General features: G+C 30.2%; 40 protein-coding genes, 2 rRNA genes and 2 pseudogenes (1 of these 44 only partly in view). 32 read left to right on the top strand and 12 right to left on the bottom strand.

All coding sequences use genetic code 11. From position 1 onward, the window contains the following. Positions 1–129: ribosomal RNA gene (locus tag C661_RS0115600) — 23S ribosomal RNA — on the top strand; the annotation flags it as partial. Between the two features lie 301 nt (positions 130–430). Further along, positions 431–548, top strand: a 5S ribosomal RNA gene (rrf, locus tag C661_RS0115595). A 298-nt stretch (positions 549–846) separates the two neighbouring features. Here the strand turns inward: rrf and C661_RS0115585 are convergent. After that, a complete protein-coding gene (locus C661_RS0115585; protein ID WP_017416280.1) occupies positions 847–2,235 on the bottom strand; it encodes a PLP-dependent cysteine synthase family protein in 1,389 nt (462 codons plus the stop codon). 281 nt (positions 2,236–2,516) lie between these two features. Between C661_RS0115585 and dpaL the strand changes: the two genes are divergently transcribed. The 10 genes from dpaL to C661_RS0115535 all read left to right on the top strand — a co-directional run bounded on the left by dpaL (position 2,517) and on the right by C661_RS0115535 (position 14,775). Beyond that, positions 2,517–3,746 (top strand): diaminopropionate ammonia-lyase, encoded by a 1,230-nt coding sequence (dpaL, locus tag C661_RS0115580; RefSeq protein WP_017416279.1) that lies wholly within the window; start codon positions 2,517–2,519, stop codon positions 3,744–3,746. Between the two features lie 240 nt (positions 3,747–3,986). Next, the gene (locus C661_RS0115575; RefSeq protein ID WP_017416278.1) at positions 3,987–5,198 is read left to right on the top strand and encodes a YgeY family selenium metabolism-linked hydrolase; all 1,212 of its coding nucleotides are present in this window, start codon (positions 3,987–3,989) and stop codon (positions 5,196–5,198) included. Positions 5,199–5,361: 163 nt separating this feature from the next. Beyond that, the gene (locus tag C661_RS0115570) at positions 5,362–6,345 is read left to right on the top strand and encodes an ornithine carbamoyltransferase (RefSeq protein WP_017416277.1); all 984 of its coding nucleotides are present in this window, start codon (positions 5,362–5,364) and stop codon (positions 6,343–6,345) included. 288 nt (positions 6,346–6,633) lie between these two features. Further along, positions 6,634–8,184 carry a sigma 54-interacting transcriptional regulator gene (locus C661_RS0115565; protein WP_017416276.1) on the top strand — a complete coding sequence of 517 codons (1,551 nt, stop codon included), beginning with the start codon at positions 6,634–6,636 and terminating at the stop codon, positions 8,182–8,184. Between the two features lie 369 nt (positions 8,185–8,553). Further along, the gene (gene megL / locus C661_RS0115560) at positions 8,554–9,729 is read left to right on the top strand and encodes a methionine gamma-lyase (protein WP_041877568.1); all 1,176 of its coding nucleotides are present in this window, start codon (positions 8,554–8,556) and stop codon (positions 9,727–9,729) included. A 203-nt stretch (positions 9,730–9,932) separates the two neighbouring features. Beyond that, positions 9,933–10,541 (top strand): DNA-3-methyladenine glycosylase, encoded by a 609-nt coding sequence (locus C661_RS0115555; protein WP_017416274.1) that lies wholly within the window; start codon positions 9,933–9,935, stop codon positions 10,539–10,541. A 142-nt stretch (positions 10,542–10,683) separates the two neighbouring features. Next, entirely contained in the window at positions 10,684–11,097 is a 414-nt protein-coding gene (locus tag C661_RS22135; protein WP_017416273.1) for a DUF805 domain-containing protein, read from the top strand. Between the two features lie 177 nt (positions 11,098–11,274). Continuing rightward, positions 11,275–12,006: an ABC transporter ATP-binding protein gene (locus C661_RS0115545; RefSeq protein ID WP_017416272.1), complete on the top strand. Its 732-nt coding sequence runs from the start codon at positions 11,275–11,277 to the stop codon at positions 12,004–12,006. Continuing rightward, on the top strand, positions 11,999–13,210 hold the full coding sequence (locus C661_RS0115540; RefSeq protein ID WP_017416271.1) for an ABC transporter permease: 1,212 nt from the start codon (positions 11,999–12,001) through the stop codon (positions 13,208–13,210). The genes C661_RS0115545 and C661_RS0115540 overlap by 8 nt, the downstream gene beginning before the upstream one ends. Positions 13,211–13,383: 173 nt before the next feature. After that, positions 13,384–14,775 carry an MATE family efflux transporter gene (locus tag C661_RS0115535; protein WP_017416270.1) on the top strand — a complete coding sequence of 464 codons (1,392 nt, stop codon included), beginning with the start codon at positions 13,384–13,386 and terminating at the stop codon, positions 14,773–14,775. A gap of 145 nt (positions 14,776–14,920) precedes the next feature. On the opposite strand, the gene C661_RS0115530 is transcribed toward C661_RS0115535, so the two are convergent. Beyond that, positions 14,921–15,454 (bottom strand): rubrerythrin family protein, encoded by a 534-nt coding sequence (locus tag C661_RS0115530; protein WP_017416269.1) that lies wholly within the window; start codon positions 15,452–15,454, stop codon positions 14,921–14,923. 172 nt (positions 15,455–15,626) lie between these two features. Between C661_RS0115530 and C661_RS0115525 the strand changes: the two genes are divergently transcribed. Next, positions 15,627–15,905, top strand: a complete 279-nt coding sequence (locus C661_RS0115525; protein WP_017416268.1) for an ArsR/SmtB family transcription factor — start codon at positions 15,627–15,629, stop codon at positions 15,903–15,905. A 97-nt stretch (positions 15,906–16,002) separates the two neighbouring features. On the opposite strand, the gene C661_RS0115520 is transcribed toward C661_RS0115525, so the two are convergent. After that, positions 16,003–16,374: a hypothetical protein gene (locus C661_RS0115520; RefSeq protein WP_017416267.1), complete on the bottom strand. Its 372-nt coding sequence runs from the start codon at positions 16,372–16,374 to the stop codon at positions 16,003–16,005. Positions 16,375–16,982: 608 nt separating this feature from the next. Here C661_RS0115520 and C661_RS0115515 point away from each other — a divergent pair. Together C661_RS0115515 and C661_RS24015 are read left to right on the top strand one after the other, a co-directional pair. Then, positions 16,983–18,356, top strand: coding sequence for an 8-oxoguanine deaminase (locus C661_RS0115515; protein ID WP_017416266.1), 1,374 nt, complete (start codon positions 16,983–16,985; stop codon positions 18,354–18,356). 79 nt (positions 18,357–18,435) lie between these two features. Beyond that, positions 18,436–18,588: a CPC_1213 family protein gene (locus C661_RS24015; RefSeq protein ID WP_017416265.1), complete on the top strand. Its 153-nt coding sequence runs from the start codon at positions 18,436–18,438 to the stop codon at positions 18,586–18,588. Between the two features lie 111 nt (positions 18,589–18,699). Here the strand turns inward: C661_RS24015 and C661_RS22130 are convergent, their stop codons facing one another. After that, positions 18,700–19,146, bottom strand: a complete 447-nt coding sequence (locus tag C661_RS22130) for an FUSC family protein (protein WP_017416264.1) — start codon at positions 19,144–19,146, stop codon at positions 18,700–18,702. A 292-nt stretch (positions 19,147–19,438) separates the two neighbouring features. On the opposite strand from C661_RS22130, the gene C661_RS22860 reads away from it, so the two are divergent. After that, complete coding sequence (locus tag C661_RS22860; protein WP_017416263.1) at positions 19,439–20,851, top strand: DUF3298 and DUF4163 domain-containing protein; 1,413 nt, start codon at positions 19,439–19,441, stop codon at positions 20,849–20,851. Between the two features lie 192 nt (positions 20,852–21,043). Beyond that, complete coding sequence (locus tag C661_RS0115495) at positions 21,044–21,493, top strand: SRPBCC family protein (RefSeq protein WP_017416262.1); 450 nt, start codon at positions 21,044–21,046, stop codon at positions 21,491–21,493. A 52-nt stretch (positions 21,494–21,545) separates the two neighbouring features. Here the strand turns inward: C661_RS0115495 and C661_RS0115490 are convergent, their stop codons facing one another. Next, a complete protein-coding gene (locus tag C661_RS0115490; RefSeq protein ID WP_017416261.1) occupies positions 21,546–22,103 on the bottom strand; it encodes a hypothetical protein in 558 nt (185 codons plus the stop codon). A gap of 421 nt (positions 22,104–22,524) precedes the next feature. On the opposite strand from C661_RS0115490, the gene C661_RS0115485 reads away from it, so the two are divergent. Both C661_RS0115485 and C661_RS24310 read left to right on the top strand, forming a co-directional pair. Next, a complete protein-coding gene (locus C661_RS0115485) occupies positions 22,525–23,874 on the top strand; it encodes a Na+/H+ antiporter NhaC family protein (protein WP_017416260.1) in 1,350 nt (449 codons plus the stop codon). 288 nt (positions 23,875–24,162) lie between these two features. Then, positions 24,163–25,098, top strand: a pseudogene (locus C661_RS24310) (glycoside hydrolase family 25 protein); the annotation flags it as partial. Between the two features lie 1,355 nt (positions 25,099–26,453). On the opposite strand, the gene C661_RS0115475 reads toward C661_RS24310, so the two are convergent. Beyond that, on the bottom strand, positions 26,454–27,593 hold the full coding sequence (locus C661_RS0115475; protein WP_017416258.1) for an aldo/keto reductase: 1,140 nt from the start codon (positions 27,591–27,593) through the stop codon (positions 26,454–26,456). A 214-nt stretch (positions 27,594–27,807) separates the two neighbouring features. Here C661_RS0115475 and pepF point away from each other — a divergent pair, with 214 nt between their 5' ends. Both pepF and C661_RS0115465 read left to right on the top strand, forming a co-directional pair. Then, positions 27,808–29,613, top strand: a complete 1,806-nt coding sequence (pepF, locus tag C661_RS0115470) for an oligoendopeptidase F (RefSeq protein WP_017416257.1) — start codon at positions 27,808–27,810, stop codon at positions 29,611–29,613. A gap of 254 nt (positions 29,614–29,867) precedes the next feature. Next, positions 29,868–31,175: a DUF4139 domain-containing protein gene (locus C661_RS0115465; RefSeq protein ID WP_017416256.1), complete on the top strand. Its 1,308-nt coding sequence runs from the start codon at positions 29,868–29,870 to the stop codon at positions 31,173–31,175. Positions 31,176–31,269: 94 nt separating this feature from the next. Here the strand turns inward: C661_RS0115465 and C661_RS0115460 are convergent, their stop codons facing one another. The 4 genes from C661_RS0115460 to C661_RS0115445 form a co-directional block, all read right to left on the bottom strand. Continuing rightward, positions 31,270–32,469 (bottom strand): MFS transporter, encoded by a 1,200-nt coding sequence (locus C661_RS0115460; protein WP_017416255.1) that lies wholly within the window; start codon positions 32,467–32,469, stop codon positions 31,270–31,272. After that, on the bottom strand, positions 32,456–33,193 hold the full coding sequence (locus tag C661_RS0115455) for a glycerophosphodiester phosphodiesterase (protein ID WP_017416254.1): 738 nt from the start codon (positions 33,191–33,193) through the stop codon (positions 32,456–32,458). Before C661_RS0115455 ends, C661_RS0115460 begins: the two co-directional genes overlap by 14 nt. A 344-nt stretch (positions 33,194–33,537) precedes the next feature. Beyond that, a complete protein-coding gene (locus C661_RS0115450) occupies positions 33,538–34,002 on the bottom strand; it encodes a hypothetical protein (protein WP_017416253.1) in 465 nt (154 codons plus the stop codon). Positions 34,003–34,246: 244 nt separating this feature from the next. Then, positions 34,247–35,113 (bottom strand): nitroreductase family protein, encoded by an 867-nt coding sequence (locus C661_RS0115445; protein ID WP_017416252.1) that lies wholly within the window; start codon positions 35,111–35,113, stop codon positions 34,247–34,249. Between the two features lie 133 nt (positions 35,114–35,246). Here C661_RS0115445 and C661_RS0115440 point away from each other — a divergent pair, with 133 nt between their 5' ends. After that, the gene (locus tag C661_RS0115440; RefSeq protein ID WP_017416251.1) at positions 35,247–35,714 is read left to right on the top strand and encodes a pyridoxamine 5'-phosphate oxidase family protein; all 468 of its coding nucleotides are present in this window, start codon (positions 35,247–35,249) and stop codon (positions 35,712–35,714) included. An 87-nt stretch (positions 35,715–35,801) separates the two neighbouring features. Here the strand turns inward: C661_RS0115440 and C661_RS0115435 are convergent, their stop codons facing one another. Further along, complete coding sequence (locus C661_RS0115435) at positions 35,802–36,113, bottom strand: hypothetical protein (protein ID WP_017416250.1); 312 nt, start codon at positions 36,111–36,113, stop codon at positions 35,802–35,804. A gap of 95 nt (positions 36,114–36,208) precedes the next feature. Between C661_RS0115435 and C661_RS0115430 the strand changes: the two genes are divergently transcribed. Together C661_RS0115430 and C661_RS0115425 are read left to right on the top strand one after the other, a co-directional pair. Further along, a complete protein-coding gene (locus C661_RS0115430; protein WP_017416249.1) occupies positions 36,209–37,165 on the top strand; it encodes a YbgA family protein in 957 nt (318 codons plus the stop codon). A gap of 142 nt (positions 37,166–37,307) precedes the next feature. Next, positions 37,308–37,553: a hypothetical protein gene (locus C661_RS0115425; protein ID WP_017416248.1), complete on the top strand. Its 246-nt coding sequence runs from the start codon at positions 37,308–37,310 to the stop codon at positions 37,551–37,553. 94 nt (positions 37,554–37,647) lie between these two features. Here the strand turns inward: C661_RS0115425 and C661_RS0115420 are convergent, their stop codons facing one another. Further along, complete coding sequence (locus C661_RS0115420) at positions 37,648–38,397, bottom strand: TSUP family transporter (RefSeq protein ID WP_017416247.1); 750 nt, start codon at positions 38,395–38,397, stop codon at positions 37,648–37,650. 555 nt (positions 38,398–38,952) lie between these two features. Here C661_RS0115420 and rlmD point away from each other — a divergent pair. From rlmD to C661_RS0115385, 8 genes and pseudogenes are all read left to right on the top strand, one after another. Further along, positions 38,953–40,314: a 23S rRNA (uracil(1939)-C(5))-methyltransferase RlmD gene (gene rlmD / locus C661_RS0115415; protein ID WP_017416246.1), complete on the top strand. Its 1,362-nt coding sequence runs from the start codon at positions 38,953–38,955 to the stop codon at positions 40,312–40,314. 203 nt (positions 40,315–40,517) lie between these two features. Further along, a complete protein-coding gene (locus tag C661_RS24305) occupies positions 40,518–41,093 on the top strand; it encodes a type I restriction-modification system subunit M N-terminal domain-containing protein (protein ID WP_017416245.1) in 576 nt (191 codons plus the stop codon). Positions 41,094–41,105: 12 nt separating this feature from the next. Further along, positions 41,106–42,749: pseudogene (locus tag C661_RS22115) on the top strand (HsdM family class I SAM-dependent methyltransferase); the annotation flags it as partial. Further along, the gene (locus tag C661_RS22110) at positions 42,742–44,013 is read left to right on the top strand and encodes a restriction endonuclease subunit S (protein WP_017416243.1); all 1,272 of its coding nucleotides are present in this window, start codon (positions 42,742–42,744) and stop codon (positions 44,011–44,013) included. The pseudogene C661_RS22115 and the gene C661_RS22110, both read left to right, overlap by 8 nt. A gap of 29 nt (positions 44,014–44,042) precedes the next feature. Further along, positions 44,043–47,111 (top strand): type I restriction endonuclease subunit R, encoded by a 3,069-nt coding sequence (locus C661_RS0115400; protein ID WP_017416242.1) that lies wholly within the window; start codon positions 44,043–44,045, stop codon positions 47,109–47,111. 18 nt (positions 47,112–47,129) lie between these two features. Next, positions 47,130–47,357 (top strand): YdbC family protein, encoded by a 228-nt coding sequence (locus C661_RS0115395; protein WP_017416241.1) that lies wholly within the window; start codon positions 47,130–47,132, stop codon positions 47,355–47,357. Next, positions 47,354–47,578, top strand: a complete 225-nt coding sequence (locus tag C661_RS0115390; protein WP_017416240.1) for an HTH-like domain-containing protein — start codon at positions 47,354–47,356, stop codon at positions 47,576–47,578. Before C661_RS0115395 ends, C661_RS0115390 begins: the two co-directional genes overlap by 4 nt. 55 nt (positions 47,579–47,633) lie before the next feature. Further along, a protein-coding gene (locus C661_RS0115385) for a PDDEXK family nuclease (RefSeq protein ID WP_017416239.1) crosses the window boundary here: on the top strand, positions 47,634–48,578 show its 5' portion. The gene runs 60 nt beyond the window's last position; 945 of the gene's 1,005 nt are visible here — the first part of the coding sequence; it begins with the start codon at positions 47,634–47,636; its stop codon lies off the right edge, out of view.

Here is a 48,578-nt window from a genome sequence, read left to right as displayed (position 1 = left end):
CCCTAAGATGAGATTTCCCATGGCGTAAGCCAGTAAGACTCCTGAAAGAACATCAGGTTGATAGGTTAGGGGTGTAAGCATGGTAACATGTTTAGCTGACTAATACTAATAAGTCGAGGGCTTGACCTAATTGATAAATTCTCAAATTTAATAGTAGCGAGCAGAACAAGGAAGTGAAGGAGTGAGGAGCAGAGTTTACATAGGCGTAAATGAGCACTGCAGTGACTGAAACTGACGTAGTAATGTGTAGTTAATATTAAATTTGAATCACTGTGCAATTTTGAAAGAACAATATAATTGTTCTTAAATTTTAATAGAATCAAGCAGAACAAGGAAGTGAAGGAATGAGGAGCAGAGTTTACATAGACGTAAATGAGCACCACAGTGACTGAAACTGACGATGTAATGCGAAGATTATATGAAAATTTAATCTGGTGATGATGCTTCTGTTGGGTACACCCGTTCCCATACCGAACACGAAGGTTAAGCAACAGGAGGCCGATAGTACTGCAAGGGAGACTTTGTGGGAGGGTAGGAGGTCGCCAGGTATTAATACAAAAGATGAAAAACATCGAGCTTTGCTTGGTGTTTTATTTTTTATTAACAAAAAAATAAGAACAAATAGTAACTAACTACTTTGTTCTTATTTTTTTATAATAAAGCAAATCTAAAATTAACTGTAGCTTAGGTAAGGCTTTATACTAGGAAGATTTCGCCCTAGATTTTATAATAATTGCTAAAGCTTAACTAGACATTCATATAAAGAGGCTTAAAATTGTTTTATATGAATATGTTAATTTACAAACTTATAGACTTAACATAATAAATTGCAAACAACAATTACCATTAAAATCCCCTTGCATCTTTTAAACTAGCATCAATTTTATTAATTTGTTGTTGTTTTTCAATCCAGTAGTCTTGACTTTTTTGAGCATTTAATTCTTCAACAGTTTTGCCTTGTTGTTCAACCCAAGTATAGTACTTCAAATTATGCCATCTCTTTTTATTTAACATAGTTCCTTCTTCTATATAATCTAGTTTAACTCCTTTTAAAATAGAATTAAATCTTACAGCAGCTTCTGTAGTTGTTAAAGGTCCAAAGGTTTCAGTGATTTGGTCCATAACAGAATAATATCTATCAAAGTTATCAGTAGCCATAGTAAAGATATTATCTTTTTCAGTTAACTCATAGTACTTAGCGGTTTTTATGGCACCTAATACATTGCAGATGCCTGATATGCCAAAAATCCTTGAAAGTTTTTCAACAACATCAGAACTTAGCCCAATTTCCTCTAGTAAGTAATCTTTACCTACCTTATCAGTGAATACTTGAAGAGCCTTTTTACAATCCATATCATCAATACACATCATAGCATCCATATTCATAACATTGTGAATCCAAGTTACATGTTTGTCACCTATACCTTGAATATCATGATCACCATAACCATTATTATATAAGGTTGGACATTGAATTGGTTCAAGGCCAACTATTTTTACCTCAGGAAATAGCTGCTTCACTCTATCACCAGATGCAATTGTTCCCGAAGAACCCATGGATGAGACTACGGCTGCTGCTCTTCCATTTCCAACACCTTTATTCTTTAGTTCTTCAGATATTTTACTAATAGTATTTCCAGTTACATAATAATGGAAGAGATAATTTCCAAAACTTTCAAATTGATTTAATATATAATTAGTTTTACTAGCTCTTTTTAGTTCCCAGCACTTGTCATATATTTCTTTAACAGAACTTTCACATCCAGGAGTTTTAATATAACTTGCACCATAGTATTCAATTTTATCAAATCTTTCTTGACTCATTAACTCTGGTAAAATAACTTTAGTATCATATCCCATACGAGGACCTGTCCATGAACCACCTATACCATAGTTACCAGTAGAAGGATATACAATTGTATGCTCACCAGGAACTATTTCACCGCTTAATTGTTTTTCCATGGTAACAGAATAAGTAGCACCAACCTTATGGCTTCCAGTAGGAAAATTCATACCTAATAAACAAATTATATTCGCTTTTACACCGGTAACTTCTTTTGGTACAAGAAAATAACTTAAATTTCCTTTATGGTCTGTAAAGTTAATATTAAATAAATTAATTGGATCCAAAGGATCCTCGTCTAGTGCCTTAAGGGCTTTTTCTCTGATATCAGGTTTTATTGTTTCAGGATTTAACATCTCATTAAAAGTTGGTCCCCATATTAATTTTTGCATTAAAGTTACCTCCATTTATATACATAAAATTGTTTTGTTACTGTAAATTAATATGATGAATTTCTTATATTATGACATTTCTCTTGAAGGTCAATGAAATAATATTGGAAGTTTAATTACTTAACATAAGTAGTAGCAAATATATATATGTTTTAACTATAAATATATTAGTTTGAGATTTAAATTTAATGTAAGAAAATATAAGCTTGTTTTATGAATAAATTATTAAAGTCTGCATATGTATTTACTAATAATTCCCATAAAAAGATGGAGATGAGCAAATGTCAGAAGTTATAAATATGGTTCAATTTATTCAAAACAAAAGATACAAACCTAGAATAGATAAATGTCCAAAGTTTTTATCAGGAGAAGAACTAAAAAAGGTAAGAAATATACATGATTCGATTCCACAATGTAAAGCTACTCCTCTAGTACATCTTACAAATTTATCTGAATACCTAGGAGTAAAATCAATATTTATTAAGAATGAATCAAAAAGAGGAAGTATAAACTCCTTTAAGATTTTAGGTGCCACCTATGCAATTTCCAAATTAATTTGTGACTTACTAGGAATTGAAGTGGACAAGATAAACTTTGACTTTTTAAAAACTGAAGAAATAAGAGAGAAAATACAAGAAATAACCGTAGCCACTTGTTCAGATGGAAATCATGGTAGGGGTGTAGCTTGGACAGCTAAACAGCTAGGATTGAAAGCTATTATATACATGCCTAAGGGAACTGCTGAAAGTAGAGTTAAAAGTATAGAAGCCTTGGGAGCTCAGGTAATAGTAACTGATTTAAATTATGATGAGACTGTAAGATATGTAAATAAAATAGCAAATAAAAACAGTTGGTATATTGTTCAAGATACCTCATGGGAAGGATATGAGGAAGTTCCAAAATCAATAATTCAAGGATATTCAACCATGGGAATAGAAGCAATAGAGCAACTTCAAGATTTAGGTGTTCAAATACCAACTCATATTTTTGTTCAAGCTGGGGTTGGAGCCATGGCTGGTGGGGTTATTGGTGCCATAGCAAATTATTATAATGGTAAAATGCCAATCACAATTATTATGGAGCCTACTAATGCAGCTTGTTATTTTAAATCTGCTGAGATAAATGATGAGATACCACATAACGTTTCCGGAAATTTAGAAAGTATTATGGCTGGACTTGCTTGCGGTGAGCCCGTAAAAGCAGGATGGGAAATAATAAGGGATTTTGCCTATGGTTTCTTTAAATGTCCTGATTATATTACTGCAAATGGAATGCGGATACTAGGCAATCCCTTAAGAGAGGATGAAAGAATAATAGCTGGTGAGTCAGCGGGCATAGGAATAGGTCTTCTTTCAATGATTATGACAAATACTGATTATGTACATTTGAAGCAATCCTTAAACTTAAATAATGAATCTGTGATACTAATATTTAGTACAGAGGGAGATACAGACCCTATAAATTATAGAAGAATAGTATGGGATGGGGCATTTTCTTTTATTGAGGGCTAATTAATGTACTAAAAATAGAAATTATATATTAAGGCATTAGTTATTATATCTAATAGAAATAATAATAAGGAAATTTTAACGAAGTTTTTGAAGGATAATTCTCCTATTCTCATCAGGTGGGAGTGAAATCTTCTTCCAAAGCCGCTCTACAAAATAAACTTGATCATTGCTTAATAAAAAAGTGTTAAATTAAATTTTATAAAACTACTTAAATATAAATGTTTGTAAGGAGAGGTAGAAATGAAAGTTGATTTTCAAAAAGTTTTGGAAAGGGCAAATAATTATAAGGAGGACATGTCTAAGTTTTTAAGGGATATGATTAGGATTCCAAGTGAAAGTTGTAATGAAAAAACAGTAGTTCTGCGAATAAAAGAAGAGATGGAAAAGGTAGGATTTGACAGAGTAGAGATTGATGCAATGGGTAATGTGCTTGGATTTATAGGGCATGGTAAACATGTTATTGCTATGGATGCCCACATAGACACCGTAGGAATAGGTGATATAAATTTATGGAAATACAATCCTTATGAGGGCTATGAGGATGAAAATATAATTTTAGGAAGAGGTGGAAGTGATCAAGAGGGTGGTATGGCTTCCATGGTATATGCAGGAAAAATAATTAAGGAATTAAATCTTGAGAATGATTACACTTTAATTGTTACAGGCACAGTGCAGGAAGAAGATTGTGATGGGCTTTGTTGGCAATATATAATTAATGAAGATAAAATCAAACCTGAATTTGTCGTAATCACTGAACCAACTTCCTGCAACATTTATAGGGGACATAGAGGAAGAATGGAGATTAAGGTAACAACTAATGGATTAAGTTGTCATGGTTCAGCACCTGAAAGAGGAGATAATGCTATATTTAAAATGGCGCCAATACTTAATGAATTAAAGGCACTTCATGAGAATCTAATGGACAATAAGTTCTTAGGGAAAGGTTCATTAACTGTTTCAGAAATATTTTTTACTTCTCCTTCTAGATGTGCAGTAGCTGATAGTTGTACCATTTCTATAGACAGAAGACTTACTGATGGGGAAACCTTTGACTATGCATTAGAGCAAATAAGAAGACTGCCTGCAGTGAAGGCAGCTAAAGCTAAAGTTGAGATGTATACTTATGAAAGACCAGCTTATACAGGATTAGTTTATCCAACTGAAAGTTATTTCCCTACTTGGGTAATTCCAGAGGACCATGAAATCTGTAAAAATGCAGTTCAGTGTTATGAAGAATTATTTGATAAGAAACCATTAGTAGATAAATGGACATTTTCCACAAATGGAGTTTCTATAATGGGGCGTTATGGAATACCATGTATAGGCTTTGGACCAGGTCATGAGGATGAAGCTCATGCACCAAATGAGAAGACCTTTAAAGGAGAATTAGTACAATGTGCTGCTATGTATGCAGTAATTCCATTTATGTATGTTGAAAACTATAAAAAGTAATTGAGAAAATATTGATTTTAAAGCCTTTGACTATAATGAGTTAGATTATTTAATAATAGTCTAGGTAAGGTTTTAAAGGCTGCCTTTTGGAATTAGATAACAATAAATATATATAGATATTCTAGGTAACTAAATTTTGAATAAGAAGTTGGGGGAGTTATTAATGCAAAGCGTATTCAGAGGTAAACATTTAATTACACTACAAGAATGGACTAAAGAAGAGATTGATACAATACTTGATGTATCATTTGATTTAAAGAGAAAATTTGCTACCGGGGAGCAAACAAATTATTTGCAAGGTCAGTCAATGTTTTTAATGTTCTTTGAACAATCAACAAGAACTAGAAATTCCATGGAAGCTGGTTTTTCGCAATTAGGAGGACATGCTAACTATTTAGATACTAGTACAATGCAAATATCTCATGGAGAAAGTGCAAAAGATACTGCAGTAATTTTATCAAGAATGGGCCATGCAATAGCTTGTAGAAACTGTTTTTGGGGCGTGGGAAATAAGTATTTAAGAGAAATGGCTGCCAATTCATCAGTGCCAATTATGAATCTTCAATGCGATTTATATCACCCTATGCAAGGTCTAGCAGATTTAATGACAATGAAAGAAAAGTTGGGAGATGTAAGACGTAAAAAAGTTTCTATAATATGGGCTTATGCTACTAGCCATAAAAAACCAATTTCTGTTCCCTTAACTCAAGTATTATTATTCCCAAGGTATGGAATGGATGTTTGGCTTGCTTACCCAGAGGGCTATGATTTACCAGAATGGGCAATTGAACAAGCAAGGGAAAATGCTGAAAAACATGGCGGAACATTAACAATAACTCATAATATGGAAGAAGCTTACAAAGATGCAGATGTAGTAATTCCTAAAAACTGGGGAAGTTGGGTTACTAATCAAAGTACTGCAGTAGTTGACGATTTGTTAGAATCTTATAGGAGCTGGAAATGCACAGAGGAAATCATGGCATTGACAAAAGGAAATTCAATCTATATGCATGCATTACCAGCAGATAGAGGAAACGAGGTAGAGGATTCCGTTATAGATGGATCTCACTCAGTTGTTTATGATGAGGCTGAAAATAGATTGCATACAGCAAAGGCAGTAATGCTACTAACTATGGGCGGAAAGTAATATTTATATAAAAGCAAAGGTACTTCATCTAATAGTGAAGTACCTTTATTTATAACTATAAGATAGTTTATTTAATTCTAAATTGAGCAGTTAATTTGATCTTAGGGTAAATTTGAGCGTAGTGACTAAAAATTAATATATAAAGAAAAGCTGAACTTAAAGAATAACACTATTTAAAATAGTTCAAATAATCTATAATTAAGGTGAGGGATTAAAACTTGTATAATTCTATAAAAGTACTATGTAATTTTTAAAAGAGGAAATTAACTATTGGAATATAGGTGAGATATGAAAAAGTACATTAGATTTGAAATAATAACTGAAGATAAGATTGGAGTTACTCTTAAAGTTTTAGAAAAGATATATAAAGCTAATATTAGCTTAACTTCTGTTGAAGTTTTTCCAACAAAGGTATGCGTAAAAATTGAAGATATTCATAAGTGCAAAAAAGAAGAATTAATTAATGAGTTCTATACAATAGAGGAAGTACTTAAGGTTGAAGAAATAGAGCTTTTATACTATGAGCAAAATGAAAGAAAGTTGTTAGCAGTATTGGATTCAGTTGATGATGGCATAATTGTGGCTAATAAAAATGGAAAAGTTGAGATTTTTAATCGATATTGTGAGGAAATCTTTAGTTGTAAAAGGGAAGATATTATAGGTAATGATATTAAATCAATATTAAAAGATGAGGATATAATAAAACTAATTATAAACGGAAAGAGTTATAAAAACATTGAAATAAAGGTTAGTAATGCTCAAAAGAAAAAACATTACATGATAAATGGAGCAGCTATAAAAGACGATGAGGATAATACTCTAGGAGGAGTATGTTCACTTAGAGACGTAAATAAAGCAATAGAGATGGTTAAGGTAATTTCTTCTACGGAGCAAGGCGCGTTTAAAGATGTTGTAGGTAATAGTAAAGCAATAAAGAAAGTGAAAAATCTAGCAACAACTGTAGCTAAGATAAATTCCACTGTGCTAATCAGAGGAGAAAGTGGTACGGGAAAGGAATTGTTTGCAAAAGCTATACATAACTTAAGTAGCAGAAGGGATAATCCTTTTGTGGCAATAAATTGTGCAGCTCTTCCAGAGAATCTAATTGAAAGCGAGCTTTTTGGATATGAGAAGGGAAGTTTTACAGGCGCTTTGAGTAATGGAAAAGAGGGGTTATTCAAGCAAGCTCATGAAGGAAGTATTTTTCTAGACGAAATTGGGGAGTTATCTTTACCGCTTCAAGCAAAGCTTTTAAGAGTACTACAAGAAGGTATAATAAGAAAAGTTGGGTCAAATAAAGAGGAGAAAATAAATATAAGAGTTATTGCGGCAACTAATAGAAATTTAGAAGAAATGATAAAAATCAAAAGTTTTAGGGAGGACTTATATTATAGATTAAATGTTATTCCTCTATATATTCCCCCTTTAAGAGATAGAGTAGAAGACATACCAATACTTGTTATGCATTTTATTGAGAAACTAAACTTTATGCTGAGTAAAGATATTAAAGGTGCAGAGATGGAATTTATTAATAAACTTTTAGAATATCCTTGGCAAGGGAATATCAGGGAATTACAAAATGTTATGGAAAGAGCCATGATACTTTGTGAAGGGGACAGCTTAACTATAGAAAACCTTATATTTGACCTGGGTAGCAGTACAAGTGAAGAAATACAGGAAGTACATAAAAATGAACCTTTAAAAGTTACCATGGAAAGGGTAGAAGCTATAGAAATTAAGAAAGTGCTAAATAGTCATAAAAGTATTAGATCAGCAGCTAAAGCTCTTGGGATTTCTCACACTGCTTTAATTAATAAAATAAACAAGTACAAGCTGTGATATAAAATGGAAAGTTTTAGAACCAAGTGGCAACATAAATTACCGGAAACTGAAACAATATGGTAACTTATATTGCCATTTTTTCAAACCTTAATATCCTCCTCCATTTTAAATATATAGGCATTAAAGCTCAAAATTTTATTCTCAAACCACAGACTAAGAAAATAACTATATATGAGTGGGAATTATGTAGTGTATCTATGCCTTTACTATACATAAGAAAAGGTGAAATGATTTAAAAGGTGAAAGAATATAATATATTTAGTTCCTATTTTTAATGTTGGCATAGAATTTGCTACATAATATATTGAAACTATATGTATTAAACTTACGGGGGGAATTATTGTGGATAAAAATGTGTTAAAAAACATGGGATTTTCAACTAGAGCTGTTCATGGAGGTGCAGTAAAGGATCAATATGGTGCTTTAGCTACTCCAATACATCAAACAGCAACTTTTATATTTGATTCAGCAGAACAGGGTGGCAATAGATTCGCATTGAAGGAAGAGGGTTACATTTATTCAAGACTTGGTAATCCTACTAATACTGTTCTAGAAGAGAAACTTGCACTTCTAGAAGGTGCAGAAGCTGCTGTGTCTATGAGCTCAGGAATGGGAGCGGTTTCATCAGCGTTATGGTCTTCTTTAAGAGCTGGAGATCACGTGGTTGCAGCTAAAACTTTATATGGATGTACTTTTGCATATTTAAGCCATGGTTTAACTAGATATGGAGTAGAAGTAACTTTTGTAGATACAAGAGATCCTGAAAATGTTAGAAAGGCAATGAGACCTAATACAAAAGTTGTATATTTAGAGAGCCCAGCCAACCCAAATTTAGATATAGCTGATATTGAAGTAATAAGTAAAATAGCTCATGAAAATGAAGGTTGTTTAGTTATGGTAGATAATACTTTCTGCACACCATATATTACAAAGCCACTATCATTAGGTGCAGATGTGGTAATTCATTCAGGAACAAAATTTTTAAATGGTCATGGAGATGTAGTTTGTGGATTTGTAGCTGGATATAAAGAATTTTTAACTCAAGTTAGGTTATTTGGAGTTAAAGACATGACAGGTTCTGTAATGAGTCCTTTCGATGCATATCTAGTAATTAGGGGAATGAAAACCCTTGAAGTTAGAATGGAAAGACATTGTGCTAATGCTATGAAGGTAGCAGAGTTTTTAGAAAATCATCCAGCAGTAGAAAAAGTATACTATCCGGGATTAAAGAGCTTCCCACAATATGACTTAGCTAAAAAACAAATGGCTCTTCCAGGTGCAGTAATTGCCTTTGAAATAAAGGGTGGTGTTGAAGAAGGTAAAAAAATGATCAATAATACACATCTTTGTAGCTTAGCAGTAAGTTTAGGAGATTGTGAAACCTTAATACAACATCCAGCTTCAATGACTCATTCACCATACACTAGTGAGGAAAGATTAGAGGCAGGAATAAAGGATAATTTAGTTAGACTAGCTGTTGGTTTAGAAAATGTTGAAGATATAATTTCAGATTTAGACCAAGCACTTAATATAATTGTGTAAATATTATTAAAACAAATATGATCAACAATATATAATTAATTTAAAAGTAAGCTAAAGGCATCTATTTAAGCGTAATCTTAAGTAGGTGCCCTTTATTATGAATAATAAGAATAAAATAACCTACACTATACTTAGTTTAATTTATGATTAGTTAGTTATTTAATATTAATATATTTACTTATAATTGGAGGAAAATTTGTGCTATGAAATTAGATAAAACTTTTTATAGAAGAGACACATTACCAGTGGCAAAGGAATTATTAGGAAAAAAGTTAGTACATAAAATTAATGGTAGAATATTATCTGGGATTATAGTTGAAACAGAAGCTTATATGGGAATACAGGATAAAGCAGCACATTCCTATGGTGGAAGAAAAACAGAAAGAACTAAAGTTATGTTTGAAGCTGGTGGAGTAAGTTATATTTACTTTATATATGGGCTTTACTATTGTTTTAATGTTGTTACAGCGGAGGAAGGTATACCACAAGCTGTTCTTATTAGGGCGGTACAGCCGGTGGAAGGAATAGAAGATATGGCACTACTAAGAGCTAACAAAAATATAAAGGAACTTACTAAAAAGCAAATAATAAATATAGCAAATGGACCTGCTAAACTCTGTAGTGCTTTAAAACTTGATAAAACCTTAAATGCTGTTAGCTTAACCTCTGATATATTATATATAGAGGATGTAAATTATAATAATTTTGAAATAGTTGAGACTACAAGAATAGGAATAGATTATGCTGAAGAAGCAAAAGATTACCCTTGGAGATTTTATATTAAAGATAATCCGTACATATCTAAAAAGTAACTAACCAATTTTGAATATTCTGTAAAGAATAATATAACATTATGGTAAATAGTGTATAATGACCCTTCCTTTGGTATAAAATAAAAGTAGGTAATATGATTTACTACCTTAAAAATGAGGATTATATAAGAGGGGCGATGACATGGAGAATAGTTTATTTATACTAGAAGGAAGAATGAGTAGAAAAAAATATGGAACCTATATAATTGCTTTATTAGTGGGATTTATAATTATGAATTTTTTCTTTGACTTAATAATTAACTTAACTGCAACTTTTAATAATGATACATTAGGAATATTATTATTTGCTGGAAGATTTACTTTAAAGGTGCTACTAAACATCTTAATAATTCTTAGTAGTTATAAAAGGGTTCAAGATATAAGTATCTCTGGTATATTAGCAGTAGTATGTGGTATTCCCTATATACAAATACCTGCAATCTTAACATTACTTTTAATAAAAGGAACTGAAGGAGATAATAAATATGGAACTGTTCCTTTGAAAATTAAGAATAAAAATAGAAGTGAAGTTGCTATAGATGTATTTGAAAGATAATATGGAAAGTTGATGAAATATTAAATAGTGTAACTACAAAGGTTACACTATTTTTCTGTCTTAAGGATGTACAAACTGCACAATTTATAACTAGAGGCAGTGGAAGAATATGTTATATTGTGCTAGAATATATAATGATTATTAAAGTTTTATGTTTGCATTGAGGAGGGTGAATTTATGATTGAAGTAAATAATTTAAGTAAAAGCTTTAAAGATATTAAAGCTGTAGATAATATAAGTTTTTCAGTAAAATCTGGTGAAATTGTTGGTTTGCTAGGAGAAAATGGAGCTGGAAAAACTACTACTCTAAGAATGCTAGCTACAATGCTTAAACCAACAGGAGGAACTGCTAAGATAAATGGTTATGACATCTTAACAGAAGATTCTAAAGTTCGTTCCCAAATTGGTATATTGTTTGGTGGAGAGGTAGGACTTTACGATAGACTTACTGCTAGAGAGAATATAAAATATTTCGCTATGTTAAATGGATTATCCAAAGAGGAGGCTAATAAAAATATTGAAAGTTTAGCTAAAGCACTAGAAATGGAGGAGTATATCGATAGACGAGTTGGTAAGTTTTCAAGAGGAATGAAGCAAAAGGTTGCTATAGCTAGGTCCATTGTTCACAACCCTAAAGTCATGCTTTTTGATGAACCTACAATGGGATTAGATGTAACAGCAGCGAGAATTGTTCAAAATTTCATTTTTAAGTGTAAAGAAGAAAATAAATCCATTATATTTTCCAGTCATAGCATGATGGAAGTTGAAAAGCTATGTGATAGGGTAATAATTATAAATAAAGGAAAAATAGTGGAAAGTGGATCCATAACTGAATTAAAGGAAAAATATAAAAATAATAACCTAGAAGAAGTGTTTGTTGCTTTAATTGGGGGTGATACTGATGAATAATAATATAATAGGACTAGTGTTTAAGAAAGAAGTAATGGACATTTTTAGAGATAAGAAAACTATAATTGCCAGTATTCTAGTACCGCTTTTAATATTTCCTATTATGTTTTTTGTGCTTGGGAAAGGAATGGCAAAGACCACAGAAGATGCAACAAAAGATATGAAAATTGCTATTGTTGATTCAGGTAATAGCTCTTTAAGAGAGTTTATTAAGGGGCAAGAAAATGTAATAGTAGTAGATTCTACAGAGGTTCATAAAGACATAAAGGATGGAAATCTTTCAGTTGCAATAGAAATTCCAAAGGAGTTTGATGAAAAAATAAAAGGTGAAGAGCAAATATCAGTGACTCTTATAATGGATAATGCAAGTCAAACCTCTTCAATTGTTGCTGGGACAGTTGAAAGGTTTATACAAGCCTATGCTCAAGGCATAGTAACTAATAGATTATCCGAACGAAATATAGATACTAAAATACTAACACCAATAAACATAGAACAAAAAACTGTTAAGGAAGAGGAAAGTGGAGCTTCAACTATGATTTTGTCAATGATGCTTCCATTATTACTTATAATGTATTGTATTACAGGACCAATTCCTGCAGCAACAGATTTGGGAGCCGGTGAAAAGGAACGTGGAACATTAGAACCTTTACTTACTACACAAGCTGGCAGAATGTCATTATTATATGGAAAGTTTTTTGCAATTACCTTGCTTGGGATGATTACTGCATTAGCTTCCCTAGTAGGGCTTTATATATCCTTTGCTATAAATCCAGGAGTATTTACTGGTGAAATGGGTGCAAATAGTGCTGCATCTACTTTAAGTTTGGGTATAGATTACAAGGTCTTTATTTTTATATTTATTATAGCTGTGCTAACTACAATGGTATTTGGTGCTTTAGAACTAGCTATTAGTATTTATGCTAGATCTTTTAAAGAAGCGCAAACTTACATTACTCCACTAACTGTAATAGGTATAATACCAATTTATGCAACTTATATGTTAGATGCTAAAAATATTGAAACTTTCTATTTTCATATACCTTTAGCTAATGTAGCATGTCTTCTTAAGGAATTGATATTTGGTATTTACAATTATACTCATATTGGAATCACATTAGGATGGACAGTGGTTTATATATTTATTTCTTTACTAATTGCAAGAACTATGTTCAAAAAGGAACAGGTTATTTTCAGAACTTAATATTTACTATTATGAATTATATTTATGTATGTAAAAAAATCCCTCAATTTTGAGGGATTTTTTTTCTAGTATGCACATAAGTTAATAAGTATAAAATTTAAAAGGGTTTTTTATTACTGTGTTGAATATACATAATAGTATGAGAATAGAAAAGTAGAAAGGTGGATAGTGTTATGCTAGATTTAAAAAAAAGACTGAGTTTTACTAAAAATATAGATGACCCAATTACAAAAGATGTAGTAAATATAGCATGGCCAGTACTACTGGAGTCTTTGTTAGGTTCACTGTTTTCCATGGTAGATATGATAATGCTGGGGAGAATCAATGATAACTTTATTGCAGCAGCATCAGTAGCGGCGGTAGGAATTACTAATCAGCCTCTATTTATAGGTCTTGCAATAGTGCAGGCTTTAAACATTGGTGGAACAGCTATGGTAGCTAGATACATAGGAAGAAAAGAAGAAGGGAAAGTAGAAAATACTGTTAAACATATTGTGTTAATTAATTTAGCTTTTTTAGTTGTTCCACTATTTATTTTAGCTCAAATATTTGCTGTAGATATTATGCGGTTTATGGGAGCAGAAGCTGATACAATTAACATTGGAATATGGTATTTTAGAATAATTATGTTTGGGTTCTTATTCCAGGGAATAAACAATTCACTGTTTGCAGTATTAAGGGGCGTTGGGGATACTAAAACTCCAATGAAAATAAATATAAAAGTTAATGCTTTGAATGTAGTTGGAAATGCACTACTTATTTATGGAATATTTGGCTTACCAGCTCTAGGCGTTACTGGGGCTGCAATATCCACTTGTTTTTCTCAAATTGTGGCTACCTTCATGATTGTAAGACTATTTTTAAAAGGGAAAACTGGAATTAAAATTGATTTTAAGAAGAAATTTAAATATGATAAAGATATTGTAAGAAATTTTATAAGAATTGGGGTACCATCTTCTATAGAAATGATGATACTAAGAGTTGGTATTATGTTATTTACTAAAACCGTGGCCTCATTAGGTACTGTGATTTATGCTGCACATCAAATTTGCTTAAATATCTTAAGTCTTTCTTTTACTACGGGGCAATCCTTTTCAATAGCTGCTGCATCATTAACAGGAAGAACTTTAGGGGAAGGAGATCCTGCAAGAGCAGAAGCTTATGTTTCAAAGGCGCGCCAAATTGGATCTATACTAGCAACCTTAATTGGAGTTGTTTTCTTCTTATTCGCACCTGAAATACTAGGACTTTATACTAAAGATGAGGTAATAATTAAATCAGGGGCGGATGCCTTGAAAATTGTTGCTGTAATGCAACCATTTCAATCTTCAGCTTTTATAATTGTAGGTTCCTTAAGAGGTGCAGGAGATACAACTTTTCCAATGCTATCCACTGGAATTGGAATTTTAGGTATAAGAGTTGTATTAGCATATGTGTTTATTAATATATTTAATTTGGAACTTATGGGGGCTTGGATTGCAGTATTTTTGGATCAAGTATTTAGGTGGATGATGGTTTATGCAAGGTTTAAAACTGGTAAATGGAAGCATGTTAAAATTAGATAATCAATGATAAAAAGCACCTATATTAAGGTGCTTTTCACATAATAAATTAAGCTTTTTTTAAATATCACACAAAAAATAAATTTGTAAGAACAAAATCTTTATAGAATAAGCTGTTTTTAGAAGTTATTAGGGAATATTAGAAAAATTAGTAATCTGGACATAAGAGTCTATACCATCCTTGAGGGAAAAAGCAAAGTGGACAAAATTCTGGAGCTTCTTTTCCTTCATGGAGATAGCCACAGTTCATACATTGCCAAATTTGAACTGTCTCTCTATTATATAAAGTGCCATCTGCTAAACGAGTATATAAATCATTGAATTGTCTATAGTGTAGATTTGTTACTACTCTTGCCTCTCTATAAAAAGTAGCGACATCTTCTAAGCCTTCTTCTCTAGCAATTCTTTCATACTCTAAGTAAAGACTTAGTTCTGCATTTTCAGCTTTTGCAGTGGACTCCAGATTCTCTGGCAGCGATTTTATGTTTCCTAGAAAGCGTCCATATACTTGTCGTGCATGAGCTAAATTTTGCTCTGCCGCTTCTTCATATACCCTAGCAATAAATTCATAACCTTCTCTTCTAGCATTTTCAGCAAATAATTGATATTTTGTCACACTTCTAGATTCCGCAGCAAAGGTTTTCCTTAGATTAGTTTGAGTTTGAGAACCTTCTAGTGGCATTAGATAACCTCCATAAAATGATTCTACTATAATATACTTTAAAACCTAGGTTAAGGTGACAAAATTAGTATAAAATATTGACAATATCAAGACTTTAACATAATATACAAATAGTATGATGAATATAAAATCTATATATACAAATAATAATAAAGAGTTGGGAGGTATTAATATGGATATGAATTCTACTAAATATAATGAAGATGCAGAGATGCTTAAGGCTTTAGCACATCCTGTTAGATTATGTATAGTTAACGGATTGTTAGGAAAGGGAAATTGTAATGTTTCCTTTATGCAAAATTGTTTGGGAATGCCTCAATCTACAGTTTCTCAGCATTTGCAAAAGCTGAGGGTAGCTGGAATAGTTAAAGGTGAAAGAACGGGAACAGAAATTACTTATTCAGTATGTAATCCAAAAGTAGAAAAAATATTAGAAATATTAAACACATAAATTCAGATATATAAAATATCTGAGTCTATGTGTTTAATTTTAAAATGAATTAGTTTTACAATATTATTCTTTATAATATTGTGAACCTTAATGAAAACTAATCCTCATAATAGCTAAAGCAATACCAGAGACAGTCCTTACCATAAGGTAAGTCACTTTCTATAATTACATGACCATTGTCAGGCATTTTATTATAGAATTTTTTTGTTCCATCATCAAATCTACATTCTATAGTTCTAAGCTTTTTGAATAGTTCATTAGCTAATTCGTAGGGAATTGGTTTTACAATTCTCCACTTATCACTTAAGCTAACATGCTTATCCTTAGCCATTTTGATACGACGATGAATTATAAACTTTTCTTCTCCTCTTAGCTCCAAAGTATGACCTTCTGCATTAACAGCTCTATAGGTTGGATTCTCATCTAAGATTTGAAATGCTTCAATAGTTGATAGGTTATATTCTACCATCGAAACAACTCCTTTCTGATTTTAATAAATATTATAATTGGCAGTTTAAGCAATAACATAATCAATATATTATTAGCTAAAATATGACCAATTATGAAATGACTTGAATAGTATACATATATCATAACACAATAGTTGTTAAATTTGTATAAATATTTAGAAAATTTAAATAAATTATTGTGATTTTATAAATCCTCAATTTATATATATTATGAAGTATATATGACATTTATGACAAAATAATATTATATTAACTAAGGTTTAGAATATACTTGCTAATGAATATTACATAAATATATTATCAAGTATATTATTAAGTATATGAGTTTCCTGTTAAAAGTTGCATAATAGTGTATTAATTAAAAGAACTTACTAATGTAAAAGTTTCAGGAAAGCTAGAATTTTATAAGAATATGGGATAGAAAAATACATCACTAATACTTGGAAATAACCTATGAAACCCATTATAGTTAAAATATAGTAAATAGGAAATTTCTCCAATTATTCTAACATGGCATTTTAAAATAATATAGCTCCTTATTGTCATTAATGTGTTGAATTTTACATAGTATTTATTAAATTAAAGAAACGTAATAGGAGGAGATAATTTGTCTAGTATTTTATTTAAGAATATAGGTTATATAATTACCATGAATGATAATAATGACATTTTAGAAGGAGTAGATTTATTAATAAAGGATAATAAAATTATTGCTATGGGTAAAAACCTTTGTCCCTTTGAGGATAGTGAAATTATACCTTGCGACAACTTAGTAGTAATGCCTGGATTTGTAAACACACACCATCATCTATACCAAACTTTATTTAGAGGTATTCAAGAAGTACAAGATATGCCATTATTTCCATGGCTAATTGGACTTTATGAATTTTGGAAACACATAACACCAGAGGCAGTATATTATGGTGCCATGGTAGGATTTAGTGAATTGCTAAGAACAGGTTGTACAACCACTATGGATCACCATTATTTATTTCCAAAGTTTACATCAGGTGAACTTATAGATGATCAAATAAAAGCAGCTAGTGAAATTGGAATTAGATTTCATGCCACAAGGGGTTCAATGTCTTTAGGAAAAAGCGGTGGTGGATTACCACCAGACTGTGTAGTCCAAAAGGAAGAAGATATATTAGTGGATTCGGAAAGATTGATAAATAAGTACCACGATTCTAAAGATTTTGCAATGACTAGAATTGCATTAGCACCTTGCTCTCCTTTTTCAGTAAGCACAAGACTAATGACGGATACAAAGGACTTAGCACGTAAAAGAGGAGTGATGATGCATACACATTTATGTGAAACCATTGATGAGGAGAATTTTTGTATTGAAAGGTATGGAAGAAGACCTGTAGAATTAATGGAGGATTTAGAGTGGATTGGATCAGATGTATGGTTTGCCCATGGAATATATCTTAATGATAGAGAAATAAAGGCTATAAATGGTGCTGGCATCGCACATTGTCCAAGCTCTAACATGAAGTTAGGTAGCGGTATTTGTAGAACCTCTGAGCTTATAGAAGCAAAGGTTCCTCTAGGAATAGCAGTAGATGGTAGTGCATCCAACGATGGCTCTAATATGTGGGAAGAAGTAAGAAGAGCTTATTTATTAAATCACTTAAAATATGGAGATAAAGGGCTTACTGCCTACGAGACTTTGAGGATGGCAACTAGAGGAGGGGCAGAAGTTCTAGGAAGAACAGATACAGGTTACTTAGAAATTAATAAAGCAGCAGATATTATTGTATTAGACTTAAGTGATATTGCTTTTGCAGGGTGCCATGATCCTTTAGTTTCAATAGTTTGCTGTGGAAATACTAGTTTTGTTAAACACACCATAGTAAATGGTAAAATTTTGGTTAGAGATGGTGTGGTATGTACCATAGATATAGATAAAACAAAAGATATAGCACATGGTATTGCAAAAAATATAGTAGAAAAGGAACGAAACTTAAAGCTTAAGTAAAATTAAAAAAATGGATGTGTTTAATTTGAATAAAAGGACTTTAAGTGGATACTCTAAATTTAGAGAGGAGAGTGTTCATATGACAAAAATGAAAGATACTAAGGAAAATAGAAAGCATGATGGTAAGTTTAAGAAGAAGCATATAAATCATGACCCAGCTGCTGAAAGTGCAAGAGCTACCTTTGGGGAACCTAGAGTAAATGATGATAATCCTAGAGACTTCAAGATTTAAGTGGGTTTTTGCAGATTAAAATTCTTTAATAATTAAATATATGATAAAATCCTTAGCCAATTTAGGCTAGGGATTTTTTACTAATTATAGTAGTTTAAACTATAGAACAAATTAATTTTTTGGAGGAAATAAGGTTACATTAACTATAACAGCGATAACAATACCAAGTAAAGTTTGAAGCAATCTTTCAATACCGCTTTGGATGGGGGAGGTAACAGTAGGATCAACCATAATAGCTATTACTACAATACAAGCAATGTTTACCGCTCCCTTGCTATTTAATAAGGTGATGGTGTATATAGCACAAAGCAAAGCAAGTGCTGTAAAGAAGGAGCTATTTTGTCCAAAATAAGAAAAAATTACACCAAAAAAGGCACCAATAGCACTTCCAACCATTCTATCTCTTCCAACTACAAAGGAAGATTGAATAGAGGTTTGGAGGGTTGATACTGCAGCAATACATGAATAAAAGGGATCTATACCAAACATAGTACTTATAGTAATACAAAAATATACTGCTATTGAAGTTTTAATAGTTCTTAATCCTAATCTAGGCATATTCAACTCTCCTTTAGTTTAAATTAGGCTTAATGGATGTAGTATGGAGCTATATTTTCATGGGTACTTTAAAACATAGATATTTGTAGGTTTTTAGTTTAAGATTTTAAAAATATAAAGATGCAATAAAAGATAATTTTTTCAAAGTTTTGATTTAAATAATTTTATGTAGCTGATAATTATAAATTAGTATGGATGATAAAAGTGCAAATTATTAATAAATAAATATAATTATCAGGTGTAGTTGAGATTTTCATGGGTAAACTAATTGTAAAATGGAAAGGGTGGTACCATGAGGAAAATAAAGGTTTGGCTATTATTTATAATTTTTATGTGTAATTTATCTTATAATACCTACGCAATGGAAAGATCAATTTACTTAGGAGGAAATTTATTTCAAAAAACAAGTGAAGTCACAAATAATAGTGGAGTAACTTCAAAGTTAATTCAATATAGTAATGAATATATAGCGGTAAACTTGGATATCCCTGTAATCTCTGGTTTGAAAAATGGTGATACTGAAAAAGCTATTAATGACAAAATTCAAAGTACTATACTAACTATCAAAGATTCTGTAGAAAAAATGGCTAAAGAAGATAGTGAGTTAAACAAAAAAACTGGATATGATGTACGGCAATATAATGTTACTTCCGAATACAATATATCTTATAATAAAGACAATTTATTATCTGTGGTATTAACCTTATACCAATACACTGGTGGAGCTCATGGTAGTACAAGTAAAATAGCTTACAATTTTGATGTAAACACTGGAAAATATGGAGTGTTGCAGGACTTTTTGGGGAACAATCCAGATTATAGAGCTACGGTTTTGAAAGAAATAAAGACCCAAATGGAAAAAGATATACAAAAATATTTTCCTGATTCAATAAAGAATCTCAATGGTATACCTTACAACCAAAATTTTTATTTAACTGACGATGGAGTTGTTGTGTATTTTGGGGAATATGCAATAGCACCTTATGCTTCGGGAATTTCAGAATTTAAGATTCCATATAAAAAGTTCCCTAAGGGATTGAATAACAATGTGAAGATTTTAAAGAATCCTTTAGAAATTCAAACTGAAACATATATATCAAGTGAAGATGGTTTTCAACCTTATTTATCTTACCCTGTGATAAAAGATGATGATAATGCAATAATAAATAATATAAACAAGACTATAAAAGAACAAGTATTTAGCTTTAACAGTTTAATTAAAAGCAAGGCTAATGAAGATAAAATTAAAATCAATGAATCTGGTGAGGCAAAAGTATGGGGAGCTTCAACATATTTTAAAAGTTATTACGTAAACAAAGATTTATTAAGTATAGTTATAACTTACTCAGGAAATAATGGAACCACTGAAAATTATGTTTTATATAATAAAGGATATAATATTAACCTTAGAGATGGAAGAATATATAAGTTAAAGGACGTATTTAAAGGAGACTTTAATTTCATTTCAGCAATAAATAAGGAAATCAAAGATCAAATAAAGAACTTAGAAATGACTTTAGGTCATAGTAATATATATAACTTTAATAGTGTAAATGCAGATACAGAATTTTATATTGAAAATGGAAATTTAATAATTACTTTTCCGCAAGGTGAAATTGCACCGAAGGAATACTATAATCCAGAGTTTAAAATACCTTTAAGTAAATTTCAAGGTAATATTAATAAAGAATTCTTAGAAATATAATTTTGAAAATCCTTCAAAGTAAATATGTAAATATTTTTAGGGTTACAGAGCTAATTCAATGAAGATAAGCATATACTTAAATAAAAAAAACTGATGTAAAGTCAGTTTTTTTACTAACTAATATTTCCATAATTTTACTATTGTGTTATAATAATACTACATTGCGGTAAATAAAATAGAGGGGGACAGGTTATGTACAAATTTAGAAATTCAATTTTTGTAAGAAAAAACATTAACGAGGTGTTCAGATTCTGTAGTGATTTTAAGAGGTTTTGTACAGTATGGAATGACATCCTCTCTATTAATAAAATCACAGAAGGTCCAGTAGTTAATGGGAGTAAGTACGAAAATGTTATACTTCATAATGGCAGAGATTTTAAGTATGAAAGTGAAATCATAGAGATTATAGATAACAGAAGGTTTATTTTTCATACCATTAAATATGGAGTTAAAGTAATTTATAGTTATGAGTTTGAAGAGGTAGATAAGGGGACTACCATTAATTTTAAAGGGGAGGTAATGTTTAAGGATTATCCGGAAGAGTTATCAAGGGATATTTTTAGTGTTATAGCGGAAGAAGATGAAAATCATCTAGAGATAATAAAAGCTTATTTAGAATCTGATGAGGAAATAGCAATATAGTGTTAAGTGTATAGTTTCAAATTAATAAGGGGTAACTCAAAGAGTTACCCTTTTAATTTATGGAAAAATCTGTTTTTAATTTAATTACCATGTTTCTTACAGAATTAACCTCATCAATCAAATCACTATTAGAGGGAGAAATATTAGTTTTTAAAATACTTTGCAAATTTTCGTCTCCAGTTTCGGTCCAATGATTGTAATTTTTCTGAAGGGAATCAAAATGATACATTAAATCAATGATTTGACGAAGTTCTAATTCAGTTAAATAATTTCTAAGAATAAGTATATCGTTAAACCATTGATTATTTATAATTATATTACTGATACATATTCTTAAATTGTTATTTAAATACAAGTGTATTTGCTGAATTATTTCAGTAGATTCTAGAACTTGAATCTCCAAAAGATTAATAACTTTAATAGATTGTTGTAGGTCATTATATTTTCTTATCCTTAGAAATATCCATAGTATGATTAAGGTAACAGTAGTTAAGGAGACAAATATTGATAGTGCTAAATTTTCGTTCATATTAAACATTGATAGGATTAAGAATCCAACTATTACTAATAAAATATCTTGTGGAAAATGAAAAAATTTTAAGCCATTCATTATACTTCACCTCATAAAAAATTTACTATTGTTTATATTCTACAAGACAATTGAAATTCCTCTATTAAAAGTAATATTTGTTATATTATGGATAAATAAAATGCAATTAATACATTGAAGGGGACATAATTTACTAAAGATATTTCCTTATAATATAAGTTCTTTTAGGTTACATCTAGTCACATTTTATGGTTATGAAATTTCCGTTGTATTCATGTTAGTAAAGAGGTAATATATTATTAGAAATTTATTATAATACCATATATATCATGTTTATTTATAAAGACTATATACAAGTGCAATTTGAAAGTTTAACGACGCTTTGGAAGGATAACTTTTCCATCCTCTTCAGGTGGGAGCCAAATCTCCTTCCAAAGCCCCTATACAAAATGAACTTGTTCGTTATTAAAAAGGAGATTTTATGGACGTAATTTTAGGTTTAATACTATCAGCTACTTTATTAATTTTTAGTGTGATTAAAGGTATAGATATTTTAGTGGCACTGACATTAGTTCTATGTATATTTTTAATTTTATCTATGAAAAGGGGATTAACTCTCAAGGAAAGTGTAAAAGTTGCTTTTAAGGGAGGAAAAAAATCCTTTATCGTTCTTCAAATCTTTGTGCTTATTGGAGCCATTATTTCTTTATGGATGGTTTCAGGAACGGTGCCAGCAGTAGTTTATTACGGAATTAAATTAATAAGTCCAAGTTATTTTATAATTAGTGCATTCCTTCTATCTTCATTAGTTTCATTACTTATTGGCACCTCTTTTGGGACTATTGGAACTGTAGGTATTTCACTAATGGTAATGGCTAGAGCAGGGGACGCAAATTTATTTGCTGTAGCAGGAGCAATATTATCTGGAGCTTATTTTGGAGATAGATGCTCTCCTATGTCCTCAAGTGCAAATTTAGTAGCAAATATAACAGAAACAGAGTTATATAGGAATATTAGGAATATGATAAAGTCTTCGATTATACCTCTAATCTTAACTTGTATTATATATACTTTTTTATCTTTAAGGCACCCCCTAGATTATAGTAACTCAAACATCATTATAGAAATAGTAAACTATTTTGATGTAAGTATCCTGGTTCTTTCTCCTGCTTTTATAATAATGGTATTATCCTTATTCAAGGTGAAAGTTAAAACTTCAATGTACATAAGCATGGCAACAGCTTCACTTATTGCATTCTTTATACAAGATTATAAAATAATAGATATAACTAAAACCCTAATTTGGGGCTTTAAGTTACAAGAAAATAATCCGCTTTTTCATATTATTAAAGGTGGAGGAGTCCTGTCTATGGTGAAGCTTTCTCTTATTGTTTTTATGTCATCAGCACTTAATGGAATTTTTGAAGGAGCTAATATGCTTGAGTTTATTCAAGAACCCATAAATAAAATAAAGAGAAAAGACTTATTGTTTTTAGTAACTATAGTTGTAAGCATTGTGAGTGCTATGGTAGGCTGTACTCAAGTACTAGCTGTGATGCTTACTAATATGACTATGAAGGGTTCTTACGAAAAAAATGGTATTGATAAATATAATCTTGCTATGGATTTAGAAAATACGGCAATAGTCATAGCCCCCCTTATTCCTTGGAATGTAGCAGTTTTAGTTCCATTGACAAATTTACAAGTTGGGCCAAAGGCAATATTATTTTCATTTTACTGTATTTTAGTTCCAATAGTTAATTTAATCATTTTATACTTTAAATCAAAAGTTCACATAAAAAGTGTTATTAATGGCAAAATAGGTAGTTAGGCATAATAAGTTAATAGTAAAGAGTCAATATAGTCTATAAGATTTTTAAAAATAATTCTATTTTATTGATTCTTATAATCAAATTTGAGCATGTTAATTTAACTTGTATAAATGCTTAAATTCGAATCACAAAATATTTTAAGAAGAATATAAATAAACTAGTTAGATATATTAAACTTGCTAGTTTATTTTTTTTATATAAAATATAAAATTACTTGTTATATTGTAACAAATTACCGATAAAATTAATAATATATTAAGTGAATTACTATTATTATGGAGGAGAGTATGCAACAGGCAACTTTTGCTAATATAATAGGTCCAGACATAAATGAATTTAGAGGTGAAGTTAATTACGCTTTACTAGCAACAAAGACCAATTATTGTTACGTACGTGGATCGAGCTCTGGCACTGGAAGATTTAGAGTGGATAGAAGATTTTTTGAGTATGTAAGAGGATTAAGATCAGTAGGAATACTTAGTGGAGCATATCATTATGCAGTGCCGTCAACAGATTTAACCACTGCAGATGCTCAGTGTGATGATTTTATAAGAGTTCTTCAAGAAGCGTATGGTCCTGGAAACTTTGGGGACCTATTTCCAGTAGTTGACATAGAAAGCCCACAGGATAAATCTATATCTACTGACAATTTATTAGATTGGGTAGACAGATTTAGAAAAAGGTTTGAAAGAAGAACGAGAAGAAGATTAATGATTTATACAGGACTATTTTTTATTCAACTATACAATAACTTCCGTCATTCAACTAAGGGATACATTCTATCAAATATGCCTCTTTGGATTGCTATGTATAAGGAAATTCCAAGTAATCCACCATTCCCACCTGATGCTGGAGGATGGACTAGATGGAGATTATGGCAGTATACAGAAAGTGGAACTATGGCAGGGGTTAACCCCCCAGTAGATCTAAACTATGGGCCAACGAACTTAGACTATTTGAAACCACCAGTAGCGGTTAAAAACTTTAAAGCTTATCCAAGAAAAAATGAAATAGTACTAAGTTGGTCTAAAAACCCTGATGTAGACCTAAATGGATATAACATTTTTATAAATTCTAATTATGTTACTACTGTGTCTAAGAATACTACAAGCTATACATTAAAGCTTGCAAAAACTCCTAGACCTAATGAACGATACGAAATGACAATTGAGGCCTTTGATGTGGATGGAGACTTCTCACCTACAAGGGCTAAGGCACAGGTTACTTTCAGAAGTGATGATATAAAGTATGATGATGTGGAGGATACTATGGTCAAGGATAGGTTGACTCAAAACTATATTAATAAAAATACAGGTTCACCTAGGGTTACTACAAAGAAAAAATATAAAGATCCTGTAGACAATATGCAACGTGAGTTTATTAGTAAGCAATCAGATAGAACAGAGTTCTTTGGGCAAGAGGAAGAATTTGATTTCTATAGTTTGCCCACAGAGGATTTAGATGAAAAAGAATTTAATGAATATAATTTTGAAGAAGATCAACAGATAGATATGGACAATGTCAATCCAAACATTAGATACAGGGAAATAGAAGGGAATTTTAACCAATATGAGATTAAGCCTGTGTTTAAATATTATTTAGATGAAGAGGATGAAGAATTTGATGAGTTTGATGAGCTTGATGATTTAGAGGAGTTCAATACTGTTCCAGTATTTAGTAATAGCCCTGATGACTTTAATGAAGACAACTATGATTTAAACTATGAAGATGAAGCATATTACCGTGAGGATGACCTTTATGAATATGATGATAAACTTACAACTGAAGATTACAACACCTTTAATGACCAAAATTTTGGTGATTATAACTTAATGATTAATCCAAAATATAATAAGTATATTAAGGATAATAGGCAGGAAAATAACACTAAAGTATGGGAACAAGAGAGTGATAATAAGGAAGAGGAATTTGAGAATAAGAAAGAAGATGGTTTAGAAAAACCAATTTTACAAACTTCATCCTTAAGTGATGAAGAGGAAAATAAAGATAAGGATGATAACTTTATAGTCTTTAACAATGATGTTGAAGATAAGATGCGCTATCGCAGAGTTATTGAAAATCAAATAGATTCTAGAAATAAAAAATGTAAGAAGTGCAAGAAATATAAAAAGAGTAAAAAGTACTGTTATAATTGTAAGTACTATAACAATCAATATGGATTAGAGTCCTATTCTCATGACAAAGATGAACATCACCATGATTATGAAAAGCACAATGATGATTATTTATACCATCCTAACTATCTTCCTAATGATCATCACAAAAACAAGAAGAAAAAGAAACATCATAGGGATTATTAGTTAAAATTATGAGATGAGTGTTAAAATATATAAAGAAAAATTGTTATAAGTATATAAATATGTAAATGTTGAATCCAGGGTTAATAGAAATTTAACCCTGGATTTTTATGAGTTTATATTTAAAACAATAACAATAAGATATATAGAATATCATAAAGAAACCTAAAAAAATTTGTTCTGTATTACTTTCGTTTCAATTAAAATCGTCTTTGGATATCTTTTAATGCAGAAATAATATTTGAATTTATATAAGATAATTATTTCTTACCAAGTGCGGCATGAACTTCTTTAAGTAATTGCCTAATAGGTAAGTTTTGAGGACATTCTTCCTCACATTTTCCACATTCAGTACAGTTTGATGCAGTTTGATTTTTGGGCATGAAATTATTGTAGGAATTTGAAGATGCATCTAACATGTTAAACATATGGCCCTCATTGTATAATTCAAAGTTCCTTGGAATATCAACTTCGAAAGGACAAGGTTGACAATAGTTACAGCCTGTACAATTAACTTTAGTTAGTCTTAGATAAGCGTCTTTAGCTTTATCCATAATCTCAAGTTCTTCACTGTTCATTGAATTTGAACTACAGGTGGAAGCAATTTGTAGATTTTCCTTGAGCTGCTCCATGGTTGACATGCCACTTAAAATTGTTGTTACCTCTGGAAAATTGTACAACCATTTTAATGCCCAGTTTGCTGGGGTTCTTGAACTATCATAACTTTCAAATAAATCTTTAACTTCATTTGGTGGGTTTCCAGCTAATTTTCCACCCTTCAGAGGTTCCATAATAACCACTGCCATGCCTTTTTCAGCTGCATATTTTAACCCTCTAAGTCCAGCTTGATATTCTACATCCATATAGTTTAATTGAATCTGACAGAAAGTCCATGGATAGCTATCGGCTATTTCATAGAAAACATCTTCTTCATCATGGAAGGAGAAACCAGCATACTTAATTTTTCCACTAGCAATGGCTTCATCTAGGAATTTAAAAACATTATTTTTCTTTAGGCTGTCAAAGCGCTCCTTATTTAAAGCATGCATTAAATAAAAGTCTATATAATCTGTTTGAAGTTTATCTAGTTGCTCATTTAAGTACTTCTCAAAATCATTATATTCTTTTACTAGCCAAACAGGGGATTTAGTGGCAAGTCTTACTTTTTCTCTATAGCCATCTTTTAGTGCTTTTCCAACTACAATTTCAGAATTTTTACCATGATAAGGGTAAGCGGTATCAATATAATTTACACCATTATCAATAGCATGTCTTATCATTGCTATTGCTTTATCTTCATGAATTTTAGAAGAATCCTTATCAATAACAGGAAATCTCATGCAACCAAAGCCTAAAGCTGATACAGTAAAGTTGCAGTTACCAAATTTTCTATATTCCATTTTATTCCTCCTAAACATTATAAAATTTAAGTATAACTTTACATTCTTAAAATAATATTAAATATATGGTAGATTTATTTCAGAAATATAAGGTTATATAAAAATAATTAACTCGTCTTTATATATTATAGCAGAAAAGCTTTTGAAATAAATGCACTAAATTCATAAATATGGTAAAATGTATTTAAATTTATTAATATGTAGGAGGACAATCATGGGAGAAGTAAAGAAATTAAAAACAAGAGGAGAAATTGAAGCTAAATATAAATGGAATGTAGAAAAAATGTATTTAACAGACGAGGTTTGGGAAGAAGATTTTAAAAAACTTCAGCAAATTGCACCTAGGTTAGGAGAATACAAAGGTAAGCTTAATGAAGCAAAGACTTTGTTAGAATACCTTAATAATTATGTAGAAGTATTAAGTTTGTTTGAGGACTTAGCAGTATATGCGCACTTAAGAGGGGACGAAGATACTGCAAACTCAAAGTATCAAATTATGAAAGATAAAATTTCTACTTATGGAGCAGAGTTTAGTGCCATAACCTCTTTTTTCATACCAGAGGTTTTAAAAATGAAGGAGAATCAAATTAAAAAACTAATTGACCAGGAAGGTGGATTAAAACTATATGAGCTCTTCTTAGAGCAAATTATGGAGAAAAAACCTCATGTGCTTTCCGAGGAGGAAGAGAAGATATTAGCCTCAGTTAGTGATTGCTTAAGTGCTCCCGGAAATATATTCGGAATGCTTACTAATGCAGATATGACCTTCCCAGTGATTAGAGATGAAGAAGGGAATGAAGTTGAACTTACAGAGGGAAATTATTCAGTATTTATTAGAAGCAAGGACAGGAGAGTTAGAAAAGAAGCTTTTGAGGCTTTATTTGGAACTTATGAGAAATTTAAAAATACAGTAGCAACTACCTATACAGCATCACATAAGAATTTTATATTTAAGGCTAAAACAAGAAAGTATAATTCCGCTTTAGAGAGTTCCTTAAAACCAGATAAAATTCCGGTAGAAGTGTATCATAATGTAGTTGATACAATAAATAAAAATTTAACTTCTCTTCATAGATATGTAGATATTAAGAAAAGACTTCTAGGGTTAGAAGAAATTCATATGTATGATTTATATGTTTCAGTTATAGATGCACCAGAATTTAACGTAGAATACGAAGATGGAGTAATCCTTTGTGAAAAGGCATTAGAACCATTAGGGACGGAGTATTTAGATATTTTTAGAGAAGGTATAGAAGAAGGCTGGATTGATGTATACGAGAATAAAGGAAAAAGAGGAGGAGCCTATTCTAGTGGAAGCTATAACTCCATGCCTTACGTTCTATTAAACTATAATAATCAAGTTAATGATGTTTCAACTTTAGCTCATGAAATGGGTCATAGTATTCATTCTTACTATGCAAGAAAGAATCAACCATATATCTATGCAGATTATGTATTGTTTTGTGCGGAAGTGGCATCTACAACTAATGAATGCTTGTTAATGGATTATTTAATTAAAAGTGAAAAAGATAAGGCTAGAAGATTATTCTTAATAAATCAACAGCTTGAAGGCATTAGAACTACAGTATTTAGACAAACAATGTTCGCTGAGTTTGAATTATTAACCCATGAAAAAATGGAAAAGGGTGAGTCTCTATCTAGTGAAGAATTATGTAAAATATACCATGACTTAAATGAAAAATACTTTGGCAAATCCATGGTAGTAGATAAAGGCATCGATATGGAATGGTCAAGAATTCCACATTTCTATAGAGATTTTTATGTATATCAATATGTAACTGGTTTTGCAGCAGCCAATTCCTTCTCACAAATTATATTAAATGGTACAGAAGAGGATGTAGAAAAGTATAAAGGTTTCTTAAAAGCAGGTGGAAGTGATTATCCAATTAATATTCTTAAAAATGCTGGGGTGGACATGACAACTCCAAAACCATTAGAAGATACTATAAGAAGATTTGATGAGCTTTTAGATATGCTTGAGAAGGAACTGGCTCAATAATATTTATTTATACTTTTTAATATCTACTACCAGATAACTTTATATTTTAAATCTAGTATTGTTTAAAAATGCCTCAAAAATAAAGTAGAGTAAAATATAGTAATATGAAAAAGTTTTAACTCACCTTTAAGTATTTAAATAATGCTTTTGGTGAGTTAAAACTTTAAATCTATAACTCGAATTAACATAAGATAGTACAAAATTGGAGATTCTTCGTATAATATTATGAAAGAATATATATGCGAGGGGTAATAATGGGTTTTATTTCTACAAGAAAAGATATTAAGGCATTGTCTATTTCTGTGTATCAAAATAATTTTGGTTTAATTAGAGAAAAAAGGAGTATAAATCTATCTGGACAGGAAGAAAAGATTTATTACTTAGATGTTTCAGAGTTAATAGAAGTTAACTCAATTATTGTGGAAAACATAGACGCTTATGAAATAAATTATGATTACGATATTATAAATCCTAGGGATGTACTAGAAAAATTTATAGGAAAAGAAGTAACTCTTTTTGATCCAGATAGTGGTAAGAAAGTTCATGGAGTATTATTATCAACTCAAGGTGGATACATCATAGAGGATGCTAAAACGAATGAAGTTTATGTAAGTCCTAAGGGGGAAATTATACTTCCGTGTCTCCCAAAAGGATTTGTATTAAAGCCTACCATAGCATTTAAAATTTGTTCCACAAACTTAAGAGAATTCACTGTGTCTTATCTTACCAAAGGACTTGTGTGGATGGCAAATTATACAATAGAGTTATATAGCCAGTATTTAAGTTTAAATTGCTATGCACAAATCGATAATACTACAGGAATTGATTTAAAAAACACAGAAGTAAACCTTGTGTCAGGAGATATTAAAAGATTGAAGGAGACACCTCCAGTAGTACCTTACTATGAAGCTAGTTTTATGGTGAAAACAAGTAGTGCAGTTGCTGGTGTATCTCCAACGGCATTGGGGGATTATTATATATATAATTATCCATTTGCTACAGACTTAAACAATAAAACTTCTAAGCAAATAAGGTTATTTTGGAGCAAAAATGTAAGATACACTAAGTATTACACAAATCCTTTTAATGGAAATGAATTAAGTACGATTATCGAATTTAAAAATTCAAGGGATAATAATTTAGGAGAACCTTTACCAAATGGAATTGCTAAGGTTTATGACACCCTAAAAGATAGAAATAACTTAGAGTTTATTGGTGAGGGAGAGATAGATTATACGCCAGAGGATGAATTAGTTAAATTAGAACTTGGAAAACCCTTTAACATTGTATTTGATAAGGTACAAACTGATTACAGAAGGCTTGAAGGTATTGAGGAGTATGAATATGAAATTACAATAAAAAATACTGGAAATGAAGAAGCTTTACTAAAGATTACTCATTTTATCCCAGGAGATTGGAAGATGATAAGTTCTACAGACAGATTTATTAAAAAAGATGCAAATACTATAGAATTTATTGTCAGTGTTCCACCAAAATCTGAAAAGAAAATAACCTTTAGATATGCTGTAATTGTTATAGAACCTAATAGAGTACAGGAATAAATCTTAAAAAGACTGCTAATCTTTTATTTAGCAGTCTTTTTACTGAAAAATTTAGTTTTAAAATTCAATGGCTATAAATTTAAATTTTAATGTGTTAGTTATTAGAAATGTAATTTTTACTTTTAACCAAGCTAATAAAGAATAAAGCTAAGATAAAGAATAGAGCACCATACAAGAACATGTACTTATAACCTAAGGTATCCATAATGCCACCTAATAGAGGGGGTGAAATTATAGCTGCCACAGAAGAAAATAAATAATATAGCCCTGTATAAGTTCCAATACTGCCTTTAGGGGCCATTTCTGCCACAAAGGGGTAAGAATTTATATTAATCATAGACCAGAAAAAACCAGAAAATAAAAAACAAACTCTAATGAGAAGAATTGATCTTAAAGTAGCTAGAATTATAAACACAATAATTAATCCAATGATCCCAGTTACTATAGCTTTTTTCTTTCCTAATTTCGTTCCAATAAGTCCAGCTGGAATTGCAAAGACTAAAAAACTTAAGGACATAAAGGCAAAAGACATAGATGCCATATTTGCAGGAACTCCTAAGAAGTTTTCTCCATATCTAGTAAAGAAAGTTTCAATGCCATTATAGCCAATAAACCAAGAACAAATAGCAAAGAGTAGATTTCTGATATTTTTATTTTTCAAACCACTAAGGATACCTTTTAAAATATGAACTTTCTCCTCTGAGGCTTTGTAATGTACTACATCTCTTTTTTCCTTAATAAAGAAAAATAACACTACGAAGGATAGTAAAACTAAAAAAGAAGCAAGGTAAAAAGGATAAGCCTTATTATACCCCCATAAAATGGAACCAATGAAAAAAGCTATAAGAGAGCCTATACCACCCATGAAATTAATTATACTATTAGCTTTACTCCTATTACTCTCATGAGTTATATCAGGCATTAAAGCTATTACAGGAGAACGAAATAAGCTCATAGATAGATTCATTAGAAGTATAAAAATAATTAAAGTTAAAAGAGTTCTATGGCTAGGAATGAGAAAAGTAAAAATAACTGCAAGAGGCATACCAATCATTAAGAAAGGCATTCTTTTTCCAAACCTAGTATCTATTCTATCACTAAAGATTCCTACCGTTGGCTGAATAAAAAGAGCTAAATAATTATCTACTGTCATAATAAAACCAATTAATGCAGAACTTTTAATAAAGTTACCAAGAAGTATTGGCATAAAAGCATTATAAACAGACCAAGTGATAGCTATGGCAAAAAAACCAAAGCCTAAAAGAAAAGTCTTTTTGTAATTAAGCTTTTCCATATAAATCCTCCATAACATTTTTAAGTTTATCGGGATAATTAGTAATGATTCCGTCTGTGCCGGATAAAATTAAATTCTTCATGATATTTTCATCATCAACAGTAAAAGGATTAACCTTAAGCCCTTTATAGTGAGCAGCTTCTATAATTTCAGGTTGTGCAGAGTAAAAATGAGGATGGAGAGCATTTGCTCCAATAGAAACACAATAGTTTTCAGGCTTATATAAGGCCTCCATGTATAAAATTCCTGTGTTAATTTCCTTTGAAACCTCTTTACATTTAACTAAAGAATAGTGATTAAAACTTGAAAGGATAACATTATCCTGAAGACCTTTTTTATAAATGAATTCTATTAATTTTTCTTCAATGTTAGGGTAAATAATAATTCCACTTTTAATTTCAAAGTTTACTGTAATATTTTTTTCTTTTGCTAAAGCTATAAGCTCCTCTACTGTAGGAATAGATGTAGGACTCGCATAGGTTTTCATATAACTTGATGCATTTAATTTCATTAGTTCCTTATAAGTGAAATCCTTAACAAGACCTATGCCATCAGTAGTTCTGTTAACATATTCATCATGGATTAATACAAGTACCCCATCCTTAGTCATTTGCACGTCAGTTTCTATGCCTGTTGCTCCCATCTCAAGGGCCTTTTCAAAAGCTATCATTGTGTTTTCAGGAAAATAGCCACTGGCACCTCTATGACCATAATTAATAATCATAATAAAATCCCCCCTTATTAATTTTACAAAATATATATTTTTCTTATTCCACAATATTAAGAAAAAACCTTGTGAATCCTATAAATAATTTATTAACTTAGTAAAGTTAGCAGCACTTAAAATAATTAACTTATATTTTAATAGTAAAGAACTCTTATCTAAATTAAGAGATTAAGTAATTTGAAAAAAAGCAGGGATAAATCGAATAACAACTAAAACTATAATATTTTATTAATAACTAAATAGCTCATAAGAGAAGATATAAATTATAGTAAATAGTGAAAATAAAATTAGTCTATAACACTAACTATATGAAGTTAATATTATAGACTATAATAAGTTTATTAAATTGTACCTAATTCAGGATTGCCAATGATGTTATCATCAGCACTAAACATTGAATTTTCTTCAGTAATTTTCTCAACGTGATTCATAGTAGAAGTTTCTTCATTCATTTCATTATAAATAGATTCCTCACTAGGTCTAACTTTAATACTATACTGGAAGGTAAAGTTTTCATGTCCATCACTTGCTTTAGGACTTACATATTTCTTTATATCAGGCAATATTTTATGAAAATTTCTAAATTTGCTTTCAGTTGGTCTTTTAATTTCTACAGTGCCACTACAGCAGCAATCATCGATATTTTCAATGTCTTCAACAATATTAAAATTACTCTTATCTAAGTTGCTTAGACATTTGCTGATTTGTCTTTTATGGGCTGTAGACACCATATCAGCAAGTCTATCTACAACAACAATGGCACCAACTACTGATAGGGTAGTTGTCAACATTTTACCTAACTTCATAATACCACTCCTTTTTTGAAATCCACTAGTTATAATATCTGTTTTCTATATAATCAAAGATAAAAATAGTTTGCCTTATTTAGAAATTTTTATGTTTGGTAATTATTCTGATTAAATGTAATAATTAGAAAAAATAAGTTGATATTTACTCCATTATTGAGCTAAAAAAACTTTACAATTAATTTTAAATTACATAAATAATTATCACAAATAAGGCAGAGAAAAGATTAATATTCTAAAATGGTTATTTCTCAATAACTGTAATGAAGTAGTTTAAGCCTTTTCTCTCAACATTTTCCGAAGCTTTTAATTCTAATTTCTTTCCTTTAAGTTGAGCAGCAGCCACCAAGTGACATAGGGCTATACCTAAATCAATTTTATTGATATGTTCTAAAGTTTGTGCAATTTTTAATCTTTTTACTCCATACAAGTGAAATAGGTTACCTTCCTTGTAAAATCTCCAAGGTTGGCTATTAATAGCAGATGGTGCATGCCTTACAGCATCCATAATAGAAAGCCAAGTCTCATCTAACTTTCCACAAACAATCTCATTAATTTCCTTGCGTTTTGTTGCAGCCACTAGCTTTGTTGTAGAATCATAGTATTTGTCAGGATCTGGTTCTATTTCTTCTGAAAGATTGTAGCTTAAATTTCTGGATTTAAATTCCTCAGGATTTAATGGATAACCAAAGGAAATAACTATTACTGGTATGTGATTTTCTGGAATTTCAATGATATCTTTTAATAAGCTCTTTTTAATAAATCCTCCAATCCAGCAAGTTCCTAGGTTTAAAGTAGTAAGTTTTAGTATTAGGTATTCTAATGAGAACCCTATATTTTCCATAAACCAAGGTTTTTCTTCCGAGGTGACTACAAGGTAGTGAGGTGCGCTAATCTTTCCATAACTTCCAACAATGCCTCTAGAAATGTTTTGAATTTTATATCCATCCTGAACTAAATGGACTTTCATTGAAATTGTAGGGTCAAGCTGAGGCATTGAATGAGTTAATTCCTCAATTTGCTTAAGCAGTCCATGGGCTAAAGGTTCATTTTTGTATTTTCTTACAGAACAGCGTTTATATATAGCTTCAAACAACGAATTATTTTCCATAAAATTACCTCACTATAATTTAATAATAATAGTATATGTAAAAAATTATATATTATTTTTGTTAAATAATGTATAATTATCTGATAAAATTATATATTTTAAAAATAATTGATATCACAAGGGGGAGAAAGTAGTGTTTAGAGAAATGAGACGTAGTGATAAGGCAATATCAGAAACAGAAGCAATAGATTTATTAACAAAAGGGGAGTATGGTATTTTATCTACAGTTGGAGAAAATGGATATAGTTATGGAGTACCACTAAGCTATGGCTATAAAAATGGGAATCTATATTTTCATGGAGCGACTGAAGGAGCTAAGCTAGAAAATTTAGCTTATAGCAATAAGGTTTCTTTTACAGTAGTGGGATCTACAAAAGTTTTACCCAGTGCTTTCAGTACAAATTATGAAAGTGTAATAGTATTTGGAACAGCTGAGTTTTTACAAGGAGAAGAGAAAATAGAAGGTTTAAAGGTAATATTAGAAAAATATTCTCCAGAATTTATGGACAGCGGTGTTAAATATATTAATAATGATGAAAATAAAACAAAGGTTTTCAAAGTTAAAATAGAGAAGATTACAGGAAAAGCAGGAAGAAGATAGCTTTAAATAAATACCAAGAAACTTTTTAAGGTAACCAAGTTAACTTTAAGCAATGTTAAAGTTAACTTGGTTACCCATTTTTTATAGTTAAATGTTCTGTTTTTTTAGCTTTTTCATTAAATCTTCCATATGGAACATGGAACTTTGAAGATTATTTATATTTGAGGTTCCATGATAAAAGTTGCTTTGTAAGTTATTAAAAACTGAAGTTTCTCTTGAAGTCAAAGAATTTTTAAAATTATTTTGGTTTTCTTCACTTAAATTATTGTAAATTTTCATTATTTCATTGGCAAATTCTAAAAGATTATCATTGATGGTGGTTGCTCTATTTTTGTAGTTGTTTTTAGAAATATAAAATCCAACTAAAATCACTATTGCTAAAATTAAAATACTAGGCATGATTATCTCCTTTTATTACACATATTTTCTATAGTATAAACCATAAGTTTAGTACAAACAATATAATTACTTTAATTATAGAGAGGAAAATTTTTATGATAAAACCTATAATTGTGGCTAGTAAATGTTTAGGATTTCACCCTTGTAGATATAATGGGGGAATGCAAAATGATGAGTTTATAAAAAAGTTAAATAAATATGTGGATTTTATTACTGTGTGTCCTGAAGTTGAGATAGGGCTTACAACACCTAGAGATCCTATTCGGATTGTTCAAAGCAAAGAGAAGGTATCTTTAATTCAACCAAAAACTGGCTTAGATGTATCTAAGGTTATGTATGAGTTTTCTACAGATTTTTTAACTTCACTAGGAGAGATAGATGGCTTTATTCTAAAAAGCAGATCTCCGTCCTGTGGAATAAAAGATGTTAAGATTTACCCAAGCAGTGAAAAAGGCGGAGGATCATCTAAAGGAAAGGGTTTTTTCGCTGCTGCAGCTCAGGAAAGATTTCCACATCTCGCAATTGAAGATGAGGGAAGACTTAGGGATTTTAAGATAAGGGAGCACTTTTTAACTAAAATATTTATTCTATCAGAACTTAGAGACCTTAGAACAAGATTGTCAATTAGTGAGTTAATTGAATTTCATAGCAAAAACAAACTATTATTTATGGCTTATAGTCAAAAACATTTGAAGCTATTAGGTAGTATTCTTGGAAATAATGAAAGAAGACCTGAGAAGGAAGTGTACTCTTTATATATGGATGCAATCAATGGATTGCTAGCAAGAGCTCCAAGGTACACCTCAAACATCAATGTGCTTATGAAAGCTATGGGATACTTCAGTGATAAGCTTACTCATAATGAAAAAATCTTTATATTAGATACTATTGAAAAATATAGAACGGGAAATGTTCCTTTTAGTGTGCCATTATACGTAATTAAATCTCACGTTGTAAGATTTAATGAAGAGAAGCTCTTGAAGCAAAGCTATTTTATGCCTTATCCTGAAGATTTAATTGAAATGAGAGATTCTGGAAAGGTAGTTCATTAGAAGCTAAGTTTCAAACATCAAAAACTAAATGTTAACAAATTGTTAAATGGTATATATTGGAAGGAAAAATAATACCTCCTCTTGAATAAGATATTAAGGATTTATATCTTATATAAAATCCATTTATTTAGGGGGCGTTATTATGAACAAAATTTATTATTGTGTAGATTGCAAAAGAATAGGAAGTAACAGTGAAAAATGTTCTTATTGCAATGGAAGCTATTTAAAAGAAATAGTTCAAGGTTCTCCGGTTAATGTTATTGGCACTAAACAAAAGGGTAAAGTTTTAAAAGTTGAACAGGATAGGGTGAAACTTATCGTTATTGATGAAGCCAAGAATAAACTAATTAAAGAATATAAAATCGAGCAGTTAAAAAAGGTTTTATAGGAGAAAATAACGCCAGAATAAAAAAGAGCACTTTTATTTTAGATATCCTTTACAGGAAGATTTTAAAATAAAAGTGCTCATAAATTTTATAATATTAAAATATACTCAATAACATTTTCAAAGCTACTGCTAGAGACATAGTTACAAAAATCGGTTTAATAATTTTTGCACCTTTTTTTATAGCAAGTTTTGTACCAGCTCTAGCTCCAATTACCATAAATACTGCTACCATTGCCCCAATTTTGTAATTAATAGATGCACTGAAGGCGAAGGTAACAAGAGCAGTTACGTTACTTACAAAATTTAAAAATCTTGCATTAGCAGAAGCGTTTAAAAAGTTGAAACCAAAAATGTTAATCATTCCAAATACTAAGAAAGAACCAGTACCTGGACCAAAGAATCCATCATAAAAACCTAAGGAAAAGGCCAGTAGTATTCCAAGGGTAATATTTTTCTTATTAAGTCCTGTAAAGTTATCATCTTGTCCTATAGACTTTGAAAACAGAGTGTATACTCCAATACAAAGTACTAAAACTAAAACTAAAGGTTGCAAGAATTTTTGATCTATAAGTAATACTGTTTTAACTCCAAGAATAGAACCAACAAAAGTAAAAGGAATCAATATTTTTAACAATTTAAAGTTACATAATCCTGATTTTGCAAACTTTAAAGAACTAGTAAAGGAACCTGTAGTTGCAGCAAATTTATTAGTTCCCAGCACTACGTGAGCACTTAAGCCTGCAATCATAAAGGCAGGAACACTAATTAGTCCTCCACCCCCAGCAATAGAGTCTATAAAAGAAGCTAAAAAACCAGCTATGCATAGAAAAACCATATTAAACATTTTCGTAACACTCCTTAATTTTACATGATTAAGCATAATAAAACACGTTGTCCACTTATATTATATATGAAATTTTTATTATTAGAAGTATTAAATTAAAAAATTTAGTATATTAAATTTTCATCAAATAATTAACGAGGATTTTCATATAACAATAGGATAAACAACTAAAAATTACACTTAGGTTCATAAATAGAAATTTCTTAGCTGAATTTTTATTGAAATTAACCGGGAAAAAATTTAATTACTAGGCTTCTCACGCTTAAAATAAGTGCTTATTAATGTATAATACTCAAATTTTAATAAAACAATAGAAAATCCCTTTATTTTTACAAAAATCACATATATACTATATAATGTTGGAAAAATAATTAATAGAAAATAATAATCACATATTTATGGCTCATTAATAAATGTATATTTTTATAATTATACTTAGGCTAAAATATAAATTGGAAATATGCAAAATTTACTGTATTTGTACAACGCTTAGGGTAAAACAATAAAATCTTCAATAAGAGTCAATTAAAATAATAAATACATAGGAGAGATAGCGTGAGAAAGAGAAAAGAATATGAATTTAATATAGAAGGAACAGAGTTTCCAGGTAAAGGTATAGCATACTATGAAGGTGAAAAGGTAGCTATCAAAGGCACCCTGCCAGGACAAAAGGTTAGAGCAAGAGTTTCTAAGAAAAATAGCAATGGAATAGAAGCAAAGCTTACTGAGGTTTTAGAAGATATAGATTATAAAGTAGAACCAAAATGCGTAAACTTTGGTATGTGTGGTGGTTGCAGTCATGGGCATTTATCTTTAGAAAAGCAGTTAGAGTTTAAAGAGCAACAGGTTTTAGATTTATTAAAAGAAAAAAATATAAATGACTTTGAATTCTTAGGAATTGAAAGCAGCCCATTGGAATATGAATACAGAAATAAAATGGAGTTCACCTTTGGGGACTTTGAAAAAGGGGGAGAATTATCTCTTGGAATGCATGCAAAGAATAAAAGCTTTGCTATAGTTACTGTAGACAAGTGCCAAATCGTTGATGAGGATTTCAGAGCTATATTAAGCAATACCTTAGAGCATTTTAAAGAGGAACAACTTCCTTACTATAAAATAATGAAGCATGAAGGATTTCTAAGAAATTTAGTGATCAGAAAAGCTAGCAATACTGGAGAAGTACTAGTTAATATAGTAACAACTTCTCAAATTCAATATGATTTTACTAACTTTACTAAGAAATTATTAGAACTAAACCTTAAGGGGAAAATCACAGGGATTATACATACAGTTAATGACTCCCTATCTGATGTGGTTCAAGCAGATAAAGTCAATATACTTTATGGAAGAGAATACATAATCGAAAATCTTCTAGGCCTTAACTTTAAAATAAATCCTTTTGCATTTTTCCAAACAAACACAAAAGGTGCAGAAGCTCTTTACTCAATGGTTCGAGACTTCATGGGAGATTCTGAAGCTAAGGTAGTATTTGATCTATACTGTGGAACAGGAACTATAGGACAAATAGTAGCTCCAAAGGCTAAAAAAGTTCTAGGCATAGAACTAATTGAAGAAGCAGTAGAGGCTGCAAAAGAAAATGCAAAACTAAACAACTTAAATAACTGTGAATTTATTGCAGGAGATGTAGCTCAAGTTATTAAGGATGTAAAAATTAAACCAGATATAATAATCCTAGACCCTCCAAGACCAGGAGTTCATCCAGTAGCACTAGATTATGTAATAAAATTTAATGCTCCAGAAATAATTTATGTATCCTGCAACCCTAAATCTCTAGCTGTAGACTTAGCTGTTTTAGTAGCTCATGGATATAAAGTTGAAAAAGTTAAGCTGATGGATATGTTCCCGCATACGCCGCACGTTGAGACAGTGGTAAAGCTGCAAAGGAAACACAGTTAGAACCTTGAGAAATCAAGGTTCTTTTCTCATGCAAAAATTTATATGTTTCCAAAAACATAGTAGGGAAACGCAAATAGTATATATTTTATGGAAAACATTGTTTTATAGAGGTATAATATAATTTATAAGAAAAATTAAGATAATGTATCAGATAACTTGATAACATAAAGAGAAAAATAATAATTTAAATTATGGAGGAAATTATGGACAACAGAGTACATAATCAAATAGTAAGTTTTATATGGGGAATCGCGGATGATGTTTTAAGAGATGTGTTTGTAAGAGGAAAATACAGAGATATTATCCTTCCTTTTACAGTGTTAAGAAGAATTGATGTTTTATTAGAAGAAACAAAAGAAAAAGTTCTTGAAGCAAATAAGTTTATGGAAGATAACGATATAGATGATAAATCACAACTAACACAAATAACTAAGTATCCATTTTATAATACATCATCGTTTACAATGGGGGTAAATAGCGCTAAAGATTCAGAATTTCCTTTTGTTTCTTTGTTATCTGATCCAGACAAAATAGATAGTAATCTAGAGACATATCTAGATGGTTTCAGTCCTAACATTCAAGAAATAATAAGTAAATTTAAAATACGTAATCAACTAGAGACAATTAAAGAATCAGGTATTGCCTTTAATTTGATAGAAAAATTTACTACTAATAGTATTAACTTAAGCCCAAATGACTATATTAATGCAAAAGGTGAGAAACTTCCAGGACTTTCAAATTTAGGGATGGGTTATGTTTTCGAAGAGTTAATTAGATAATTTAATGAAGAAAATAATGAAGAAGCTGGAGAACATTTTACTCCAAGGGAAATAATTAGTTTAATGACACACATATTATTTGAACCTGTTCAAGAAAAATTAAAAGAACGTGAAGAAGCAAGATTTACAATATATGATGCTGCATGCGGTTCTGGAGGAATGTTAACAGAAGCAGAAAGATTTGCATTGGAGATAACTAATAATAAATGTATGTTCTCTTTATTTGGGCAAGAAGTTAATCCAGAAACTTGGGCAATTTGTACAGGGGATATGCTTATAAAGGGAGAAAAAAATGTAAATATTGGATATGGATCAACACTTTCAAATGATGCTTTTATAGGACAAAAATTTGATTTCATGCTTTCTAATCCACCTTATGGGAAAACATGGAAAATAGATGAAGATGCAATAGTAGATGATAGAGGAAATAAAAGCAAAGAAAAAATAAAAGATCCACGTTTTAAGGTAGGATTACCGAGTATTTCTGATGGGCAACTACTATTTCTTGTTAATATGATTTCTAAAATGAAACAAGTTAAAGAGGAAAAAGATTTAGGAACTAGAATAGCATCTGTTCATAATGGTTCATCATTATTTACTGGGGATGCAGGTCAGGGCGAAAGCGAAATAAGAAAGATGATTATCGAGAGTGACTTGCTTGAATGTATAATAGCATTACCAACCAATATTTTTTATAATACTGGTATTCCAACTTATATTTGGGTATTATCCAATAAGAAATTACCTGAAAGAAAAGGAAAAGTTCAATTAATTAATGCTATAGATATTTATGAAAAATTAAGAAAAAACCTAGGTCAAAAGAATTGTGAACTTACTGAAGAACAAATAAACCATATAACTAAAACATATATGGATTTTAAAGAAACGGAAATATCTAAAATATTGAAAAATGAAGATTTCGGATATTGGAAAATAACTGTAGAAAGACCGTTGAGACTCAAAGCTAATATCACTACAGAATCAATAGAAGGGCTTAGATATAATAAAGTAATATTAGATGAAATGAAGTGGGTATATAAAAATTTTGGAAATGAAGTTTATCTAAATTTAAAATCACATAAAAAAGATATTCAAAAATGGATTGAAAAGAATGAGATAAAAATAACATCTGCAAATCTTAATAAACTGTTAGATTGTGAATTTTGGATGAAGCAAAGATCATTAATGGAGATAGCAGAACAACTTTATAATAAAATTGGAAATATAGCGTTTGATGATTATAATGAATTTAAAATAAAAGTTGATGAGATATGTGAGGAATTAGATATAAAACTAAGTGCAAGTGATAAGAAAATTATACTGGATGCATTTAGTTGGAAGGATGAAGATGCTAAGCCGGTTATAAAGAAAGTTGAAAAAGATGGAACAATTATTTTTGAACCGGATACTGATTTAAGAGATAGTGAAAATGTGCCTTTGAATGAAGATACTAAGGAATATTTTAATAGAGAAGTTCTAAAATATGTACCAGATGCATGGATTGATGAAAGTAAGACAGTAAAAGGATATAGCATATCTTTTACCAGATATTTTTATAGTTATCAACAAACAAGAAGTTTGGAGGAAATATCAAAAGAGCTTAAAATACTTCAAAATGAAACAAAAGGAGTTTTGGAGGAATTTTTAAATGATTAAAAGGAATAATGTATATAACAAATATAAAGAAATAGATGTCTATGGGGATATTCAGAAAATACCACAAGGATGGCAAGTTATACCTAATATTGCCATATTTGATGAAAGAACTAGCAAAGATAATTTGAACGAAGAGCTAATTTCTGTAACAATTGGAAAGGGAATAATTAAGCAGAGTGAACTTCAAAATAAAAAAGATATTTCTAATGAGGATAAATCTAATTACAAATTAGTTAAACAGGGAGATATTGCCTACAATAAAATGAGAATGTGGCAAGGTGCTGTAGGGTTTAGCAAATACAGAGGAATAGTAAGTCCTGCATATGTAGTGCTTAAACCAAAAGTAAAAATAAATCCAGAATACTACCATTACTTATTTAGAACAAATTATTACAGTAATTATGCTAAAAGATTTTCCTATGGTTTATGTGATGATCAATTAAATTTAAGATATAGTGACTTTAAAAGAATGTACTCAATAATGCCACCATTAGAAACCCAAGATATTATAGTGAGGTATTTAAACAAAAAATCAAATCAAGTAAATCTTTTTATTGAAAAACAATTAAGTATAATAGATATTTTGAAGGAGCAAAAGAAAGGTATAGTAAGTAGGGTTATAACAAGAGGTATAAATGAAAATTGTAATATGAAAGACAGTAATATAAAATGGTTTGGAAATATTCCAGAGCATTGGGAGTTAAGAAAGTTGAAATTTTGTGTATCTTTAATTTCAGAACAAACTAATAAAAAAGAGCCTGATGATATTTTCATATCATTAGAAAGGATAGAAAGTTGGACTGGTCTATATAATCTTAAAATTGGTGAAGATGATTTTGAGAGTAGTGTAAAAAAATTTAAGCCGAATGATGTATTGTTTGGAAGATTAAGACCATATTTGGCAAAAGCAGTTTCACCTACTGAAAAAGGTGTTTGTGTTGGAGAACTTTTGGTATTAAGACCTAATAAGAGTATTTTGAGTAACTATTTAAAATATGTTCTTCTTAGTGAACAAATTATTACTATCATAGATAGTTCAACTTTTGGAGCAAAAATGCCAAGAGCTAGTTGGGACTTTATTGGTCAAATAGAAATTCCCGTACCAACACTTAAAGAACAAGAAGATATTATTAGCTATATTGAGGATAGAAGTGAGAAAACAAATTATGCGATTAATAAAATAGAAAAAGAAATAAAATTAATAAAAGACTGCTTAGAAAGCATTGTTTTTAATGCAGTTACAGGTCAAATAAAAGTTGAATAGTTAAAGAAAATAAAAGGGGGGAGAGTATTATGATTGATAGTACAGATATGTCTGAGAAGGGATTTCAGAGATTAATGGCAAAAGAATTAGTTGAAAAACATGGGTATGTAGAAACTAATTCTAATGATTTTGATAGAGAATTTTGTTTAAATAAAGAACAATTGTTAGAATTTATTAAAAATAGTCAATCAGAAAAATATGATTTTATTGTTAATAAAGGAGAAAAAGTTTTTTTTAGTAGGCTTGATTCTAAGATAAAATCTAATGGAATCATTGAAATTTTACGAAAGGGAATAAAGTTTTTTGATAAAACAATAGATTTGTTTTATCCAGAGCCTAACTCTGAACACAATATAAAGGATAGATTAAAATATGAATCGAACATTTTTTCAGTAACTCAAGAATTAGTGTACACAGATAACAATAAAAATAGAATTGATTTAGTAATATTTACTAATGGGCTACCTATTATTACAATGGAATTAAAAAATGCATTTACACATCAAGCTGTAAAAAATGCAATTAAGCAATATATGAATGATAGAGATTCAAAAGATAAAATATTTAATTTTGCTAGATGTATAGTTCACTTTGCTGTAGATACCGATTTGTCTTATATGACTACTGAGCTAAAGGGAAATAGCACATTCTTTATGCCATTTAATAAAGGATTAAATGAAGGGGAACCATATGCTCCATTTGGAGCAGGGAATCCTTTAAACCCTAATGGTTTAAAAACTTCATATTTATGGGAACATATTCTATCTCCAAAAAGCCTTTCTAATATTATTGAAAAATATGTGCAATTAGTTAAAGAAAAGGATGAGAAAAGTGGTAAAGTTAAAAGTAAACTTATATTTCCAAGATACCATCAATTAACAGTTGTAAGAGAGCTGTTAAAGGATTCTAAAGAAAATGGAGTAGGAAAAAGATATTTAATTCAACATTCTGCTGGTTCAGGAAAATCTAATTCTATTACATGGCTTACGCATCAATTAGTTGGATTATATGATAAAAAGAATATAAATCCATTATTTGATAGCGTTGTAGTGGTAACGGATAGAACAGTTTTAGATAAACAAATTAGAGAGAATATTAAAGCATTTGCAACAATGAAGAGTTTGGTAGAAGCAATTACAGGGAATGCTAGCGAAATTAAAAAATTAGATCCAACAGAAAAATCATTTAGTAAAACAACACATATGAGATTAGCACTTGAAAATAATAAGAGAGTTATAATATGTACTGTTCAAACCTTTCCTTATGTATTAAAAGCAGCTCAAGATATGCAGTCTAAAAATATTGCATTTATTATAGATGAGGCTCATAGTAGCCAGAGTGGTCAGGCGGCTGCAAGTATGAATGCATTATTTTCCAGTGAAGATACTAAAGATATAGAGAAAGATGAAGATGGAAATATCAACACAGAGGATCTATTAAACTATCTAATGAAAAGTAGAAAAATGCTAAAAAATGCTAGCTATTTTGCTTTTACAGCTACACCGAAAAATAAAACTTTGGAAACATTTGGAGTTAAACGAGATGATGGTACATTTGTTCCTTTTCATACTTATTCAATGAAACAAGCAATAGAAGAAGAGTTTATCTTAGATGTTTTACAAAACTATACTACTTATAAGTCTTATTATAAAATAAGAACTGATAAGAATTCTTCCGAAGAAAAAGAATATGAACTTAAACAAGCTAATAAAAAGCTTAAATCATTTGTGGAAGGGCATGAGCTGGCTATTGCTGAAAAATCTCATATTATGATAGAGCATTTCAATAAGAACGTAAGGCATTTAATAAATAATAAGGCAAAGGCTATGATTGTAACCAAATCCATACAAGCTGCAATGAAATACAAAGATGCTTTTGATGAATATTTAACAGATATAAATTCGCCATATAAAGCTATAGTAGCTTACTCAGGTAAAAAGGCTCACTATAAAACAGGGGAAGAAATGAGTGAAGCAGATATGAATGCATTTCCTAATGGTGATAGTGATATTCCAAAGCAATTTAAGAAGGATGAATACAGATTTTTAATAGTAGCTAATAAATATCAAACAGGCTTTGATCAACCATTACTACATACTATGTATGTAGATAAAGAATTGTCGGATGTACAAGCAGTTCAGACTTTATCACGTTTGAATAGAGCACATAAGCCACATAAGAAAGATACTTTTGTGCTAGATTTTTATAATGAGACAATAGAAATACAGAAGGCATTTGAACCTTATTATACTACTACCATATTAAGCAAAGAAACGGATGTAAATAAGTTAAATGATTTGCAGGATGATTTAGATAATATTCAAGTATATAGTGAAGAGGAAGTAAAGGAGTTTTTTGCTATTTACTATTCAAAAGGAGATAGAGAAATTTTAGAGCCAATTATCAATGCCTCTGCTGATATATTTGATAAAGAATTAGAAAAAGAACAGCAAATAAAATTTAAATCTAGTGCTAAGACATTTGTTAGAACCTATAGTTATTTATCTAAAATATTGGATTTTAATCATCCGTATTGGGAAATGTTATGGTTATATTTAAAGCATCTTATACCTAAGATTAAAATAGAAGGTGACGAGTTTGAAGAAGATATTTTAAATGATATAGATATGGAAAGTTATAAAATAGATCGTTTAGGTACAACTAAAATTACACTTTCAGATGATGAAGGAAATATAGAGCCAATACCAGTAAGTACAGGTGGTGGTATTTCAGATAAAAATTATGATACACTTGGGCATATAGTTTCTGATTTTAATAAAAGGTTTGGGAATATTGACTGGGGTGCCGATGTAAATGCAGAAGAAGCAGAAAAAATAATATTTGAACAGATTCCTGAAAAAATGAAAGCTAATATATCTATGCTAAAATCTATAATAAATTCAGATAAAGATAATGCAAAAATAACATCTGATGAAAATGTACAAGATTTAATGCAATCTTTAATGTTTACTCATACAGAGGTATATAAAAAGTTTACAAAAGATCCTGACTTTAAAAGGAGATATCTTGATTTTATTTTTGATATTATGTGGGATGAAACCAAGGTTGCAGAAACAGGGGCGAAATACAATGCTTAAACGGTGGGAGTTGTTGATATGGCGGATATAAAATTTGAAATAAAAGAAAATACAGGAGTTCTTTCAGAATCAGCTAAGGGATGGAAGAAAGAATTAAATCTAATAAGCTGGAATGATAAAGAAGCTAAATATGATATTAGAGATTGGGACTCAGAACATAAGAAGATGGGCAAAGGTGTAACATTAAACATTGATGAGTTAAAAGCTCTTAAAGAAATATTAAATGGGATGGAGTTGCTAAAATGACTGAAAATGAATTAGGCAGAATCTTAAAAGAAATGTATGAAAATGCACCAGAGGGGTATCAAGTTGCTAATATTCATTTATTCGGGGTTAAATATGCGGATATAATTCTTGACAATAATTATAAAGCCACAGATATAGTTAGAGCATCAGGGTTAAACCAATCTTATGCGACAGAAGTAAGTAAAGGAATTAAGCTTTCAATGTATGTAATGTCTAAATAAATGGCAATATTTATGATAAAAACTATACGAATAGTTTTGCCTGGGGGTGTTGAGAATGCTTATTCCTGTTAAAATTAATAAATCTATAGATATACGTGATGTTGAGATAACAAGTACTAATTTTAAAAGTTTAAATTTAAAAGAAGAGCAAGTTGAGGAATTTTTACGCTCAAATATAGAGGTAATATTCCAGGATGAAACGCTTCTTGTTGTTGGGAAACAGGTTACCAATAAAGAAAATGGCAGAAGTGATTTAACTGCAGTTGATGAGAATGGTAATTTGGTTCTAATGGAAATCAAAAGAGACGTAGAAGATATTAAGCAAAGAAAAGAAGCATTTGAGTTTCAAGCAATAAGATATGCAGCAAGTTATGCCAAGATAAATACACCAGACGAGCTTGTAGAAAAAATATTTGCCTCCTATATTGAGAAATATAAAGATGAATTTGAATTGGGAGAACTAACTGCTTATGAAAGAGCCACTAGGATTTTAAATGATTTTCTTGAAAAGAATAATGCAGATAAAACTTTTATTTCTAAGCAAAGAATTATACTTATAGCATCATCTTTTGATAGCCAAACACTATCTGCAGTTGCTTGGCTCATAGCTAACAATGTAGATATCAGTTGTTTTGAATTAAGTCCAATGAAAATTGGTGATAATTATTTTATAGATATTAACAGGTTATTACCTCCTCCAGCATTAGGAGATTTCTATGTTGAAGTTGATGATAAGAAAAGACCAGTGTATTCAGAGAAGAGGAACACACCTATCACAAGATCTTATCTTCCAAGGATGGATAAGTTATTTGAATGGGGAGTTATTAAAGCTGGTGATACTGTTATAATTAAGAACTTTGAAAATTCAGAAGCTACAGTTATTGATACTAAAACTGTAGAATACAATGGCCAAAAGCTTACATTTAATCAATGGGGAGAAAAGGTTACGGGTTGGTCAGCTCTAAGTGTTTATGAGTGGACCGTAGTTAAAGGTAGCGAA

It is taken from the genome of Clostridium tunisiense TJ, assembly GCF_000300195.1.
GTDB classification, from domain to species: domain Bacteria; phylum Bacillota; class Clostridia; order Clostridiales; family Clostridiaceae; genus Clostridium_J; species Clostridium_J tunisiense.
This window is presented reverse-complemented; position numbering and strand designations above follow the sequence as displayed.

Excerpts from the sequence above, each read along its gene's own strand:
- C661_RS0115585 (WP_017416280.1), bottom strand. The coding sequence starts at position 2,235 with ATGCAAAAATTAATATGGGGACCAACTTTTAATGAGATGTTAAATCCT.
- dpaL (WP_017416279.1), top strand. The coding sequence starts at position 2,517 with ATGTCAGAAGTTATAAATATGGTTCAATTTATTCAAAACAAAAGATAC.
- C661_RS0115575 (WP_017416278.1), top strand. The coding sequence starts at position 3,987 with ATGAAAGTTGATTTTCAAAAAGTTTTGGAAAGGGCAAATAATTATAAG.
- C661_RS0115570 (WP_017416277.1), top strand. The coding sequence starts at position 5,362 with ATGCAAAGCGTATTCAGAGGTAAACATTTAATTACACTACAAGAATGG.
- C661_RS0115565 (WP_017416276.1), top strand. The coding sequence starts at position 6,634 with ATGAAAAAGTACATTAGATTTGAAATAATAACTGAAGATAAGATTGGA.
- megL (WP_041877568.1), top strand. The coding sequence starts at position 8,554 with ATGGGATTTTCAACTAGAGCTGTTCATGGAGGTGCAGTAAAGGATCAA.
- C661_RS0115555 (WP_017416274.1), top strand. The coding sequence starts at position 9,933 with ATGAAATTAGATAAAACTTTTTATAGAAGAGACACATTACCAGTGGCA.
- C661_RS22135 (WP_017416273.1), top strand. The coding sequence starts at position 10,684 with ATGGAGAATAGTTTATTTATACTAGAAGGAAGAATGAGTAGAAAAAAA.
- C661_RS0115545 (WP_017416272.1), top strand. The coding sequence starts at position 11,275 with ATGATTGAAGTAAATAATTTAAGTAAAAGCTTTAAAGATATTAAAGCT.
- C661_RS0115540 (WP_017416271.1), top strand. The coding sequence starts at position 11,999 with ATGAATAATAATATAATAGGACTAGTGTTTAAGAAAGAAGTAATGGAC.
- C661_RS0115535 (WP_017416270.1), top strand. The coding sequence starts at position 13,384 with ATGCTAGATTTAAAAAAAAGACTGAGTTTTACTAAAAATATAGATGAC.
- C661_RS0115530 (WP_017416269.1), bottom strand. The coding sequence starts at position 15,454 with ATGCCACTAGAAGGTTCTCAAACTCAAACTAATCTAAGGAAAACCTTT.
- C661_RS0115525 (WP_017416268.1), top strand. The coding sequence starts at position 15,627 with ATGGATATGAATTCTACTAAATATAATGAAGATGCAGAGATGCTTAAG.
- C661_RS0115520 (WP_017416267.1), bottom strand. The coding sequence starts at position 16,374 with ATGGTAGAATATAACCTATCAACTATTGAAGCATTTCAAATCTTAGAT.
- C661_RS24015 (WP_017416265.1), top strand. The coding sequence starts at position 18,436 with ATGACAAAAATGAAAGATACTAAGGAAAATAGAAAGCATGATGGTAAG.
- C661_RS22130 (WP_017416264.1), bottom strand. The coding sequence starts at position 19,146 with ATGCCTAGATTAGGATTAAGAACTATTAAAACTTCAATAGCAGTATAT.
- C661_RS22860 (WP_017416263.1), top strand. The coding sequence starts at position 19,439 with ATGAGGAAAATAAAGGTTTGGCTATTATTTATAATTTTTATGTGTAAT.
- C661_RS0115495 (WP_017416262.1), top strand. The coding sequence starts at position 21,044 with ATGTACAAATTTAGAAATTCAATTTTTGTAAGAAAAAACATTAACGAG.
- C661_RS0115490 (WP_017416261.1), bottom strand. The coding sequence starts at position 22,103 with ATGAATGGCTTAAAATTTTTTCATTTTCCACAAGATATTTTATTAGTA.
- C661_RS0115485 (WP_017416260.1), top strand. The coding sequence starts at position 22,525 with ATGGACGTAATTTTAGGTTTAATACTATCAGCTACTTTATTAATTTTT.
- C661_RS0115475 (WP_017416258.1), bottom strand. The coding sequence starts at position 27,593 with ATGGAATATAGAAAATTTGGTAACTGCAACTTTACTGTATCAGCTTTA.
- pepF (WP_017416257.1), top strand. The coding sequence starts at position 27,808 with ATGGGAGAAGTAAAGAAATTAAAAACAAGAGGAGAAATTGAAGCTAAA.
- C661_RS0115465 (WP_017416256.1), top strand. The coding sequence starts at position 29,868 with ATGGGTTTTATTTCTACAAGAAAAGATATTAAGGCATTGTCTATTTCT.
- C661_RS0115460 (WP_017416255.1), bottom strand. The coding sequence starts at position 32,469 with ATGGAAAAGCTTAATTACAAAAAGACTTTTCTTTTAGGCTTTGGTTTT.
- C661_RS0115455 (WP_017416254.1), bottom strand. The coding sequence starts at position 33,193 with ATGATTATTAATTATGGTCATAGAGGTGCCAGTGGCTATTTTCCTGAA.
- C661_RS0115450 (WP_017416253.1), bottom strand. The coding sequence starts at position 34,002 with ATGAAGTTAGGTAAAATGTTGACAACTACCCTATCAGTAGTTGGTGCC.
- C661_RS0115445 (WP_017416252.1), bottom strand. The coding sequence starts at position 35,113 with ATGGAAAATAATTCGTTGTTTGAAGCTATATATAAACGCTGTTCTGTA.
- C661_RS0115435 (WP_017416250.1), bottom strand. The coding sequence starts at position 36,113 with ATGCCTAGTATTTTAATTTTAGCAATAGTGATTTTAGTTGGATTTTAT.
- C661_RS0115430 (WP_017416249.1), top strand. The coding sequence starts at position 36,209 with ATGATAAAACCTATAATTGTGGCTAGTAAATGTTTAGGATTTCACCCT.
- C661_RS0115425 (WP_017416248.1), top strand. The coding sequence starts at position 37,308 with ATGAACAAAATTTATTATTGTGTAGATTGCAAAAGAATAGGAAGTAAC.
- C661_RS0115420 (WP_017416247.1), bottom strand. The coding sequence starts at position 38,397 with ATGTTTAATATGGTTTTTCTATGCATAGCTGGTTTTTTAGCTTCTTTT.
- C661_RS24305 (WP_017416245.1), top strand. The coding sequence starts at position 40,518 with ATGGACAACAGAGTACATAATCAAATAGTAAGTTTTATATGGGGAATC.
- C661_RS22110 (WP_017416243.1), top strand. The coding sequence starts at position 42,742 with ATGATTAAAAGGAATAATGTATATAACAAATATAAAGAAATAGATGTC.
- C661_RS0115400 (WP_017416242.1), top strand. The coding sequence starts at position 44,043 with ATGATTGATAGTACAGATATGTCTGAGAAGGGATTTCAGAGATTAATG.
- C661_RS0115395 (WP_017416241.1), top strand. The coding sequence starts at position 47,130 with ATGGCGGATATAAAATTTGAAATAAAAGAAAATACAGGAGTTCTTTCA.
- C661_RS0115390 (WP_017416240.1), top strand. The coding sequence starts at position 47,354 with ATGACTGAAAATGAATTAGGCAGAATCTTAAAAGAAATGTATGAAAAT.